The organism is Achromobacter sp. 2789STDY5608621 (assembly GCF_001299375.1).
Lineage (GTDB): Bacteria > Pseudomonadota > Gammaproteobacteria > Burkholderiales > Burkholderiaceae_B > Achromobacter > Achromobacter insuavis.
In genome coordinates this window covers 244,698-301,621 of the sequence record NZ_CYTU01000002.1, presented here as the reverse complement: position 1 = coordinate 301,621, position 56,924 = coordinate 244,698, and the positions used below count along the sequence as shown (strand labels likewise).

49 protein-coding genes and 1 other RNA gene (1 of these 50 only partly in view) are annotated in these 56,924 nt (G+C 67.3%); 14 read left to right on the top strand and 36 right to left on the bottom strand.

The window, feature by feature from the left end; translation table 11 throughout:
* The 8 genes from rpsA to gyrA all read right to left on the bottom strand — a co-directional run.
* A protein-coding gene (gene rpsA / locus AOZ53_RS03800; protein WP_026382780.1) for a 30S ribosomal protein S1 crosses the window boundary here: on the bottom strand, positions 1–46 show its 5' end (the start). The gene continues 1,667 nt to the left of window position 1, outside the view; 46 of the gene's 1,713 nt are visible here — the first part of the coding sequence; its start codon is at positions 44–46; its stop codon lies off the left edge, out of view.
* Between the two features lie 231 nt (positions 47–277).
* Positions 278–967, bottom strand: a complete 690-nt coding sequence (cmk, locus tag AOZ53_RS03795) for a (d)CMP kinase (RefSeq protein WP_054429485.1) — start codon at positions 965–967, stop codon at positions 278–280.
* A gap of 32 nt (positions 968–999) precedes the next feature.
* Positions 1,000–2,322, bottom strand: coding sequence for a 3-phosphoshikimate 1-carboxyvinyltransferase (gene aroA / locus AOZ53_RS03790; RefSeq protein WP_054478737.1), 1,323 nt, complete (start codon positions 2,320–2,322; stop codon positions 1,000–1,002).
* 5 nt (positions 2,323–2,327) lie between these two features.
* A complete protein-coding gene (locus AOZ53_RS03785; RefSeq protein WP_054486884.1) occupies positions 2,328–3,230 on the bottom strand; it encodes a prephenate dehydrogenase in 903 nt (300 codons plus the stop codon).
* Positions 3,227–4,348, bottom strand: coding sequence for a histidinol-phosphate transaminase (hisC, locus tag AOZ53_RS03780; protein ID WP_054429488.1), 1,122 nt, complete (start codon positions 4,346–4,348; stop codon positions 3,227–3,229). The genes AOZ53_RS03785 and hisC overlap by 4 nt, the downstream gene beginning before the upstream one ends.
* A 7-nt stretch (positions 4,349–4,355) precedes the next feature.
* Positions 4,356–5,441: a prephenate dehydratase gene (gene pheA / locus AOZ53_RS03775; protein WP_006393614.1), complete on the bottom strand. Its 1,086-nt coding sequence runs from the start codon at positions 5,439–5,441 to the stop codon at positions 4,356–4,358.
* The gene (gene serC / locus AOZ53_RS03770) at positions 5,434–6,564 is read right to left on the bottom strand and encodes a 3-phosphoserine/phosphohydroxythreonine transaminase (protein ID WP_054429490.1); all 1,131 of its coding nucleotides are present in this window, start codon (positions 6,562–6,564) and stop codon (positions 5,434–5,436) included. The genes pheA and serC overlap by 8 nt, the downstream gene beginning before the upstream one ends.
* Positions 6,564–9,221, bottom strand: a complete 2,658-nt coding sequence (gene gyrA / locus AOZ53_RS03765) for a DNA gyrase subunit A (protein WP_054429491.1) — start codon at positions 9,219–9,221, stop codon at positions 6,564–6,566. The genes serC and gyrA overlap by 1 nt, the downstream gene beginning before the upstream one ends.
* A gap of 413 nt (positions 9,222–9,634) precedes the next feature.
* Here gyrA and ompA point away from each other — a divergent pair, with 413 nt between their 5' ends.
* The 5 genes from ompA to ssrA all read left to right on the top strand — a co-directional run bounded on the left by ompA (position 9,635) and on the right by ssrA (position 13,805).
* Positions 9,635–10,228, top strand: a complete 594-nt coding sequence (gene ompA / locus AOZ53_RS03760) for an outer membrane protein OmpA (RefSeq protein WP_054429492.1) — start codon at positions 9,635–9,637, stop codon at positions 10,226–10,228.
* 142 nt (positions 10,229–10,370) lie between these two features.
* Positions 10,371–11,099, top strand: coding sequence for a bifunctional 2-polyprenyl-6-hydroxyphenol methylase/3-demethylubiquinol 3-O-methyltransferase UbiG (gene ubiG / locus AOZ53_RS03755; protein ID WP_054429493.1), 729 nt, complete (start codon positions 10,371–10,373; stop codon positions 11,097–11,099).
* Positions 11,096–11,770 carry an HAD-IA family hydrolase gene (locus tag AOZ53_RS03750; RefSeq protein WP_054486882.1) on the top strand — a complete coding sequence of 225 codons (675 nt, stop codon included), beginning with the start codon at positions 11,096–11,098 and terminating at the stop codon, positions 11,768–11,770. Before ubiG ends, AOZ53_RS03750 begins: the two co-directional genes overlap by 4 nt.
* A 380-nt stretch (positions 11,771–12,150) precedes the next feature.
* Positions 12,151–13,326: an MFS transporter gene (locus AOZ53_RS03745; RefSeq protein ID WP_054429495.1), complete on the top strand. Its 1,176-nt coding sequence runs from the start codon at positions 12,151–12,153 to the stop codon at positions 13,324–13,326.
* 90 nt (positions 13,327–13,416) lie between these two features.
* Positions 13,417–13,805: a transfer-messenger RNA gene (gene ssrA, locus AOZ53_RS33230) on the top strand.
* A gap of 151 nt (positions 13,806–13,956) precedes the next feature.
* On the opposite strand, the gene AOZ53_RS03740 is transcribed toward ssrA, so the two are convergent.
* From AOZ53_RS03740 to AOZ53_RS03720, 5 genes are all read right to left on the bottom strand, one after another.
* Positions 13,957–14,322 carry a hypothetical protein gene (locus tag AOZ53_RS03740; protein WP_054429496.1) on the bottom strand — a complete coding sequence of 122 codons (366 nt, stop codon included), beginning with the start codon at positions 14,320–14,322 and terminating at the stop codon, positions 13,957–13,959.
* A 115-nt stretch (positions 14,323–14,437) separates the two neighbouring features.
* Complete coding sequence (locus AOZ53_RS03735) at positions 14,438–15,331, bottom strand: cation diffusion facilitator family transporter (protein WP_054429497.1); 894 nt, start codon at positions 15,329–15,331, stop codon at positions 14,438–14,440.
* Positions 15,332–15,588: 257 nt separating this feature from the next.
* The gene (locus AOZ53_RS03730; RefSeq protein ID WP_054429498.1) at positions 15,589–16,002 is read right to left on the bottom strand and encodes a YidB family protein; all 414 of its coding nucleotides are present in this window, start codon (positions 16,000–16,002) and stop codon (positions 15,589–15,591) included.
* A 109-nt stretch (positions 16,003–16,111) separates the two neighbouring features.
* A complete protein-coding gene (locus AOZ53_RS03725) occupies positions 16,112–17,341 on the bottom strand; it encodes a lytic murein transglycosylase (RefSeq protein WP_054429499.1) in 1,230 nt (409 codons plus the stop codon).
* On the bottom strand, positions 17,338–18,258 hold the full coding sequence (locus AOZ53_RS03720; protein WP_054429500.1) for a ferritin-like domain-containing protein: 921 nt from the start codon (positions 18,256–18,258) through the stop codon (positions 17,338–17,340). Before AOZ53_RS03720 ends, AOZ53_RS03725 begins: the two co-directional genes overlap by 4 nt.
* Positions 18,259–18,364: 106 nt before the next feature.
* Here AOZ53_RS03720 and AOZ53_RS03715 point away from each other — a divergent pair, with 106 nt between their 5' ends.
* The gene (locus tag AOZ53_RS03715; protein ID WP_054429501.1) at positions 18,365–19,504 is read left to right on the top strand and encodes a GNAT family N-acetyltransferase; all 1,140 of its coding nucleotides are present in this window, start codon (positions 18,365–18,367) and stop codon (positions 19,502–19,504) included.
* Positions 19,505–19,508: 4 nt separating this feature from the next.
* Here AOZ53_RS03715 and AOZ53_RS03710 read toward each other — a convergent pair whose 3' ends face one another.
* Positions 19,509–19,979: a cyanophycin metabolism-associated DUF1854 family protein gene (locus AOZ53_RS03710; protein WP_054429502.1), complete on the bottom strand. Its 471-nt coding sequence runs from the start codon at positions 19,977–19,979 to the stop codon at positions 19,509–19,511.
* A 14-nt stretch (positions 19,980–19,993) separates the two neighbouring features.
* The gene (locus AOZ53_RS03705) at positions 19,994–22,279 is read right to left on the bottom strand and encodes a cyanophycin metabolism-associated ABC transporter (RefSeq protein WP_054429503.1); all 2,286 of its coding nucleotides are present in this window, start codon (positions 22,277–22,279) and stop codon (positions 19,994–19,996) included.
* 260 nt (positions 22,280–22,539) lie between these two features.
* Between AOZ53_RS03705 and cphA (AOZ53_RS03700) the strand changes: the two genes are divergently transcribed.
* The 5 genes from cphA (AOZ53_RS03700) to AOZ53_RS03685 all read left to right on the top strand — a co-directional run bounded on the left by cphA (AOZ53_RS03700) (position 22,540) and on the right by AOZ53_RS03685 (position 29,271).
* Complete coding sequence (cphA, locus tag AOZ53_RS03700; RefSeq protein ID WP_054429504.1) at positions 22,540–25,155, top strand: cyanophycin synthetase; 2,616 nt, start codon at positions 22,540–22,542, stop codon at positions 25,153–25,155.
* 62 nt (positions 25,156–25,217) lie between these two features.
* Positions 25,218–27,788, top strand: a complete 2,571-nt coding sequence (gene cphA, locus AOZ53_RS03695) for a cyanophycin synthetase (protein ID WP_054478763.1) — start codon at positions 25,218–25,220, stop codon at positions 27,786–27,788.
* Between the two features lie 673 nt (positions 27,789–28,461).
* Positions 28,462–28,662 (top strand): CsbD family protein, encoded by a 201-nt coding sequence (locus AOZ53_RS03690; protein WP_006393596.1) that lies wholly within the window; start codon positions 28,462–28,464, stop codon positions 28,660–28,662.
* Between the two features lie 26 nt (positions 28,663–28,688).
* On the top strand, positions 28,689–28,853 hold the full coding sequence (locus tag AOZ53_RS33225; protein WP_006389411.1) for a DUF1328 domain-containing protein: 165 nt from the start codon (positions 28,689–28,691) through the stop codon (positions 28,851–28,853).
* A gap of 79 nt (positions 28,854–28,932) precedes the next feature.
* Positions 28,933–29,271, top strand: coding sequence for a BON domain-containing protein (locus AOZ53_RS03685; protein ID WP_054429506.1), 339 nt, complete (start codon positions 28,933–28,935; stop codon positions 29,269–29,271).
* Positions 29,272–29,399: 128 nt separating this feature from the next.
* Here AOZ53_RS03685 and AOZ53_RS03680 read toward each other — a convergent pair whose 3' ends face one another.
* From AOZ53_RS03680 to AOZ53_RS03635, 10 genes are all read right to left on the bottom strand, one after another.
* A complete protein-coding gene (locus AOZ53_RS03680; RefSeq protein ID WP_054486880.1) occupies positions 29,400–30,272 on the bottom strand; it encodes a PhzF family phenazine biosynthesis protein in 873 nt (290 codons plus the stop codon).
* A gap of 59 nt (positions 30,273–30,331) precedes the next feature.
* On the bottom strand, positions 30,332–31,729 hold the full coding sequence (locus AOZ53_RS03675; protein WP_054429696.1) for a 4Fe-4S binding protein: 1,398 nt from the start codon (positions 31,727–31,729) through the stop codon (positions 30,332–30,334).
* 48 nt (positions 31,730–31,777) lie between these two features.
* Positions 31,778–32,626 carry an FTR1 family iron permease gene (locus AOZ53_RS03670; RefSeq protein WP_054429508.1) on the bottom strand — a complete coding sequence of 283 codons (849 nt, stop codon included), beginning with the start codon at positions 32,624–32,626 and terminating at the stop codon, positions 31,778–31,780.
* Positions 32,627–32,639: 13 nt separating this feature from the next.
* Entirely contained in the window at positions 32,640–32,993 is a 354-nt protein-coding gene (locus AOZ53_RS03665; RefSeq protein ID WP_054429509.1) for a cupredoxin domain-containing protein, read from the bottom strand.
* A gap of 2 nt (positions 32,994–32,995) precedes the next feature.
* Positions 32,996–33,532 (bottom strand): iron transporter, encoded by a 537-nt coding sequence (locus AOZ53_RS03660; RefSeq protein ID WP_006393588.1) that lies wholly within the window; start codon positions 33,530–33,532, stop codon positions 32,996–32,998.
* A gap of 224 nt (positions 33,533–33,756) precedes the next feature.
* The gene (gene phaR / locus AOZ53_RS03655) at positions 33,757–34,326 is read right to left on the bottom strand and encodes a polyhydroxyalkanoate synthesis repressor PhaR (protein WP_006393587.1); all 570 of its coding nucleotides are present in this window, start codon (positions 34,324–34,326) and stop codon (positions 33,757–33,759) included.
* A 120-nt stretch (positions 34,327–34,446) separates the two neighbouring features.
* On the bottom strand, positions 34,447–35,184 hold the full coding sequence (locus AOZ53_RS03650) for a 3-ketoacyl-ACP reductase (RefSeq protein WP_006393586.1): 738 nt from the start codon (positions 35,182–35,184) through the stop codon (positions 34,447–34,449).
* Between the two features lie 82 nt (positions 35,185–35,266).
* Positions 35,267–36,904 (bottom strand): class I poly(R)-hydroxyalkanoic acid synthase, encoded by a 1,638-nt coding sequence (gene phaC / locus AOZ53_RS03645; RefSeq protein WP_054429510.1) that lies wholly within the window; start codon positions 36,902–36,904, stop codon positions 35,267–35,269.
* A 123-nt stretch (positions 36,905–37,027) separates the two neighbouring features.
* On the bottom strand, positions 37,028–37,792 hold the full coding sequence (pgeF, locus tag AOZ53_RS03640) for a peptidoglycan editing factor PgeF (RefSeq protein WP_054486878.1): 765 nt from the start codon (positions 37,790–37,792) through the stop codon (positions 37,028–37,030).
* Positions 37,780–38,778, bottom strand: a complete 999-nt coding sequence (locus AOZ53_RS03635; RefSeq protein ID WP_054429512.1) for an RluA family pseudouridine synthase — start codon at positions 38,776–38,778, stop codon at positions 37,780–37,782. Before AOZ53_RS03635 ends, pgeF begins: the two co-directional genes overlap by 13 nt.
* Positions 38,779–38,885: 107 nt before the next feature.
* On the opposite strand from AOZ53_RS03635, the gene AOZ53_RS03630 reads away from it, so the two are divergent.
* The gene (locus AOZ53_RS03630) at positions 38,886–39,674 is read left to right on the top strand and encodes an outer membrane protein assembly factor BamD (RefSeq protein WP_006393582.1); all 789 of its coding nucleotides are present in this window, start codon (positions 38,886–38,888) and stop codon (positions 39,672–39,674) included.
* A gap of 98 nt (positions 39,675–39,772) precedes the next feature.
* On the opposite strand, the gene AOZ53_RS03625 is transcribed toward AOZ53_RS03630, so the two are convergent.
* Positions 39,773–41,860, bottom strand: coding sequence for an ATP-dependent DNA helicase (locus AOZ53_RS03625; protein WP_054429513.1), 2,088 nt, complete (start codon positions 41,858–41,860; stop codon positions 39,773–39,775).
* A 229-nt stretch (positions 41,861–42,089) separates the two neighbouring features.
* Between AOZ53_RS03625 and tex the strand changes: the two genes are divergently transcribed.
* Together tex and AOZ53_RS03615 are read left to right on the top strand one after the other, a co-directional pair.
* Positions 42,090–44,471 (top strand): RNA-binding transcriptional accessory protein Tex, encoded by a 2,382-nt coding sequence (gene tex, locus AOZ53_RS03620; protein WP_054429514.1) that lies wholly within the window; start codon positions 42,090–42,092, stop codon positions 44,469–44,471.
* A 313-nt stretch (positions 44,472–44,784) separates the two neighbouring features.
* Positions 44,785–45,288, top strand: a complete 504-nt coding sequence (locus tag AOZ53_RS03615; RefSeq protein ID WP_054429515.1) for a hypothetical protein — start codon at positions 44,785–44,787, stop codon at positions 45,286–45,288.
* Between the two features lie 97 nt (positions 45,289–45,385).
* Here the strand turns inward: AOZ53_RS03615 and AOZ53_RS03610 are convergent, their stop codons facing one another.
* The 10 genes from AOZ53_RS03610 to lpdA form a co-directional block, all read right to left on the bottom strand.
* Complete coding sequence (locus AOZ53_RS03610; RefSeq protein ID WP_054486875.1) at positions 45,386–46,738, bottom strand: tryptophan--tRNA ligase; 1,353 nt, start codon at positions 46,736–46,738, stop codon at positions 45,386–45,388.
* Positions 46,739–46,880: 142 nt separating this feature from the next.
* Positions 46,881–47,204, bottom strand: a complete 324-nt coding sequence (locus AOZ53_RS03605; RefSeq protein ID WP_054429517.1) for a DUF3325 domain-containing protein — start codon at positions 47,202–47,204, stop codon at positions 46,881–46,883.
* Between the two features lie 6 nt (positions 47,205–47,210).
* Positions 47,211–48,929: a PepSY-associated TM helix domain-containing protein gene (locus AOZ53_RS03600; protein WP_082385490.1), complete on the bottom strand. Its 1,719-nt coding sequence runs from the start codon at positions 48,927–48,929 to the stop codon at positions 47,211–47,213.
* Positions 48,926–49,207, bottom strand: a complete 282-nt coding sequence (locus AOZ53_RS03595; protein WP_006389389.1) for a DUF3649 domain-containing protein — start codon at positions 49,205–49,207, stop codon at positions 48,926–48,928. The genes AOZ53_RS03600 and AOZ53_RS03595 overlap by 4 nt, the downstream gene beginning before the upstream one ends.
* A gap of 23 nt (positions 49,208–49,230) precedes the next feature.
* Entirely contained in the window at positions 49,231–49,863 is a 633-nt protein-coding gene (locus AOZ53_RS03590; protein WP_054486873.1) for a DUF4198 domain-containing protein, read from the bottom strand.
* 150 nt (positions 49,864–50,013) lie between these two features.
* Positions 50,014–52,524 carry a TonB-dependent siderophore receptor gene (locus AOZ53_RS03585; RefSeq protein WP_054486871.1) on the bottom strand — a complete coding sequence of 837 codons (2,511 nt, stop codon included), beginning with the start codon at positions 52,522–52,524 and terminating at the stop codon, positions 50,014–50,016.
* 89 nt (positions 52,525–52,613) lie between these two features.
* Entirely contained in the window at positions 52,614–53,570 is a 957-nt protein-coding gene (locus tag AOZ53_RS03580) for a FecR domain-containing protein (RefSeq protein WP_054486869.1), read from the bottom strand.
* Entirely contained in the window at positions 53,563–54,096 is a 534-nt protein-coding gene (locus tag AOZ53_RS03575; protein ID WP_054486866.1) for a sigma-70 family RNA polymerase sigma factor, read from the bottom strand. Before AOZ53_RS03575 ends, AOZ53_RS03580 begins: the two co-directional genes overlap by 8 nt.
* Positions 54,097–54,216: 120 nt before the next feature.
* Entirely contained in the window at positions 54,217–55,308 is a 1,092-nt protein-coding gene (zapE, locus tag AOZ53_RS03570) for a cell division protein ZapE (RefSeq protein WP_006393570.1), read from the bottom strand.
* Between the two features lie 81 nt (positions 55,309–55,389).
* Entirely contained in the window at positions 55,390–56,817 is a 1,428-nt protein-coding gene (gene lpdA / locus AOZ53_RS03565) for a dihydrolipoyl dehydrogenase (protein ID WP_054429522.1), read from the bottom strand.
* Positions 56,818–56,924: the final 107 nt, after the last annotated feature.

Here is a 56,924-nt window from a genome sequence, read left to right as displayed (position 1 = left end):
CGGCGAAACTTTCGCCGCCGGTGGCGGTAGTGGAAACGGAAGACATGGGGTTGAAATCCATTGGGCCGAAATGGCCGTTAAGAACACACCGCAGCGGATTGCCCGCCACAGTGGAGTCAAAATACCTGCCTGCCGGTTTGCCCTTGCGGGGTGTCCCGTGGGGGTTTCGCCTGGCGAAGACAGGGCCGATAAAAAAAACGACTGGCGAAGATGCCCGCCATTCAAACGACTGGCGGGGATACCCGCCATTCAAACGAGATTGGCCGGTGCCCGCCCCTCAATGCGTGGGGCTGGCCTGCCAGAGATCCAGTATTGCCTGCACGGTTTCCGCAATCGTCAGATTCGACGAATCCAGCACGTGTGCATCCGCTGCGGGAGCAAGCGGCGCCGTGGCGCGCTGCGTGTCGCGGGCATCCCGCTCGCGCATATCCCGCAAAAGGTCGTCTAGATTAGCAGAAATTCCCTTTTCGATCAACTGCTTACGCCGCCGCTCGGCTCGCGCGACCACATCGGCCACCAGGAACACCTTCAGGGACGCATCAGGGAACACCACCGTGCCCATGTCGCGGCCGTCGGCCACCAGTCCGGGAAGCAGGCGGAACGCACGCTGGCGCTCGAGCAGCGCCTGCCGCACGCCGGGGAACGCCGCCACGCGGGAAGCGAAGTTGCCGACGGCCTCGCGGCGGATTTCATGGCCGACGTCGGCGCCTTCCAGATAGACGTGAGGGCCGTCGAAACGCACGTCCAGCGTCTCGGCCACCCGCGCCACGGCGGGCTCGTCGGCCGCGTCGACGCCGCGGTTGATCGCCGCCAGGGCGGTCAGCCGGTAGAGCGCGCCGCTGTCCAGCACCGCCCAGCCCAGCGCCTTGGCGACGCGGTGGGCGACGGTGCCCTTGCCCGAGGCGGTGGGGCCATCGATGGTGATGACAGGGGCGGCGGAAGTCACGATCGGATCAATCGAAGTCATGTAGAGGGGCAATGGGCCGAAGCCCTGGTTCACTACGCCGACACCAGGCCGGCGTAGACATCAAAGTAACCCGGGAACGTCTTGCTGACGCAACCCGGATCCAGAATCCGCACCGCGGCCGGGCCGAACGCGGCCAGCGAAAAGCACATCGCCATGCGATGGTCGTCCCAGGTGCCGATATGCGCGTCGCGCCAGGCGCCGTCGGCCGGCGGGGTCACGCGCAGCCAATCCGGCCCCGATTCCACCTGCGCGCCCAGCTTTTCCAGCTCGGTCTGCATGGCGTGGATGCGGTCGGTCTCCTTGACGCGCCAGCTGCCGATGTTGCGCAGGCGGCAGGGGCCGTCGGCGTACAGCGCCAGCGCGGCGGCCGTCATGGCGGCGTCGGGGATCAGGTTGAAATCGGTGTCGAAGGCCTTCAGGCGACCGCCCTCGGCCACGCGCACGCCGGTCACCTCAATCCAGCCTTCGCCGTAGGTCACGGTCGCGCCCATGGCGGCCAGGGTGTCGGCGAACTTGACGTCGCCCTGGATGCTGTCGGCGCCCACGCCGGTCACCCGCAGCGGGCCGCCGCCGATGGCGCCAAGCGCCAGGAAGTACGAGGCGGTCGAGGCATCGCCCTCGACCGCGATCTGCCCCGGACTGCGGTAGCGCGCGCCGCCGGCGATGGTGAAACGGCTCCAGCCGTCGCGCTGCACGGCCACGCCGAAGCGCGCCATCAGGTTCAGCGTGATCTCGATGTACGGCTTGGAGATCAGCTCGCCCGCCACTTCGATCACCACCGGCTGGCCGCTCTGCGCGGCCTGCAGCGGCGCCGCCAGCAGCAAGGCGGTCAGGAACTGGCTGGAGACCGAGCCTTGCACCCGCGTCACGGCCGGCGTGGCGATCTCGCCGCGGCCGATATGCAGCGGTGGATAGCCGGGCTGGCCCAGGTAGTCGATACGGGCGCCGAGCGCCTTGAGCGCATCGACCAGGTCGCCGATGGGACGCTCGTGCATGCGCGGCACGCCCGACAGGCGGTAATCGCCGCCCATCAGCGCCAGCGCCGCCGTCAGCGGCCGGATCGCGGTGCCGGCATTGCCCATGAACAGGTCGGCGCTGTCGACCGGAAAACGGCTCACGCCGCGCACGGTGACGCGGCCCTCGGCCAGCTCGGACACCGCCACGCCCAGTTGGCGCAAGGCGGCCAGCATGACGCGGGTGTCATCGGAATCGAGCAGCCCGGTGATGGCGGTCTCGCCGTCGGCGATGGCCGCCAGCAGCAGCACGCGATTGGAAATGCTCTTGGAACCGGGCAAGGCCATGACGCCCTGCGCGCGCCGCGCGCGCGGCAGATCCAGGAAAGGCAAAGCGCCCATGTCGATTACTCCTTGCGCCAGTTGCGGCGCGCCTGCGCCGCCGTGTCCAGCAATGCCAGCAAGGCCGCGCCGTCGCCGCCGTCGATCGCGCGCTCGGCCCGATCCAGCACGGCGCGCACGGCCACCAGCTCGGCCAGCATGGCGTCGCGGTTGGATAGAAAGATATCGCGCCACATCTCGGGCGAGCCCGCCGCGATACGGGTGAAGTCGCGGAAGCCGCTGCCGGCCAGCGCCAGCCGCGTGGCGGCGTCATCGGCGGTGGCGACCTGCTCCATATAGACCGACGACAACAGGTGCGGCAGATGGCTGACCGAGGCCAGCACGCGGTCGTGCGCGTCGGCGTCCATGTCGATCACGCGGGCGCCACAGGCCTGCCAGGCCTCGCGCACCCGGGCCACGGCGGCGGCGGCGTTCTCCGCCAGCGGCGTCAGGATGACGCAGCGGTCTCGATACAGGCCGGCATCGGCGGCATCGGGGCCGGTGCGTTCGGCGCCGGCAATCGGATGGCCCGGCACGAACTGGCCAATGCGCGCGCCCAGCGCCAGGCGGGCGGCATCGACCACCTCGGCCTTGGTGCTGCCGCCATCGGTCAGCAGGGTGCCATCGCGCAGCTGCGGCAGCATGCGCGCCAGCATGTCCTTCAGACCGCCCACGGGCGTGGCCAGGAACACCAGGTCGGCGCGGGCGGCGGCCTCTTCGGCGCTGACGGCTTCGTCGATCAGGCCCAGTTCGACCGCGCGCGCCAGCGACGCGGCATTGCGGCCCACGCCCAGCACCCGCCCCACCTGCCCCGCCTGGCGCAGGGCCGCGGCGAAGGAACCGCCGATCAGGCCCACGCCGACGACGGCCAGCACAGGAATCAGGGGGCCAGCGGCCCCCTGATTCGGCTTGGAGGTCGCGCCGTTCATTCGGACAGGATGGCGGTCAGCGCGTCGATGAAGCGGGCGTTCTCTTGCGGCAGGCCGATGGACACGCGCAGCCACTCGGGCAGGCCGTCGCCGGCCACCGGGCGCACGATCACGCCGCGCTTGAGCAACGCCAGGTTGATGCGCGGCGCATCGCCCACGTGCACCAGCACGAAGTTGCCATAGCTGGGCACATAGCGCAGCTTGAGGCGGTCAAAGGCTTCGCACAGCTGCGCCTTGCCGGCCTTGTTGGAGGTGTAGGCCTGTTCCAGATAGGCGGCATCGCCCAGCGCGGCCACGGCGGCGGCCTGCGCCAGCGTGTTGACGTTGAACGGCTGGCGCACGCGGTTGAGCAGGTCGGTCAGGGCCGGCTGCGCCACCGCGAAGCCCACGCGCAGGCCGGCCAGGCCGTAGGCCTTGGAGAACGTGCGCGAGACGATCAGGTTGGGAAAGCGGCGCACCAGCGCGGTGCTGTCGAAACGGAATTGCGGCTCGAGGTATTCGTTGTAGGCCTCGTCCAGCACCACCGTGACGCGGTCGCCATGGGCGGCGTGGACGCGCTCCAGGAACGCGGCCACCTGGTCGCCCGGCACGAAGGTGCCGGTGGGGTTGTTGGGGTTGGCGATGAACAAGAGGCGCGTGTCGTCGGCGATGGCGTCGAACATGGCGTCCAGGTCATGGCCGTAGTCCTTGGCCGGCACCACGATGTGGCGCGCGCCGCGGGCCTGCGTGGCCAGGCGGTAGACGGCGAACGAATGCTGCGCGTAGACCGCCGAGGCGCCCGGCTCCAGCAGCGCCAGCGCGGCGATTTCCAGGATGTCGTTGGAGCCGTTGCCCAGCGTGATCCAGTTCATCGGCACTTCGTAGCGCGCGGCCAGCGCGGCCTTCAGGTCAAAGCCGTTGGGATCCGGGTAGCGCGCCAGCGACTCGGCGGCGGCCAGCATGGCGGCGCGCGCCGACTGCGGCATGCCCAGCGGGTTCTCGTTGGAGGCCAGCTTGACGATCCCGGCCGGATCCAGCCCGAATTCGCGGGCCAGTTCCTCGATGGGCTTGCCCGCCTGGTAGGGCGCGATGGCGCTGACGTGCGCGGGAGCGGCGAGAGGCTTGGAAGTGTTGGTCATGGAGGACTCACGGCGCCGGGTAGGAACCCAGCACTTTCAGGTAGGCGACCTGCGCCCGCAGGGTATCCAGGGCGAGCGCGACATTCGGATCGTTGCGATGTCCCAGGACATCGACGTAGAAATAGTATTCCCACTCGCCGGTGCGGGCCGGGCGGGATTCGAAGCGCGTCATCGACACGCCGTTGGCCGCCAGCGGCGCCAGCATCTCGTAGACGGCGCCGGCGCGGTTGGGGACAGCCAGGATCAGGCTGGTCTTGTCCTTGCCGCTGACCAGCGGCTCGATATTGCCGATGGCCAGGAAACGCGTGCGGTTGTGCGGATCGTCCTGGATGCCGGCGCTGACGACCTGCAGGTTCCAGGCCGGCGCGGCCACTTCGCCGGCGATCGCGGCGATGGCCGGATCGGATGCGGCCAGGCGCGCCGCCTCGGAATTGCTGGCCGCGGCCACGCGCTCCAGGTCGGGGTAGTTGCGCGTCAGCCAGCCCTGGCACTGGGCCAGCGCCTGCGGATGCGCGGAAATCGTCTTGATGCCGTCCATCTTGCCGGACTGCGACATCAGGCAATGGCGGATCACCAGCGAACGCTCGCCCAGGATGCGCAGCGGCGTGTTCAGCAGCAGGTCCAGGCTGCGGTTGACCGCGCCTTCGGTGGAGTTCTCGACCGGCACCATGCCGACATCGGCCTGCCCCGCCTCGACGGCGCGGAAGACTTCATCGAACGACACGCACGGCAGCTTCTGCACCGCGTGGCCGAAATGCTCCAGCGCGGCCTGCTCGGAAAACGAGCCTTGCGGGCCCAGGTAGGCGACGGTCATGCCGCGCTCCAGGCCACGGCAGGCCGAGATGATCTCGGTCCAGACCGAGGCCACGCCAGCCGCCGGAAACGGACCGGGATTGAGTTGCTGCAGGCGCCGGATCACTTCGGCTTCACGTTCGGGACGCAGCACCGGGCCGTCGGCGTGGGCGGCGTGCTTGGCCTCGCCGACTTCCTGCGCGGCGCGGGCGCGCTGCGACAGGAGGTCCAGGATCTGAGCATCGAGCGCGTCGATGCGGTCGCGCAGGGGGCGCAGCTTGCGCTGCAGATCGTCATCCATAGCGGCGCTCGAATTCCTTCAGGTACTCGACCAGCGCGGCCACGGCGGCCAGCGGCACGGCGTTGTAGATCGAGGCGCGCATGCCGCCCACGCTCTTGTGGCCCTTGAGCTGCGTCAGGCCGGCGGCATCGGCGCCTTGCAGGAAGGCGTCGTTGAGCGACTCGTCGCGCAGTACGAACGGCACGTTCATGCGCGAACGCACGGGCGCGTGGATCGGATTGCGGTAGAAACTGGTGCTGTCGAGGTAGCCGTAGAGCAGCTCGGCCTTGGCCTTGTTGGCCGCTTCCATGCCGGCCACGCCGCCATTGGCCTTGACCCACTTGAACACCAGGCCGGCGATGTAGATCGCGAAGGTCGGCGGCGTGTTGTAGCGCGAATGCTCGGCGGCCACGTTGGCGTAGTCGAACGCCGACGGGCAGATCGGCAGCGCGTGGCCGATCAGGTCGCGGCGGGTGATGGCCATGGTCACGCCGGCCGGGCCGGCGTTCTTCTGGGCGCCCGCGTACATCATGCCGCAGCGGCTCACGTCCATCGGACGCGACAGGAAATGCGAGGAAGCGTCGATCACCAGCGGCACGTCGGGCGCGCCGAGCGCGGCCGTGTCGGGCCAATCCATGAATTCGACGCCGCCGATGGTTTCGTTGCTGCACAGGTGTAGATAGGCCGATTCCTTGCGCACCTTCCAGGTATCGACCGGCGGCACCCAGGTGAACGGCGCCTGCTCGCGGCCGTCCAGCTGCGTCGCCTGACCGCTGGTGGCCGCGACCTGCGCGTCACCGTAGCGGCCGGCTTCCTTGTAGGAGCGCGACGACCAGTGGCCGGTCACGACGAAGTCGGCCGCCGGCGTGCCGCGCCGCCCCATGAGATTCATGGGAACGATGGCGTTCTCCCCGGAACCTCCGCCCTGCATGAACATCACCGCGTAGTCCGGAGACAGGCCGAGCAGATCGCGCAGGTCGCTTTCCGCTTCGTCGCAGATCTGCACGAAGTGCTTGCCGCGATGGCTCATTTCCATCACGGACATGCCACTGCCGTGCCAGTCCAGCATTTCCGCAGCGGCTTGCTGCAGTACCACCTCGGGCAAGGCCGAGGGGCCTGCCGAGAAGTTCCAGGGGCGGGCCATTATTGCTCCGTAGGTTCCGTCGAATCCGTTGCAGCGGCGTCGCCGTTGCCCTCTTCCTGGCCGTCGTCCAGGTCTTCGCTGTCATCGTCCGCATCGCTTTCGACAACGCGGCGCACGCCGGACAGCGAGCTGCCGTCGTCGACGTTGATGAGGGTGACGCCTTGCGTGGCGCGGCCCATTTCGCGGATTTCCGCGACCCGGGTGCGCACCAGCACGCCGCCGGTGGTGATCAGCATGATTTCATCCGAAGGCATCACCAGCACGGCGCCGACCACCTTGCCGTTGCGCGAGCTGGTCTGGATGGCGATCATGCCCTTGGTGCCGCGGCCATGGCGCGTGTACTCGGTGATCGGGGTGCGCTTGCCGTAGCCGTTTTCAGTGGCCGTCAGCACGCTCTGCGTTTCATCCCCGGCCACCAGCAGCGCGATCACGTTCTGCGTGTCCTCGAGCATCATGCCGCGCACGCCGCGGGCGTTGCGGCCCATCGGGCGCACGTCGTTCTCGTCGAAGCGCACGGCCTTGCCGGCATCCGAGAACAGCATGACGTCGTGCTTGCCGTCGGTGAGGTCGGCGCCGATCAGGTAGTCGCCATCGTCCAGGTCGACCGCGATGATGCCGGCCTTGCGCGGGTTGGAGAAGTCTGACAGCGGGGTCTTCTTGACCGTGCCGCGCGAGGTCGCCATGAAGACGTAGTGGTCTTCGCTGAATTCCTTGACCGGCAGCACCACCGTGATCTTCTCGCCTTCGGCCAGCGGGAACATGTTGACGATCGGCTTGCCGCGCGAATTGCGCGTGCCTTGCGGCACTTCCCAGACCTTGAGCCAGTAGACCCGACCGCGGTTCGAGAAGCACAGCAGGAAGTCATGCGTGTTGGCGATGAACAGCTGGTCGATCCAGTCGTTTTCCTTCATCGCGGTGGCCTGCTTGCCGCGGCCGCCACGCTTCTGCGAACGGTACTCGGACAGCGGCTGGCTCTTGATGTAGCCGCCGTGCGACAGCGTCACGACCATGTCGGTGGGCGTGATCAGGTCTTCGGTGTCGAGTTCGGTCGCGTTCAGCTCGATGTCCGAGCGGCGCGTGTCCTTGGCGCCGGTCGAGAACTCGGCCTTGATGGCCTGCAGCTCTTCGCCGATGATGGTCGTGATGCGCTCGGGACGGGCCAGGATGTCCAGCAGGTCGGCGATGGCGGACATGACGTCCTTGTATTCGCCGACGATCTTGTCCTGCTCCAGGCCGGTCAGGCGCTGCAGGCGCATGTTCAGGATTTCCTGGGCCTGGGTGTCGCTCAGGCGGTACAGGCCGTCGCCCTGCAGGCCGAACTCGGCGCCCAGGTCGTCCGGACGGAAGGCCGCGCGGCCTCCCGGCGTATCGCCGTCCGCGCGCGACAGCATTTCGCGCACCAGCGAGGAATCCCACGACTTGGCCATCAGTTCCTGGCGCGCGACGGGAGGCGTCGGCGCGGCCTTGATGATGGCGATGAAGTCGTCGATGTTGGCCAGCGCCACGGCCAGGCCTTCCAGCACGTGGCCGCGTTCGCGGGCCTTGCGCAGCTGGAACACCGTGCGGCGCGTCACCACTTCGCGGCGATGCTGCAGGAAGTAGTCGATCATCTGCTTCAGGTTGAGCAGGCGGGGCTGGCCGTCGACCAGCGCCACCAGGTTCATCCCGAAGGTGTCCTGCAGCTGCGTGTTCTTGTAGAGGTTGTTCAGCACCACCTCGGGCACTTCGCCGCGCTTGAGCTCGATCACCAGGCGCATGCCGTCCTTGTCGGACTCGTCGCGGATGTCGGAGATGCCTTCGATCTTCTTGTCGTTGACCAGCTCGGCGATGCGTTCCTGCAGCGTCTTCTTGTTGACCTGGTAGGGAATCGCGTCGACCACGATGGCCTGGCGGTTGCCCTTCTCCATGTCCTCGAAGTGGGTCTTGGCGCGCATGATGACGCGGCCGCGACCGGTGCGATAGCCTTCGCGCACGCCGGACATGCCGTAGATGATGCCGCCCGTGGGGAAGTCCGGCGCCGGGATGATCTCCATGAGTTCATCGACCGTGCACGCAGGATTGCGCAGGCAGTACAGGCAGCCGTCGACCACTTCCTGGAGGTTGTGGGGCGGAATGTTGGTGGCCATGCCGACGGCGATGCCCGAGCTGCCGTTGACCAGCAGGTTCGGCAGGCGCGAGGGCAGCAGCAGCGGCTCTTGCTCGCTGCCGTCGTAGTTGGGGCCGAAGTCGACCGTTTCCTGGTCGATGTCCGCGAGCAGCTCGTGGGCGATCTTGGCCAGGCGGATTTCGGTGTAACGCATCGCCGCGGCATTGTCGCCGTCGATGGAGCCGAAGTTGCCCTGGCCGTCGACCAGCATGTAGCGCATGGAGAAATCCTGCGCCATGCGGACGATGGTGTCGTAGACGGACTGGTCGCCGTGGGGGTGGTACTTACCGATGACGTCCCCGACGATACGCGCGGACTTCTTATAGGCGCGGTTCCAGTCGTTGTTGAGCTCGTGCATCGCGTAGAGCACGCGCCGGTGGACGGGCTTGAGCCCGTCCCGCACATCCGGTAGCGCCCGCCCGACAATCACGCTCATCGCGTAATCGAGGTAACTGCGGCGCATCTCTTCTTCCAGCGATACCGGAAGCGTCTCCTTGGCAAAGGAATCCATATATATAACGACAGAATCGTGTAAGGAGGAACCCGGGCCGGGTAAACAGGAAATTCTATCATTCGATTGGGGTCGCGGCCCCAAGGGCCCCGCCCCGCCATCGGCGCGGGCCTTGAAGCGGATGTCGGCGGCAAGCGGCACCGGCGCGTCCGCCATCGTCCGGGGAGCCTGTTGCCAAAAACCAACATGGCAAACGGATGGAGCGCGGAAAACGTCATATCCAGCACCAATGCGCCTCTCCAGGGAAGCCAAAGCCCCCCAAATGCCTTAAGATTGTTTCCAGCACGCAGGAAACCCAGTAGCTATTCCTTTGAACCAGCTCTTGGCGTTGCTATACTGGCCCCGTTTTCCTGATATGCGGCGGGGGTTCGCTGCGAGTCACTTATCCAGCTTCAAGCTCAACGAGGAGAAACATGAACAAACCCTCCAAATTCGCTCTGGCGCTCGCCTTCGCCGCCGTCACGGCCTCGGGTGTAGCCTCGGCCCAGACCTATCCCCAGACGGTGGACAACTGGCGCAATCCGTTCGGTAACGTTTGGAAAAACGGTACGAACGAACTGTGCTGGCGCGATGCGTTCTGGACCCCGGCCACCGGCATCCCCGGCTGCGACGGCGTTCCGGTTGCTCAACAGAAGGCGAAGCCGGCCCCGATGGCGGCCAAGGTCGTGTTCAACGCTGACACGTTCTTCGACTTCGACAAGTCGACCCTGAAGCCCGAAGGCCGTCAGCTGCTGGACCAAGTCGCCCAGCAAGCTCGCGGTATCGAGCTGGAAACGATCATCGCCGTCGGCCACACCGACTCGATCGGTACGGACGCCTACAACCAGAAGCTGTCCGAGCGCCGTGCCGCTTCGGTCAAGGCCTACCTGGTCAGCAAGGGCATCGATCCGAACCGTATCTACACGGAAGGCAAGGGTAAGAAGAACCCGATCGCTTCCAACAAGACGAAGGAAGGCCGCGCCCAGAACCGTCGCGTTGAAATCGAAATCGTGGGTAGCCGCAAGTAATTGCCGGACTAGCTACAATAAAGGGCCTCGCATAGCGAGGCCCTTTTTTTCGCCCGGCTTGCACCAATCCGGTGCAAACGCTCCGGCGCCCACGGGCGCCGCCGACTCTCTATATATAGAGCCGTCTTATGCTGGACCGCCCATGAGCACCCAAACCCACGATTCCGCCCAAGCCACCGTCAACGCCGACCAGGCCGAACTGGACAAGTTCGGTGCGTTGGCCAGCCGCTGGTGGGACCCCGAAAGCGAATTCAAGCCCCTGCACGCCATCAACCCCCTGCGCCTGGAATGGATCCAGGAAAGCGTGGGCAGCCTGGCCGGCAAGAAGGTGCTGGACGTCGGCTGCGGCGGCGGCATCCTGTCGGAAGCCATGGCCCGCGCCGGCGCCGACGTCACCGGCATCGACCTGGCCGACAAATCGCTCAAGATCGCCAAGCTGCATGGGCTGGAATCGGGCGTGAAGGTCGAATACCGCAAGGTGCCGGTGGAACAGCTGGCGGCCGAGCAGCCAGGTCAGTACGACGTGGTGACCTGCATGGAAATGCTGGAGCACGTGCCGGATCCCGCCTCCATCGTGCGCGCCTGCGCGGCGCTGACCAAGCCGGGCGGCTGGGTGTTCTTCTCGACCCTGAACCGCAATCCCAAGGCGTTCCTGTTCGCCATCATCGGCGCCGAATACGTGCTGCGCCTGCTGCCGCGCGGCACCCACACCTACGACATGTTCATCAAGCCGAGCGAACTGGCCTCGTCCGCGCGCGGCGCCGGCCTGGAGCCGGTCGGCATGCGCGGCATGGAATACAACCCGATCACCCAGATCTACTCGCTGACGTCCGACACCTCGGTCAACTACCTGATGGCTACCCGCAAATGAGCGCCCTGATCCTGTTTGACTTCGACGGCACGCTGGCCGACACCGCCCCCGACCTGGCCGCCGCCGCCAACCAGCAACGCACCCGCCGCGGGCTGGAAACCCTGCCCTACGAGACGCTGCGTCCGGTCGCCTCGCAGGGCGCGCGCGGCCTGCTGCGCGTCGCGCTCGGCCTGAAGCCAGGCGACGACGAATACGAGCCGACCCGCCTGCAATTCCTGGAAGACTACGCCGCCAGCTCCACCGTCCACAGCAAGCTGTTCCCCGGCATCGAGGCGCTGCTGGCCGACATCCGCCAGCGCGGCCTGTCCTGGGGCATCGTGACCAACAAGGTCACCTACCTGACGCTGCCGATCGTCGAGCACCTGAACCTGACCCGCGACAGCGCCGTGCTGGTCTGCGGCGACACCACCGCTCACGCCAAGCCGCACCCGCTGCCACTGCAGCACGCCGCGCGCGAGGCCGGCTTCGCCACCGACCGCTGCGTCTACGTCGGCGACGACCTGCGCGACATCCAGGCCGCGCACGCGGCCGGCATGCCGGCGGTTGCCGCCGCCTATGGCTATGTCGGCGAAGAAGACAACATCAGCACCTGGGAAGCCGAAACCTGCGCCAACACGCCGGCCGAACTGTGGACAGCGATCGAGCCGCTGCTGCCGCTCGATCTGCGTTGATACGCCGTCATCGGCGCCGATCTCCCGCGACCCGCATCGCCGCCCTGCCGACGGCGCACGGTCCGGGATGACAAGGGTTCGGTCGGATTAGTTGATCTGACCGAACAATTTATCCGGTGAAAAAGGGTTTATCCCTAGGCGCCGGTGAATTAAAGTACGTTTCATGCAAGGCAATCCGGGTGCCTCCCGATTGCCTTTCCCGGCTCATGCCGGGCGCCGCGCGGCGATGCCCGCACGGCGACTCTCGTTACGCATCGATGGCTTGCCGCCCTCATGCGCCCGCGCGCCGACGTCTCCCCGGCGCGCAACCTAGACCTTTTAGACCATTCATCCGCCCACCGCGCATTGCCTCCCGGCTTCGCGCGTACCTGGAATTGCCCATGCTTTTGCCCATCCTGCTACTTTCGGCCGCTGGTTTCACCATCCTGACCACCGAATTCCTGATCGTCGGCCTGCTGCCCAGCCTGGCCCGCGACCTCGACGTCACGGTTTCCCAGGCCGGCCTGCTGGTGTCGCTATTCGCCTTCACCGTGGCCGCCACCGGTCCCCTGCTGACCGCGCTGATGGCCAACATCGAGCGCAAGCGCCTGTTCATCAGCGTGCTGGTGCTGTTCGGCCTGTCCAACGCCCTGGCGGCGGCGGCGCCGAACATCTGGGTCATGGCGGTCGCCCGCTTCGTGCCGGCGCTGGCATTGCCGGTGTTCTGGTCGCTGGCCAGCGCCACCGCGGTGGAACTGGTGGGCCCGGCCCGCGCAGGCCGCGCCATCTCGATGGTGGCGTTCGGCATCGTCGCCGCCACGGTGTTCGGCATCCCCATCGGCGTGCTGATCTCGGACGCCTTCGGCTGGCGCGCGGCCTTCGGCGTGCTGTCGGTGGTGGCGTTCGCCAAGGCCCTGTTGCTGCTGCTGGCCTTCCCCAGCACCCGCATCCGCGCCGAGAGCGTCAAACTGGTGACGCAGCTGCGCATCCTGCGCAACCCCATCGTGGTGGGCCACGTGCTGCTGTCGCTGCTGGTGTTCACCGGCATGTTCACCGCCTACACCTACCTGGCGGACATGCTGGAACGCCTGGCCGGTTTCAATGGCCAGATCGTTGGCTGGACCATGATGGCGTTCGGCGCCGTCGGCCTGATCGGCAACACCCTGGGCGGCCGCATGGTCGACCGCAGCCCGCTGGGCGCCACCGCGCTGTTCTCGTCGCTGATGGCGGTCGGCCTGGCGTTCGTCGCGCCGGTGATGCAGTCGCACGGCCTGCTGGCCGTGGCGCTGACGATCTGGGGCATCGCCCAGGCGGCGCTGTTCATCGTCTGCCACGTGCGCCTGATGAAATCGGCGCCCGAGGCCCCCGCCTTCGCCGCTTCGCTCAACATTTCGGGCGCCAACATCGGCATCGGCCTGGGTGCGGTGGTCGGCGGCCGCGTCATCGACCAGTACGGCCTGGCGTCGCTGGGCTGGGCCGCTGCGGTGATCGTGGCGGTGTCCGTCGCGCTGGCGTTCGTGCTGATGGCGGCCTCGCGCGCACGCCCCGCCGGCAAGGCGGCCTGTGCCAACGCCTGAGCTCACATTGCGGCATCCGCGCCACGCCCGGGCGGGCGGGCGCGGAAACGCAGCGGACTATCGCGTTTACCAGTACAATAGAAAGTTCTTGGGGCCGATCCGGATTCGACGTGGGTCGCGAAACAACTCAGGGCATGCCGAGCACCAGTACGCTCGTTAAACCACTGGAACACTACAAACGCCAACGACGAGCGTTTCGCTCTCGCCGCTTAAGCGGTGAGCCGCTGCACTGATCTGTCCTTGGGTCAGGCGGAGGAAGGCAACTTCCTAGGGGGGCAACCCTCGAACCGCAGCAGCGACATTCACAAGGAATCGGTTCGCGCTGGGGTCACACGGCTCGGATTTAAATTACGTGAATCGCTCTGGTCCGGCCTGTCGGTTGGCTAAGTCCAGGGTTAAAACCAAATAAATCGACTACGCATGTAGAACTGGTTGCGGAGGGCTTGCGGACGGGGGTTCAATTCCCCCCGGCTCCACCAAATTTCCGCCATAGCGCCAAATGGCCGACCTTTACGGATCGGCCATTTTTTTTGCCGTGGGCGCTACCCGCTCTTTACGGTCACGGGTGCTTTGCATCCGTCACAGGGCGGGACGGGCACAGGTCTTTGATGCGAAGAGCCGGCGCCGGCGTCAGTCTTGCGCAAGTCGCTTGCGCAGGGCCTTGTATTGACGGAATTCCCTGGCGCAGAGATGGCCGACCACAATGCTGGGCAACAAGGCAATCAGGGTGGTGAGGCTTTGGCCACAACACGTGGCGAAGCTCTCTTTGCCACGCATCGCCGCGATGACGTTGGCAGCGACGCAGCCAACCAGCAATGCGCCGACTGCGTAGGCGAGGATGCTCCCGGCGTTGAGCCAGGGCCGGCCGACCAGCTTGTTGACGAGCCACTGAAACGCCAGGGCCACCGCAAGCGCCAAGAAGGACACCGTCCATAGAACAACAATCGCGACATCCGCATCACGCCCCACAGCCGCATCCTCCGAAAGCGATGTCATTTCATAGCATGCTCGCCTGAGGTCCGGGGACAACGCGGGTGCGCTTATCAGACTGATTCGAGCGCTAACCGATAACGCCTATGGCCCACGGCCCGCCGCTATCGTCACACCGCGCTCAGTGGATATGCTCCTGCCCGGAACGATCCGAACGCTCCACCTGCAGCGTCGTGTGATGCAGGTCGAAGCCGTCCTGCAGGCGTCGCTCGATCTCCAGCCGGACGGTCTCGCCGTCGGCGCCCGCGGCCAGCACCACGTGGCCGGTCAGGAGCGGCTGCTTCTGCGTGATCGCCCACAGGTGGATGTCATGCACGCTGGCGACGCCGTCAGTGCCGGCGATGGCGTCGCGCACCGCGCTCAGGCTCATGCCGGGCGGCACGCCTTCGAGCAGCAGGTTGATGCATTCGCGCAGCAGCACCCAGGTGCGCGGGAACACCATGAATCCGATGGCCACGGCCAACGCCGAATCGACCCAGCGCCAGCCGGTCAGCCAGATGATCACGGCCCCCGCGATGACGGCGACCGAACCCAGCATGTCGGCCCAGACTTCGAGATAGGCGCCTTTCACGTTCAGGCTGTCGTCCTTGGAACCGGCCAGCAGCCGCATCGACACCAGATTGATCACCAGCCCGGCGATGGCCACGGCCAGCATGCCGGCGGACTGGATATCCGGCGGCGCCTCGAGACGGCGCCAGGCTTCGTACAGGATGTAGAACGCCACGCCCAGCAGCACCAGCGCGTTGACCGCGGCCGCCAGGATCTCGAAGCGCGCATAACCGTAAGTGCGCATCAGGTCGGCGGCCTTGCGGCCCGCGCGGATCGCGATCAGCGCCAGCAGCAGCGCGATAGCGTCGGTCATCATGTGCATGGCGTCGGAGATCAACGCCAGACTGCCGGTCCACAGGCCCCCGACGATCTCCACCACCATGAAGGTGCTGGTCAGCCCGAACGCAATCCACAGACGGGATTCGGGCAGCGCCCGCACGTCGGCGTGCTCATGGCCGCCGCTCATGCCCGTCCCCGCGAAATGATCGCGACGCGGGCGCGGATGGGGTGGCTTTCCAGCAGTCTTTTCGGCGAATCCATGGCGCGACGCTCCGGGTGATGGGGGGCGGCACCGTGGCGGGGGTGCCATGGCCGTATGAGAAAGCCTGAAGTGACTATAAGGTCAAGCGATAGAAGACCCGCGGCGGCCCGGCCGCCGGCAGGCGGCGGCGGGCGAGGGATTGAAGCCGCGGGCGCGTCAGGGGGGAGACCCCTTGGCCGGATTCAGCCGCGATTGCCGAACAGGCCCGACAGCGAGGCCAGCAGGTCGGTGGGGTTGAACGACTGGCCGGGCTGCACCGTGCCTTCCGGGGTGGCCTTGTCGATCAGCTGCGGCAGCAGCGAAGACAGCGAGCCCAGCACCGAGCCGGTGTCCTGGCCGGTCTTGGCGGCCAGCTCGTTGACCACGCCGGGGTCCAGCACCTGACCGAGCTGGTCGGCGCTGACCGGCAGGTTCTGGCCCTTGCCGATCCACGACGCGACGATCTCGCCCAGGCCGCCCTGCTGGAAGCTGGCGATCAGGCCGGACAGGCCACCCGGGTATTTGCCCAGTTGTTCAATCAGGGCGGGCAGCAGCGAGGCGGAGCCTCCTTGCTGGCCGCCGCCGGCCATCGAGGCCAAGGTATCCAATAGACTCATCGCCGTACTCCAGGAAAATCGGAAATCCAGTATAGGCCCGTGACGGCGCCGATGTGGTCATCCAAAGGTCGGCAACCGGCGATCTTTGCAAAGCTTGTCGTTCCGGCCTTCAGCCCGCGCCGCGCGGGGCTGGCGAGGCCAGGGGAGCCTGGGAGGCCTTGAGGGCTTTCAACGCCTTCTGGCCGGCGCGGCCGTCGGCGGGCAGGCCGAGTTCGCGCTGCGCTGCGCGCAGGGCTTCACGGGTGCGCTCGCCGATCATGCCATCGGGTTCGCCCAGCTCATAGCCGCGGGCAATCAGCAGCCGCTGCAATTCGCGCCGCTCGGCGCGCGACAGCCCCGGATCGTCGGTCGGCCAGGCCTGCGCCAGCGGGCCGCCGCCGCGCAGGCGGTCGGACAGGTGCGCAATCGCCAGCGCATAGCTTTCGGCGGCGTTGTAGGAATACAGCGCATCGAAATTACGCGTCACCAGGAACGCCGGCCCCTTGGGACCGGCCGGCAGCAGCAGGCCGACAGGCGTATCGCCCGCGGGCAACGGCTTGCCGTCGGCGCGGGTCAACCCCTGGCCGCGCCAGAAGGACAGCGGACGCTTGTTCTTGCGTCCCGCGCCGGCGGTGTTCGCGCCCGCCGGCAGGATCACCTCGTAGCCCCAGTCCAGGCCGCTGTTCCAGCCGGCGCGCTTGAGGAAGTTGGCGGTGGAGGCGAGCGCGTCGGGCACGCTGTCGATGAGGTCGCGGCGGCCATCGCCGTCGAAATCGACCGCCAACCGCAGATAGGTCGACGGCATGAACTGGGTCTGGCCGAACGCCCCCGCCCAGGAACCCTTGAGCTTGTCGGGGTCGATGCGCTCGTCCTGCACGATCTTGAGCGCGGCGAAGAACTCGCCGCGGAAATACGCCTGGCGGCGCCCGAAGCAGGACAGCGTCGACAGCGAGGTCAGCAGCGGCCGCCCGCCCAGCGTGCGGCCATAATTGCTCTCCACGCCCCACACGGCCGCGATGGTGGCCGGGTCCACGCCGTAGCGCGCGGCGGCGCGGTCCAGTTCGGCGCGCCAGCGCTCGATGCCCGCCTTGCCGTCGGCGACGCGCTCGTCGTCGACCAGCGCCGCCATGTAGTCCCAGATCGGCGTCTTGAATTCGGGCTGCGCATCCAGCAGGCCGATCACCGCCATGTCGGGCGACAGGCTGGCGGTATGCCGGTCGAACGTGGCGCCCGACACGCCCGCCTTGGCGGCGGGGGCGCGCAATCCGGCCAGACAACCGGCGAAGGCGTCGGCGGCGTGCGCGGCGGGCGCGGACAACGCCAGCATGGCGGCCAGGGGAACGGCGTGGCGAAAGGTCATCGAGAAAGCGCTCCTGCGGATGCGTTGGCCGCGCCGCCATCGGGGCGGCGCTGGCTGTCTTCGGCTTCGCCCGTGACGGCGCGTTTGTCGAGCAAGGCGGCCAGTTCGGCCTCGTCGAAACCCGCCGCGCGGCGCGCTTCCATGTTGAAGGGGCCGCGCAGCCGCGGCGCGTTGTAGCGGCTGGCCAGCTCGGCGTAGCAGGCGACCGGCTCCCTGCCCTGCTCGGCGCACAACCGCTTGTACCAGTAGTTGCCGATCGCCACGTGGCCGATCTCGTCGCGCAGGATGATGTCGACGATGGCCGCGCTCTGCGCGTCGCCGGCGCCGGCCAGCTTGTTGCGGATCAACGGCGACGCATCCAGGCCGCGCGCCTCCAGAGTGCGCGGCACCAGCGCCAGTCGCGCCAACAGGTCGTCGCATGTGCGTTCGGCCATGTCCCACAGGCCGTTGTGGCCGGGAAAGTCGCCATAGGCATGGCCCAGCTCGGCCAGCCGCCGATTGAGCAGATCGAAATGCGCGGCCTCTTCGCGCGCCACGCGCAACCAGTCGCGGTAGAACGCGTCCGGCATGCCGGCGAAGCGCCAGAGGATGTCCAGCGCCAGGTTCACCGCGTTGAATTCGATATGCGCCAGCGCGTGCAGCAGCGCCGCGCGGCCTTCCTGGGTCGCCATGGAACGCTGCGGCACCTCGGCCGGCGCCACCAGCACGGGCGCGGCGGGGCGCCCCGGCAATCCGCCTGGCGCCGCGTAACGCCGCGCGCCATCCAGCGGGGCGTCGTCGCCAATGGCGCGCACCCGCGCCAGCTTGTCGGCCCAGCCGGTGGCGGCCAGCGCGCGCAGGGCCTGGGCGCGCAGACAGGGCGTGCCGGATTGGTCCGGACCGTTCCCGTCCGCGGGAAGGATCGAATTGCTGTCCATGAGGATTTCCGGTGCGGGGCGGAACGACGCCGCCCGCAAGACAATAACCATGCGCGGTCATCCCGCGCCGCGCGTCATGCGCCAGCGAAGACTTTATCATTCGTCCATGGATTCGCCGCTCCGCCTGACCATCGAAACCGACCTGTCGCGCATCGACGCCCGCCAATGGGATGCGCTGGCCGGCGACCAGCCGTTCCTGCGGCACGCCTTCCTGCACGCGCTGCACGACACCGGCTGCGCCGCGCCGCGCACCGGCTGGTCGCCGCATTACCTGATGCTGTGGCGCGGCGACGATCTGGCCGGGGCGGTGCCACTCTACCTGAAATCGCATTCACGCGGCGAGTACGTGTTCGACTACGCCTGGGCCGACGCCTTCGAACGCCACGGCCTGCGCTACTACCCCAAGCTGCTGGCGGCGGTGCCGTTCACCCCGGTCTCGGGCCCGCGCCTGCTGGCCGCCAGCGATGAAGACCGCGACACGCTGGTGCGCGGGCTGGTCGCCTTTGCCGAAGAGATCCAGGTGTCGTCGCTGCATCTGCTGTTTCCGGCCACGGCGGACCTGCGAGCGCTGCGCGAGGCCGGCTTCATGGTGCGCGAAAGCGTGCAGTTCCATTGGACCAATCCAGGCTACGCCGACTTCGACGCCTTCCTGGCGACGATGAGCCACGACAAGCGCAAGAAGATCCGCCAGGACCGCAAGAAGGTGGCGCAGGCCGGGCTGGCGTTCCGCTGGCTGCGCGGCGCGCAGATCGACGCCGCCGACCTCGATTTTTTCTACCAGTGCTATTGCCACACCTATTTCAACCACGGCAATCCGCCCTACCTGAGCCGCGAGTTCTTCCTGCGCGCCTACCGCGACCAGCCCGACGCCTTCGTGCTGATCCTGGCCGAGCGCGACGGCCAGCCGGTGGCGGCGGCCCTCAACCTGGCGGGCGGCGACACGCTGTACGGACGCTATTGGGGCGCGACGGAATATGTGCCGGGGCTGCACTTCGAGACCTGCTACCTGCAGGCCATCGCCTACTGCATCGCCCATGGCATGGCGCGGTTCGAGGGCGGCGCGCAAGGGGAACACAAAATGGCGCGCGGGCTGCTGCCCACGCCCACCTGGTCGGCGCACTGGGTCGCCGACCCGCGCTTCGCGGCCGCGATCCAGCATTTTCTCGATGAGGAAACCGCCGCGGTGGATGACTACCTGGGCGAGCTCGAGGCGCACACGCCGTTCAAGCGCGCGGCCCCGGACTGACCGGTCAGAGGAAACGGTCCAGCAGCTTGCGGCTGTGCTTGTCGAGCGACAGGATGTCGCGCACCAGGTAGAAGATGCCGTGGCTGTCGGCGATCAGCAGCGTCTGCGGGCTCAGGCGGCGGATGTCCTCTTCGCCGCGCAGCGTGAAACTGGTGGCGCCCCGATCGGTCTCCACCTTCCAGATGCTGGGGGTAGCGAAGGTGGACACGCTGGCCAGCTTGCGGATCTCGGGCATGAATTCGCGCCCGGCCAGTTCCTCTTCGATCAGCGCGCGTTCGGCGGCGGGCACCTCGGCCAGCCGTTCGATCCACAGCAGCTCGCGGCCTTCGCTGGTCACCAGCGACAGCCCGCGATCGGCCTCGCTGATCGGAAAGGCCCGCACCGGGATCACGCCTTCGTGCGCGACACCGTCGGCACCCTGGAACACCAAACGCCCGAACGCATTGCGTCGCAGCTGGAAAACGGGAAGCGTCATGACGGTTATCTCGCTCAGGCCACGGCGGCCATGTCTTCGCTGCCGGAGGACTGCGCGTCCGCCTCGTTCTGGCGCGCCTGCGCCTGGTACAGCCGGTAGTAGGCGCCTTCACGCGCCATCAGTTCTTCGTGCGGGCCCTGCTCCACGATCTGGCCGCGGTCCAGCACCACCAGCCGGTCGGCCTTGCGCAAGGTGCTCAGGCGGTGGGCGATGGCGATGGTGGTGCGGCCGCGCACCAGGTTGTCGAGCGCCTTCTGGATTTCCTTCTCGGTGGTGGTGTCGACCGACGAGGTGGCTTCGTCCAGGATCAGGATGCGCGGGTCGATCAGCAGCGCGCGCGCGATCGAGATGCGCTGGCGCTCGCCGCCGGACAGCGCCTGGCCGCGTTCGCCCACCAGCGAATCGTAGCCATGCGGCAGGCGCAGGATGAATTCATGCGCATGGGCGGCGCGGGCCGCGGCCACGATCTCGTCGCGGGTGGCGTCCGGCTTGCCGTAGGCGATGTTCTCGGCGATGGTGCCGAAGAACAGGAAGGGCTCCTGCAGCACCAGCCCGATGTTGCGGCGGTAGTCGGCCACCCGCACCGAACGGATGTCGGCGCCGTCCACCAGGATCGCGCCTTCCGACACGTCGTAGAAGCGGCAGATCAGGTTGATCAGGGTGCTCTTGCCCGAGCCGCTGTGGCCCACCAGGCCGATCATCTCGCCAGGGGCGATGCTCAGGTCCAGGCCACGGATGACCTGGCGGTTGCCGTAGCGGAAGCCGACGTCGCGCAATTCGATGCGGCCGTTGATCTGCGGCAGCTTGGCCGGGTTCTGCGGCTCGGGCACGCTGGAGACGTGGTCCAGGATGTCGAAGATGCGCTTGGCGCCGGCGGCCGCCTTCTGCGTCACCGACACGATGCGGCTCATCGAATCCAGCCGCGTATAGAAGCGCCCGATGTAGGCCAGGAACGCCGCCAGCACACCGACCGTGATCTGCTTCTGCGAGACCTGCCAGATACCGAAGATCCACACCACCAGCAGCCCGATCTCGGTCAGCAGCGTGACCGTGGGCGAGAACAGCGACCAGGTGGTGTTGACCCGGTCGTTCACTTCCAGGTTGCGGTTGTTGGCCTCGCGGAAACGCGCCACTTCGCGCTTTTCCTGGGCGAAGGCCTTGACCACGCGGATGCCGGGAATGGTGTCGGCCAGCACGTTGGTGATCTCCGACCAGATGCGGTCGACCTTCTCGAAGCCATGGCGCAGCCGGTCGCGCACCGCGTGGATCATCCAGATAATGAACGGCAGCGGCACCAGCGTGACCAGCGCCAGCCAGGGATTGATCGACACCAGGATCACCGCGGTCATGGTGATCATCAGGATGTCATTGGCGAAGTCCAGCAGGTGCAGCGACAGGAACACGCAGATGCGGTCGGTCTCGCTGCCGATGCGGGAAATCAGGTCGCCGGTGCGCTTGCCGCCGAAATACTCCAGCGACAGCTGCTGCAGGTGCTCATAGGTAGTGGTGCGCAGGTCGGCGCCGATGCGCTCGCTGACCCAGGCCAGGATGTAGGTCCGCGCCCAGCCCAGGCCCCACGCCAGGATGGCGGAGCCGAGCAGCCCGCCCAGGTACAGGCGGACCTTGCTGTAGTCGATGGGCGCGCCGTTCTGGAACGGAATCAGCACGTCGTCCATCAGCGGCATGGTCAGGTACGGCGGCACCAGGGTCGCCGCGGTGCCCAGCAGGGTCAGCAGAAAGCCGGCCAGCAAGGGGCCGCGATACGGCCGCGCGAAGCGCCACAGGCGCAGCAGCGCCCAGGTGGTCGACGGCGCCGCCTGCTCCTGGTTACAGACCGGGCATTCATCCTGGCCGGCCGGAATGGCGTTGTTGCAGATGGTGCACTGGCGTTCGCCCGCCTCGGCTTCCGGCTGGCCGGACAGGCGGATCGCCTGCTGCGCCTCGAACTGGCCCAGCAGCCGCAGCGCGGCCGGATTGCAGGCCAGCGTGAAGCGCCAGATACCCAGCCGCGCTGTATCGTCGTGCAACTCCAGCACGGCGGCGCCGGCGTGGTCGGAAAGATTCAGGGACAGTTGGGGACCGTAAGCCCAGGATTCCCAGCCGGTATCGGCCGCATTGCGGGCGATCAGGCGGTGATCGGTGACGGCGACCAGGCCGGGCTGGAACTTCAGCCGCTGATCCAGGTCTATTTCAACCCAGGCCAGCAGGGTCTCATCCTGCGCCAGTTCTGCGCGGATTTCATCCCGCCAGCGGGCAGGAAAGGCTTCGGCTAGGCCGGAAAGCAGGTGTGGTTTTTTCATTAGAACGCATACCGGGCCAGGACTCTGCCCTACAAGGCGGCGACGGCATGCCAACCCCAGGCTGGCAACGTGTCCCTTCCTTACAACACAACGAGTTCACGCCTTTGAAGGCGTCGTATAGTATCAGCCGATTTTTCTAATTAGGAATATCTGGGATCCCCCACTCGTTGGCATTATTCTTAAGGCGCAACCCCAATAAATTCGCGGTCTTGCATAGGGGCGTCCGCGCGTGCCAACCTGCTTCTCAAGTAAATTAAAACATGAAAAAGAAAGACATTGAATTTCTCGATGTCGTGGCTTTGCGCGGCCCGAACATTTGGACGTACCGTCCGGTACTTGAGGCGTGGGTGGATATCGGCGAACTGGAGGACTATCCCTCCAACACGATCCCCGGCTTCTACGAGCGCCTGACCGCCTGGCTGCCGACCCTGATCGAGCATCGCTGCAGCCCGGGCGTGCGGGGCGGCTTCCTGTCCCGCGTCAAGGAAGGCACCTGGCCCGGCCACATCCTCGAGCATGTCACCCTTGAGCTGCAAAACCTGGCCGGCCTGCGCGGCGGCTTCGGCAAGGCCCGTGAAACCTCCACCCGCGGCGTCTATAAAGTCGTCGTGCGCGCCTGGCAGGAACAGGTCACCCGCACCGCCCTGAACGAAGGCCGCGACCTGGTCATGGCCGCCATCGAGGACCGCCCCTTCGACGTCGACGCCGCCGTGGCGCGCCTGCGCCGGCTGGTCGACAAGCATTGCCTGGGTCCCAGCACCGCCTGCATCGTGGATGCCGCCGACGACCGCGACATCCCCTACATCCGCCTGTTCGAAGGCAACCTGGTGCAGTTCGGCTACGGCTCGCGCCAGCGCCGCATCTGGACGGCCGAGACCGACCGCACCAGCGCCATCGCCGAAGGCATTTCGCGCGACAAGGACCTGACCAAGGAACTGCTCTCGACCTGCGGCGTGCCCGTGCCCGAGGGCCGCCTGGTCGACAGCGAGGACGACGCCTGGTCGGCCGCCGAGGACATCGGCCTGCCGGTGGTGGTCAAGCCGTATGACGGCAACCACGGCCGCGGCGTGTTCACCAACCTGACCACGCGCGAAGAAGTCATTTCCGCCTACCGCGTCGCCGTCGACGAAGGCAGCGGCGTCATCGTCGAACGCTTCGTGCTGGGCAACGAGCACCGCTTGCTGGTGGTGGGCGACCGCATGGTGGCCGCGGCCGCCGGCGAGCCGGCCTGGGTCACGGGCGACGGCAAGTCCACCCTCACCGAACTGATCGACAACCAGATCAACACCGACCCGCGCCGCGGCCGCACCGAAAACCATCCGCTCAATCCGGTGCGCCTGGATTCGGCCGCGCGCCTGGAGATCGCCCGCCAGGGCCTGACGGAAGACAGCGTGCCGGCCGAGGGCCAGCGCGTGCTGGTGCAGCGCAGCGGCAACGTCGCCTTCGACGTCACCGACCGCGTGCACCCGAGCGTCGCCGCCACCGTCACCCTGGCCGCCCGCGTGGTCGGCCTGGACATCGCCGGCGTCGACCTGGTGGCCGAGGACATCTCGCGCCCGCTCGATGAGCAGCGCGGCGCCATCGTCGAAGTCAACGCCGGCCCCGGCCTGCTGATGCACCTGAAGCCGGCCGACGGCACCCCGCGTCCGGTCGGCCACGCCATCGTCGATCATCTGTTCCCCGAAGGCGACGCCGGCCGCATTCCCATCGTCGGCGTCACCGGCACCAACGGCAAGACCGTGGTCGCGCGCCTGGTCGCGCGCCTCTTGCACCTGTCGGGCAAGCGCACCGGCCTGGCCTGCAGCGAGGGCCTGTACCTCGACCGCCGCCTGGTGCAGAAGGGCGACCGCGCCGATTTCGCGTCCGGCACCCGCGTGCTGATGAACCGCAACGTCGATGCCGCCGTCATCGAGAACGACAGCGGCGTGATCCTGGGCCAGGGCCTGGCCTACGACCGCTGCCAGGTCGGCGTGGTCACCAACATCGACGACGCTGACCATCTCGGCGACTTCGACATCAACGAGACGGAGCGCATGTTCAATGTGTTCCGCACCCAGGTCGACGTCGTTCTGCCGACCGGCGCCGCCGTGCTCAACGCGCGCGATCCGCGCGTGGTGGAAATGGCCGAGCTGTCCGACGGCGCCGTGATCTTCTTCGGCATCGACCCCGCCCTGCCCGCCATCACCGCCCACCTGCAACAGGACGGCCGCGCGGTCTTCGTGCGCGACGGCGCCATCGTGCTGGCGCAGGGCGCGCGCGAGGAACGCCTGGCCGACGTCGCCGCGATTCCGCTCACGCACGGCGGCCGCGTCGCCTTCCAGGTCGAGAACGTGCTGGCCGCGGTCGGCGCCGCCTGGGCGCTCGACATCCCGGTCGAACTGATCCGCGCCGGCATCGAGACCTTCGACATCGACCAGGCCGATGCGCCCTGGCAGTTCACGCTGTTCGAACGCAACGGCAGCACCGTGGTGGTGGACGACGTCCACAACGCCTCCGCGCTGCGTCCGCTGATCACCGCCATCGACCAGTTCCCGTCGACCACCCGCGCCGCCGTGTATTCGGCCGGCGCCGACCGCCGCGACGCCGACCTGATCGAACAGGGCAAGCTGCTGGGCGACGCTTTCGACCGCGTGGTGCTGTACGACGACACCACCGTCACCAGCAAGCGCCCCGCCGGCCAGGCGCGCGCGCTGCTGCGCCAGGGCCTGGAGCAAGGCAGCCGCGTCAAGCAGATCCTGGACGAACCGGACCATGGCAAGGCCATCGAGAGCCAGCTCGCCGGCATCGCGGCGGGCGACTTCGTCCTGCTGCAATCCGACGAGGCCTTCTCCGGCCCCACCATCGATCTCGTCCGCCGCTGGATCCAGCAACACTGACATCATCGCGCGCGCCGCGGCGACCCGCCGCGGCGCGCGCAAGCTAGACAGGAATACCTGCCATGGAAGTTTCCCGTATCCGAGCGCTGCGCGGCCCCAACCTGTGGAGCAAGAACACGGCGATCGAGGCCATCGTGTCGTGCGCCGACGCCGAATGCTCGATCGACAACCTGCCCGACTTCGAAGCCCGCCTGCGCGCGCGCCTGCCGCAGACCGGCCTGCTGCGCCCCGAAGGCCACCAGGGCGCGGTCTCGATCGCGCACGTGCTGCAGATCGTCTCGCTGACGCTGCAGGCCTACGCCGGCTGCCCCGTCACGTTCGGCCGCGCCTCCCCCACCACCGAACCCGGCGTGTTCCAGGTCGTGGTGGAATACAGCGAGGAAGAAGTCGGCCGTCTCGCCATGGACCTGGCGCAGCAGCTGGTGCAGGCCGCGCTGGACGACACCCCGTTCGATCTGGCCGACGCCCTCAAGCGCCTGCGTGAACTGGACGAGGACGTGCGCCTCGGCCCCAGCACCGGCTCCATCGTCAACGCCGCCACCGTCCGCAACATTCCCTACCGTCGCCTGACGCAAGGCAGCATGGTGCAGTTCGGCTGGGGCAGCAAGCAACGCCGCATCCAGGCCGCCGAAACCGACCTGACCAGCGCCATCTCCGAATCGATCGCGCAGGACAAGGACCTGACCAAGATGCTGCTGGACGCCGCCGGCGTGCCGGTGCCGCTGGGCCGCTCGGTCACTACCGCCGAAGACGCCTGGGCCGCGGCCCAGGAGCTGGGCGGCCCGGTCGTGGTCAAGCCGCGCGACGGCAGCCAGGGCCGCGGCGTCGCGGTCAACATCGAAACGCGCGAACGTGTGATCCAGGCCTTCGAAGTGGCCGAGGAGATCAGCTCCGAGGTCATCGTCGAACGCTACATTCCGGGCCACGACTTCCGCCTGCTGGTGGTGGGCGGCACGCTGGTCGCCGCCTCGCGCCGCGATCCGCCGCAGGTTACCGGCGACGGCGTGCAGACCATCCGCCAGCTGGTCGACCAGGTCAACGCCGACCCGCTGCGCGGCGACGGCCACGCCACCTCGCTGACCAAGATCCGCTTCGACGACATCGCCCTGGCCACGCTGAAAAAGCAGGGCTTCGACGCCGATTCCGTGCCGCCTCCCGGCACCCTGATCTTCCTGCGCAACAACGCCAACCTCAGCACCGGCGGCTCGGCCACCGACGTGACCGATGAAGTGCACCCCGAGATGGCGGCGCGCGCGGTGTCCGCGGCCCGCATGATCGGCCTGGACATCTGCGGCGTCGACGTGGTGGCCGAAAGCGTGCACTACCCGCTCGAGGAGCAGAACGGCGGCGTGGTCGAAGTGAACGCCGCGCCCGGCCTGCGCATGCACCTGAATCCCTCGTTCGGCAAGGGCCGCGCCGTGGGCGAGGCCATCATCGCCAACATGTACGCCGACGGCGACGACGGCCGCATTCCGGTGGTGGCAGTGGCCGGCACCAACGGCAAGACCACCACGGTGCGCCTGACCGCCCACATCCTGGGCGTGGCCGGCAACCGCGTCGGCATGACCAACTCGGACGGCGTCTACGTCGACAACCTGCGCATCGACACCGGCGACTGCAGCGGCCCGCGCAGCGCCCGCAGCGTGCTGATGCACCCGGACGTGGACGCCGCCGTGTTCGAGACCGCGCGCGGCGGCATCCTGCGCGAGGGCCTGGCCTTCGACCGCTGCAACGTCGCCATCGTCACCAACATCGGCATGGGCGATCACCTCGGGCTGGGCTACATCAGCACCGTCGAGGACCTGGCCGTGGTCAAGCGCGTGATCGTGCAGCACGTGCATCCGAGCGGCACCGCCGTGCTCAACGCCGCCGATCCCATCGTGGCGGAGATGGCTTCCAGCTGCCCCGGCTCGATCACCTACTTCGCCGAGGACCGCAACCACCCGGTCATGGCGACGCACCGCGCCCAGGGCCTGCGCGTGGTCTACCGCGATGGCGACGCCATCGTCGCGGCCCAGGGCAGCGAGGAAACCCGCTTCCCGCTGGCCGAGATCCCGCTCACGCGCAACGGCACCATCGTGTTCCAGGTCGAGAACGCCATGGCCTCCATCGCCGCGGCCTGGGCGTTGAACCTGCACTGGAGCATCGTGCGCCGCGGCCTGTCGACCTTCGTCAACGACGCCCAGACCGCGCCCGGCCGCTTCAACGTGTTCGACTATCGCGGCGCCACCGTGATCGCCGACTACGGTCACAATCCCGATGCGATCCTGGCGCTGGTGCGCGCGGTCGACGCCATGCCCGCCAAGCGCCGCTCGGTGGTCATCAGCGGCGCCGGCGACCGCCGCGACGAAGACATCCGCATGCAGACCGAGATCCTCGGCGGCGCCTTCGACGACGTGCTGCTGTACCAGGACCAATGCCAGCGCGGCCGCGAAGATGGCGAAGTGCTGGCGCTGCTGCAGCAAGGCCTGGTCAACGCCAGCCGCACCCGCCACATCGAGGAGATCCACGGCGAGTTCCTGGCGATCGACACGGCGCTGGCGCGCCTGCAGGCGGGCGACCTGTGCCTGATCCTGGTGGACCAAGTTGAAGAGGCGCTGGAACACATCGCCCAACGCATCCGCGAAAGCTGATCCCGATCAGGGAATCGCATGCGAACGGGGCGCGAAAGCGCCCCGTTTCTTTTGTAGGGCGGCAACTGTCAGCACGCCACGGCGGGCCGCCGCCCCCCGTCCGGACCAGACGCGGGATCGTATCGCCAGCCCCTAGCCGTGCGACGCCGCGGCGGGCGCCGCGGCCTGATAGCGATCCGTCACATGGGTGCATCCCAGCGCCGCCATCGCGGCCAGCGCCAGCAGGATCGTGCCGAGGAATCGTTGCGTCATGCGTGCCCTCTCCGTTGTGTGATGCCGCCAGACCCCGGGCCATCGACCCGGGTACGGAACCTGTCCCGACTATACCGGCGCGACGGCCCCGCAGCCAGCGCCGGATGCCTGACGCATCGGCGCCGCGCCTCGCTGCGTTTTGCACGGGAATCCCGTGTAGGTCCCGTTACCAGCCCCGCTCAAAAGGGCTCAATTCGTTGCTCAGATGTAACTCCCGCTCTTGGTACGCCTGCGCTACCCCTCGTCGAAGGAAACGCGATTTGCCCCGTCCCCGGCAGTTACATTTACCCACAGCGTTCTTTGACAGGGCTCGCGGCGGACCTGTACCTTGAACTCAAGCTGATCAGTGCCCAACTCAACCGCGAATGCAGAGCTTATCGGCCATAAGCCGCTGCGTTTGCCACTACGAAGAGAGGTCACCATGAATAACGACATCATCGCTGGCAAGTGGAAGCAACTGTCCGGCAAGGCCAAAGCGGCCTGGGGTGAACTCACCGACGACGAGTTGACCCGTACGGAAGGCAATGCCGAACGCCTCGCTGGCCTGATCCAGGAGCGCTACGGCAAGACCAAGGAACAGGCCCAGAAGGAAGTCCGGGATTTCTTTGACCGCAATCCCTGATTCCAACGCCACCAGGAGAAGCTGACATGTTGCACTACGCCGTCGTATTTTTCGTCATTGCGATCATTGCGGCTGTCCTGGGCTTCGGCGGCATTGCCGCCGGCGCCGCGGGCATCGCCAAGATCCTGTTCTTCGTCTTCCTGGTACTGGCGCTGCTGTCCATTCTGGGCGGCGCATTCCGCAAGAAATAGAAGAACATCGCACCCCAAGAATCTTCGCTTAGCCGTTGCATCCTGAACGCGCTGAACCCCATATACAAGGAGCACAACTATGGAAATCCGCAAGCTGATCGCCGCCGCCGCACTGGGTACGGGCGCCGTCTTCACTTCCATGGCCTTTGCCGCCGATGACGGCAAGCCCAAGCAATCCGTGGGCGAATACGCGTCCGACGCGACCGTGACCACCAAGGTCAAGGCCGCCTTCGTGGCCGACAAGCAGCTGAGCGTGCTCGACATCGCTGTCGAAACCAACGAAGGCGTGGCCAAGCTGACCGGTACGGTCGGCACCGCCGCCGAAGCCGATCACGCCGCCACCGTTGCCCGCGGTGTCGAGGGCGTGAAGCAGGTCATGAACAACATCAAGGTCGACCCGGCCAAGAACAAGAAGTAAACCGCCGGCCCTTGATGGGCATGCAATGAAAAACGGCGCCTGTGCTCACACACAGGCGCCGTTTTCTTGTCTTCAGGGATCCATGCCGGCCACTGGCGCTGCACATGGCCGGGGCGCGCAGTCAGCGCTCAGATATTCACCGTGCCGCGGCCGATCTCAAGCGCCCGCCCGCCCACCTGGATGCGGCCATCGGCATGGACGTCCAGCAACAAACGGCACGGCCGGCCCATCTGGTCGCCCTGCTCCACCAGGATGCTGACGGGCAATGCGCGGCCTTGATGGCGCAACCAACCGCCCAGGTTCGCGCAAGCTGAACCGGTGCCCGCATCTTCCTCGACCCCGCCCCCCGCCTTCGAGAAAAAGTAGCGCGCCACCACCACGTCGCGCTCGTCCTGGCGCCGCCCTTCATCGAAGGCAAACAGATAGCAGGTCTTGCGGCCCAGGCTGCTGGCCTGCCAGCGGTCCAGCTTGGACGCATCCGGCCGTGCGCGCCGCACCGCTTCGACGTTCTTGACGGGAATCAGCAATTGGTCGGCGCCGGTATCGACCCAGATCGGCTCGCCCAACAGATCCTCGGCCTGCAGACCCACCAGGTCGGCGATGTCGGCGGCAGGCAGTTCGGGCCGCGCCGTGCGCACGCCGTCAGGACACGGCGCGGTGAAAGTCCAGGCATCGCCACGGGCCGTCACCGGCACCACGCCAGCCTTGAACTCCAGTGTCAGCGCGTCGCCGGACTTGAGCAGATCGCGCACCACTTGCGAGGTGCCGATGGTGGGATGTCCGGCGAACTTCATCTCGTAGCCGGGCGTGAAGATGCGCACGCGTGCATCGGCCGTCTCGGAAGGCAGGATGAAGGTGGTTTCGGAAAGATTGAACTGCGCCGCCAGGTTGAGCATGGTGGCGTCGTCCATGCCACGCGCGTCCTCGAACACGCAGAGCTGGTTGCCGCTGAAGGTGCTGGAAGCGAAGACGTTGAGAAGGCGATACGCGTAGGTGGCCATGGTCCGATGCAGGAGGGAGCCGCCGGCGGCGGCAAAGCCCCTCACTGTATCGCACCGGCTTACCAGATGGCGAAGAACAGCACCCAGGCCCAGCAGAACGGCGCCAGGCCGGCGGCCAGCACCAGCCACGCCGCGCTCTTGCGCGCCAGGCTTACCGGGCGCTGGTTGAGCAACCGCGCGAACAGGCGCAGGGTCCACAGCACGGCCAGCGTCAGCAGCGTGAAGCGCACCGGCGCTGCCCAGGCCGCGCGCACGCCTTCGTGCTTGAGCAGGTTGATGGTGGTGGCCGACAATCCCAGGAACACGCCGATGCCGGCCGACGGGATCAGGCCCTGCGCCAGCTTGTGCAATCCCGGGCGGAACCAGCCGCCCGCGGGTTGCCCGTCCACCGGCGCCGCCGGCGCCAGCCGGTCGGCGATCCACAGCGACAGGAAGCTGGCGCCGCCGATGCAGATCGTGGCGCCCACCACGAACATCATGATGCCGGCGCCATCGAGCCAGGAAAAGCTGTCGTTCACTTCCGGATAGTGCGTCAGGATGAACCACGGCGCGTTGTCCATCAGCGGCCACATGATGTCGTGCTCGACCAGCCAGGTCGCGGCCCACTGCTTGGCCGTCACATACCAGGGGCTGGCGCTCCAGAGGAACGCGCCCATGGCGATACCCATCAGGCCGAAGCACAGCAGCACGGTCTGCCAGGGTTCGCCATCGGTGACGCTGACGACTTCTTCCTCGGGCGAACGCGGCGTCAGTTCGATGGCGCCGCGATAACCGCTGCAGCGGCCGCACACGTGACAGTCGCCGGCACCCTTCATGTGACGCAAGGGCACCAGCGGCGCACAGTTGATGGGTTCGATCCGGATGACCGGATGGCGCCACTTTTCTTCGTTGACCTTGAAGTGCCACGGCGCCAGCTTGGCCAGCAGGTTGAAGACGCCGTTGACCGGACAGAGGTACTTGCACCAGACCCGCTTGCTGCGGCCATAGCGCCAACCGACGATCATCGCCGCCACGGTCGAACCGCCCAGCACCGCCAGCACCGCCAGCGGGTATTGGTAGACACTGACCAGCTGGCCGTAGATGGTGGTGAGCGCGAAGGCCACGAACGGCCAGCCGCCCCAGCGCATCCACTTCGGAATGGCATGCCCCTGGCCGCGTTCGCTGGCCCATTCGGTGAGCATGCCCTCCGGACAGAACCAGCCGCACCAGGCCCGCCCCAGGATCGGCATGGAGATCAGCACGAACGGCCACCACACGCCCCAGAAGGCGAACTGGGCCACGATGGTCAGGTTGTTGAAAACCGATGCCGAATTGTCCGGCAACGGCATGATGGCCGGCACGATCAGGAGGAAAGCGTATATCGCAACAATGCCCCACTGCAGCTTGCGCAACAGAGGGGCATGGTCTCGGAGAAAGTCGGCGATACGGGAGGTTGCCCTCCCGAGTGCAGCTGCCATGGTCAAACCTTCATTAATTCAGTCCGATGAATGGGTCGGAATCGGCGGTCAGGAAGCGGCGCGGGTGGCCGCGACCGGCGCGGGCTTGCCGCCCACCCAGCGCAGCAACGCCCAGACCACGATCCAGTACGCAACCCACAACAATACCGAGATCAGGGCAGGCAAGGCGCGATAGCCCGCGAAATCAGCCAGAATCTTGCCAACGCCGGTGCTGTCGCTCAACAGCCACGAGCTGTCCCAGACCGGGTCGATGATGGTCGGCAGCACGTCCAGCGAAATCAGGTGATCCAGGCCGCCCACCAGCAACGAACCGGCCAGCAGCAGCAACAGGATTTCGGTCACGCGGAAAAAGCGGCGCCAGGTGATGAGCTTGCCGCCCAGCTGCAGCAGCCAGAAGGTCAGCAGCGCCACCAGGAAACCGGCCACGCCGGCCAGCGCCAGCATCAGCATGTCGCTGCCGCCCTCGCCCGCCGCGACGGTGCCGTACAGGAACACCACGGTTTCGCTGCCTTCGCGGGCCACCGCGATCGCCACCAGGACGAACAGGCCCCACCAGTTATCGTTGGCCACCGAGGAACGGGCGCCGCTTTCGAGCTCGCCCTTGAGGGTGCGGCCGTGCTTCTTCATCCACACGACCATCTGCACCACCAGCACGCACGCCGCCAGCGACATGATCGCCTGGAACCATTCCTGGCCTTCGTCGCTGAGCCACGACGACACGCCCAGCAGCACCAGCGCCAGCGCGATTGCCAACGCCAGGCCCGCGCCCACGCCACCCCACAGATACTTCAGTCCGCGCTTGCCTTCCGGCGTCGCGCGCAGCCAGGTGTACAGAATGCCCACCACCAGCATGGCTTCGACGCTTTCGCGCCAGACGATGAAAAGAACCTGTTCCATGTAATGCGGCCGCCTATTCCTTGGGCTTGACGATCAGGGTGCCTTTGACCGCCTGGTGAAAATCATCGAAGAACGGATACTCGCCGGGGCGCGAGATGGTGATGACCACGAACGACTTGACGCCGGGGCCGAGCACCTTTTCCTTGCGCAGCGGAATGCTTTCGAATTCGACCGGCTCGTTGCTTTCGTTGATCAGTTCGATCTTGAAGCGGCCGGCCGGGACTTCCAGCGTGGCCGGTTCAAAGGTGCCGTTGGGCTTGAACGTCAACGTGAAGGTAGGCAGTTCGTCCGCCTGCGCGGGCGCCATGCCGGCCAGGCCAGCCAGGCTGATCAGCAGCGCGGTGATGACGCGAGACAGGCGACGCACGATCAGTAACCGCCCTTCTTGCCGGTGCCGGCGTAGACGAAGTCATATTCGAGTTCGATCGGCTTGAACCAATCACCCACCCCGGTTTCCTTGTCGATGTGGCGGCCGAAGTGGTTCATCTTGTTGGCCGTCGGCGGCAGGATGGTGTACTTGAGCTTGTACTTGCCCGGGCCTTCGAGCTTGATGTTCTCGCCGTAGTGCGGGCCGTCGTTGGCCACCATGGGCATGAGCTCGCCCTTCTGCACGTTCTGGCTGCCGACCTTCTGGATTTCGTAGTTCACGACCAGGTAGGGCATCCATTCGCCTTCCGGGAAACCGGTGGGGTTGCCGGCGGTGGCGTGGATGTCGGCTTCCAGGTGGACGTCGGAATCCTTGGCGGGACGCATCATGCCCGGGGGGTCCATTTCGATCGGTTGCAGGTAGACCGCGCCGATTTCCATGCCGCCTTTTTCCACGGGCTTGCCGATGGGGTATTCGGCCGCTTGGGCGGCGGACACGCTCAAAGCGACAATGGCCAGCGCCAAGGCTTTCTTCATCATGTGGGTCATCCTCAAAGCTCGATTGAAACGACGGTGTTCAAAACATAAACAAGAACCGTTTGCATTAATGTAACGAAAAAATCTGACATATCCCTGAATCGGAATAGTCCGAAACAAGAGGATGCTTGCGTCCGGTCAAGCCAAAAGAAAGCCGGCGGAGCAAAATTGCGCCGCCGGCTGGCCGGTTTTCAGGTCCGCGGCCAGGCCGCGGTCCGGAGGATCCGCTACGGCTTGCGGCCGCCGCCCTGCGAACCGCCTGGCGTGAACGGGAAGTTCGAGAACATGGCACGGGTCTGGTCTTGCATCTGGTCCTGCATTTGCACGAACAGGTTTTTGCTCTGGTCGATGTAGTTGTTCATCATGTTCTGCAGCATCGGCGTCTGCACGTTCATGAACTGGGTCCAGGCCTCGGGGCCGAACTGGCTGCCGTACAGGCCCTTGGACTGCTCGGCCATGCGTTGCTGGATTTCCATGAAGGCCTGGATGTTCTTTTCCAGGTAGGAGCCCATGATGCCCTGCATCGCGTGGCCGTAGAAACGGATGATCTGCGACAGCATGTTCGAGGAGAACATGGGCATGCCGCCGCTTTCCTCTTCGAGGATGATCTGCAGCAGGATGCTGCGCGTGAGGTCCTCGGCGCTCTTGGCGTCGACGACCTGGAATTCTTCGTTGGCCAGGACCAGTTGCTTGACATCCGCCAAGGTGATGTAGGTGCTGGTCCGGGTGTCGTATAGGCGACGGTTGGGGTATTTTTTAATCAGGCGCAGGCTGGCGCCGGTTTGTGCTTGCGTCATGGTTGTCCCCGGATCGGGCGATCTCTAAGACTTCGAATAGGGTGAAGTGTAATGCCGCGGCGCCTTCTCCCCGAAGCGCCGCGGCCTGGAAAGGCCGCCCCGCGGGCGAACCGCGATGGGTCAGCCCATGTGCAGGCCGCCGTTGAGCGAGAAGTCCGCGCCGGTGGAAAAGCCGGACTCGTCGGAAGCCAACCATGCCGTCATCGACGCGATTTCCTCGGGCGTGCCGAGGCGGCGCACCGGGATGGTGGCGACGATCTTCTCGAGCACGTCGGGCCGGATGGCGCGCACCATGTCGGTCCCGATGTAGCCGGGCGAGATGGTGTTGACGGTGACGCCCTTGCTCGCGACTTCCTGGGCCAGCGCCATGGTGAAACCATGGATGCCGGCCTTGGCCGTGGAGTAGTTGGTCTGGCCGAACTGGCCCTTCTGGCCGTTCACCGAGCTGATGTTGATGATGCGCCCCCACTGGCGCTCGACCATGCCGTCGATGACCTGCTTGGTCACGTTGAAGAGGCTGTTCAGGTTGGTGTCGATGACCGCGCGCCAATCGTCGGCGGTCATCTTCCGGAACAGGCCGTCGCGGGTGATGCCCGCGTTGTTGACCAGCACATCGACCTGGCCGAGTTCCGCCGTGATCCGCTCGAAAGCGGCGACGGTGGAATCCCAGTCGGACACATTGCCGACGGAAGCATGGAAGGTATATCCCTGCGCCGCCTGCTCATCCAGCCATTGCTGGTAATTGCGGCTCGGGCCGCAGCCTGCCACGACGCGAAAGCCCTCTTTGGCCAAGCGTTGGCAAATAGAGGTGCCGATCCCGCCCATCCCGCCTGTAACGTAAGCCAGTTTTCCGCTCATTGGACTTCCTCCTGTGTGCGACGGACGCCTCGTTGATTGACTTCTACTTCTTATTGGCCTGGGGCCCACCGCAAGCGCGGCTTCAGGCGGCCCTGACCTTCACATACCTGCCAGGCGCCGGCTCGATCGGCCGGTATCTGGCGTTACCTGATTTTGCACGAGCCTTGACCTGCTTGCCGGAATGCCCGGCCAGCCAGCTGGCCCAGTCGGGCCACCAGCTGCCCGGCTTTTCCTGCGCCTGCGCCAGCCAGGCGTTGGGATCGCCCGGCAGCGGCCGGCCCTCGGCGCCGGCGCCTTCGGCCACCCAGTAGCTGCGGCGCTTCTTGGCCGGCGGATTGACCACCCCCGCGATATGGCCCGACGCGCCCAGCACGAAACGCTGCGGACCGCGCAACACCTGGGTCGAGGCGTAGGCCGAGACCCACGGCACGATGTGATCTTCGCGCGAACCGAAAATATACGCCGGCATCGACAGGCGCGTCAGGTCCAGCGGCAGGCCGGCGGCCTGGGCGCGACCCGGCACCTTGAGATTGTTCTCGAGATACGTGTTGCGGAAGTACCAGGAAAAGAACGGACCCGGCAGGTTGGTGCTGTCGCCGTTCCAGAACAGCAGGTCGAAGGCCGGCGGCTTCTGGCCCTTGAGGTAGTTGCCGACGACGTAGTTCCAGACCAGCTCGTTGGGCCGCAGGAACGAGAATGTAGTGGCCAGGTCGCGCCCCGGCATCAGCCCGCCGGCGCCCAGTTGATGGTCGCGCAGCAAGGCGTGGGCCTCGTCGACGAAGACGCTCAGGATGCCGGTGTCGTGGAAATCGAGCAGCGAGGTCAGCAGCGTCAGCGCCGCGACCGGATGTTCGCCGCGCGCCTCGGCCAGCGCCAGCGCCGAGGCCAGCATGGTGCCGCCGACGCAGAAACCGAGGGCATTGACCTGCGGCTGGCGCGTGATGTCGCTGGCCACGCGCAGCGCCTGCAGCACCGCGTCATCGAGATAGTCGGACCAGGTGGCGCGGTCGACACCGTCGGTGTCGCTGGCCAGCGGATTGCGCCAGGAGATCAGGAAAACGGTGAAGCCCTGCTCGACCGCGTGGCGCACGAACGAGTTGTCGGGCTGGAGATCGAGGATATAGAACTTGTTGATGTTCGGCGGCACGATCACCAGCGGCACCTCGTGCACCGTGGCCGTGGTCGGCGCGTACTGGATCAGCTGGAACAGCGGATTCTCGAACACCACCTCGCCGGGCGTCACCGCGACGTTGCGGCCGATCTCGAACTGGGCCTCGTCGGTCTGGGTGATGCGGCCTTTCTTGACGTCGCCCAGCAGATTGGCCAGGCCCTCGTTCAGGGCGCGGCCGGCGCTTTCGACGATGGATTGCTGGGCATCGGGATTGAGGGCCAGGAAGTTCGACGGCGACAACGCGTCGACCCACTGCATGATCGAGAACCGCAGCCGGTCGCGCATCGGTTCGCTGACCTGGGCGGCGTCGACCATGCGCGACATGGCGCGGGCCGACAGCAGGTAGGTATGGGCCATCAGCAGATGCTGGCCATTGGCGGCCCAGGCCTCGCCGGCGAAGCGCCGGTCGGCCAGCGGAGTCAGCGCGCCGCGACGGGCGTCGTCGCACAGCCGCTGCCATTCGCGCGAGAATTCAGCCTGGATATCGGCCAGGACGTCCGGAGCCACGCTCACCGGAAGGGGCCCTGAGGCGGAGAGATTGGCATTCACTTCGACACCTTGTTATCGAGACTTCCCGATTGATGTTGCATGTCGGGTTCAGCGCTGTCAATGCGGGTATTCAATGAGGCCAGCAAGGCTAGCCGCCCGCGCGTGCGGCCGCTTTGCGCTGGATCAGTCCGGATCGAGCCAGGCCAGCAAAGCCATCCTGCCGGTCTCGCTGTCGCGGCGGTAGGAAAAGAAGCGCCCGGCGTCCGCCACGGTGCACAGGCCGCTCAGGGTGACGTCCTGCACGCCGGCCCGGCGCAGGCGGAATTCGGCCAGGCCGGCCAGGTCGGCCAGCCATTTGCCCGGCACGCCGGGACGCGGCCGGAAATAGCGCTCGGCGGCGGGATCGTCCGCCATGAAGGCGTCCAGCACGTCGCGGCCGACCTCGAAGGCGTCCGGCCCGATGCCGGGGCCGACCCAGGCGCGCCAGGCGGTTGCGCCCGGCGCCTTGGCGCGCATGGCGGCCAGGGTGTTTTCCAGCACGCCGCCGGACAGGCCGCGCCAGCCGGCATGGGCCGCGCCCAGGACGCGGCCATCGGCATCGGCGATGACCACCGGCAGGCAGTCCGCCACCATCACGGCCAGCACGCGGCCCGGCTGGGCGGTGACGCTGGCGTCCAGCGCCGGCTCGTCGGGCAGGTCGGCGGCGTCGGCGTCGATCACATCGCTGCCGTGCACCTGGCGCAGCCACAACGGCTCGGCCGGCAGCGCCGCGCGCAGGCGGCGGCGGTTCTCGGCCACGGTGTCGGGATCGTCGCCAGCGCGGCGGCCCAGGTTGAGGGTGTCATGCGGCGCCACGCCCACGCCGCCGGCGCGGGTGGTGCAGAAATAGTTGACGCCGGCCCAGGCGGGGCCGGTCACCACGGGCAAGCCTTCCATCACGCGTTCCATGCGATCGCTTCCTGAACCAGGGTCATGTCGGCCGGCATCGGGGCGGCGAACTGGACCTCGCCGCGCCCGCCCGGATCGTCGAAATGCAGGGCGCGGGCGTGCAGCATCTGCCGCTGCGCGCCCGCGATGTTCTTGCCGCCGTAGATCGTGTCGGCCAGCAGCGGATGGCCGAGGCTGGCCAGATGCACCCGGATCTGGTGGGTGCGGCCGGTTTCCAGGCGGCAGACAACCTCGGTGACGCGGCCGCCGGGATCGACCTGGCCGCGGCGCGCGGGGGCGTAGTGGGTGATGGCGGGTTTGGGCGCCACCGGCCGCTCGACGCTCATGCGCACCGGCACGCGCGGATCGCGGCCGATCGGGCGGTCGACCTTGCCGGCGGCGGCCAGCCAGCCATGCGCCAGGGCGACGTATTCACGCCCCATGCTGCGCGCCTGCAACTGGCGCACCAGGTGGGTCTGCGCGATTTCATTGCGCGCCACCACCATCAGTCCGGAGGTGTCCTTGTCCAGCCGGTGAACGATGCCGGCGCGGGCCACCTGCGCCAGTTCGGGGTAGCGGTGCAGCAGGCCGTTGAGCAGCGTGCCGCTCCAGTTGCCGGCGCCGGGATGCACCACCAGGCCGGCGGGCTTGTTCACCACGATCCAGTCGGCGCTTTCGTCGACCACGGGGAAATCGATCGGTTCGGGGGCGAAAGCCAGGGTTTCGGGCGCCGGTTGGGCCCAGACCGTGAGTTCGTCGCCCGGCCCCACCGTCTGGCGGATCTTGCCGGGCGCGCCGTTGACGTGGACGTTGCCGGCCTCGATCCAACCTTGCAGCCGGCTGCGGGAATGATCCGTCAACAGACCGGCCAGCACCTTGTCCAGCCGGTCGGCGCGAGTGCCCGCGGGCACCGTTACAAATTGCGGTTCGCCGCGCGGGTTTTCGCCGGGAAGGCTCAGGAGTTCATCGTCGGAAACGAGATCTGCGCTGATGGCTGTATCAGACATGGAGACAAATCATATAATCAGCCTGCCATGCTAACACCAAGGATACGATTCTCGTGATTCACCACTCCGCAGCTCCCTTGAACCCCGCCTCCCGAAGCGGGTCGGTTTTGCGCGTGGTTATCGCGCTATTTGCCGTCATCGCGATCGCCGGTTGCGGTTCGACCAACAGCAAGTACGACAAGACCACCAACTGGAGCGCCGAACAGCTCTACGCCGACGCCAAGGCCGAAATCTCCTCGGGTGGCTGGAAAGAAGCGCGCGAGCGCCTGACCGCCATCGAGAGCCGCTATCCCTTCGGCGTCTACGCCCAGCAGGCCCTGCTGGAACTGGCCTACGTCAACTGGAAGGACGGCGAAAACGAACAGGCGCTGGCCGCGATCGACCGATTCCAGCAGCTCTACCCCAACCATCCCGGCACCGACTACGCGCTGTACCTGAAGGGCCTGATCAATTTCACGCCGGCCAGCGCGTTCATGAGCAACATCACCGGCCAGGATCCGGCCGAGCGCGACCCCAAGGGCCTGCGCGCGTCCTATGACGCGTTCAACGACCTGATCAAGCGCTACCCGGACAGCAAGTACACCCCGGATGCCATCAAGCGCGTCGCCTGGCTGGTCAACACCATCGCCATGAACGAAGTGCACGTGGCCCGCTACTACTACGAGCGCGGCGCCTACATCGCCGCCGCCAACCGCGCGCAGACCGTCATCACCGACTTCGAGGGCGCCCCCGCCACCGAAGAGGCGCTCTACCTGATGGTGCAGTCCTACGACAAGCTCGGCATGACCGAGCTGAAGAACGACTCGCAACGCGTGTTCGACAAGAACTTCCCCAACAGCTCGTTCAAGGACAAGGGCCTGAAGGCCGACAAGAGCTGGTGGAATCCGTTCAACTGAACACCGCCCGCATGGGAAAAGCCCCTCGATCTCTCGAGGGGCTTTTTTTTGCTCTGTCGTCCTGGCGTCCTATTTTTGAGGACGTGCTGCCCGCCGCCCTATTCCTGCTTGCGGCGGTAGAAGGCCAGCACCTCTTCCAGTTCGCGCGTCCGCGCGAACGGCGGCAGGCCACGCCAGAGGCGCTTGCCGTAGGGCTTCTCGACCAGGCGGGCATCGCCCACCATCAGCACGCCCCAGTCCGATTCCGTGCGGATCAGGCGGCCGGCGCCCTGCTTGAGCGAGATCGCGGCCTCGGGCAGCTGGTATTCCGAGAACGGATTGCCGCCGTGGGCGCGACAGGCCCGCAGCCGCGCCTCGATCACCGGATCGTCCGGCGGCGCGAACGGCAGCTTGTCGATCGCCACCAGCGTCAGCACGTCGCCGGGCAGGTCGATGCCCTCCCAGAAACTGGCGCTGCCCACCAGCACCGGGTGCGTCAGCTTGCAGAAGCGGTCCAGCAGGTCGCGGCGCGTGCCCTCGCCCTGCTTGAGCAGCGGCCAGTCGTGGCCGGCGTCGTCGAAAGCGTCGGCCAGCAGGTTGGCGACCTTGTCCACGGCGCGCAGCGTGGTGCACAACACCAGCGTGCCGCCCGGGCTGGCTTCCAGCAGCGGCAGCAGCGTCTGCACGAAGCGGTCCAGGAACTGCGGCGATTGCGGCTCGGGCATGCCGCGCGGCACGAACAGCAACGCCTGCTCAGGGTAGTCGAAGGGTGATTCCCACTTGCCGGTGCGGGCGCGATCCAGCCCCAGCTGGCCGGTGAAATGGGTGAACTCGCCGTTCACCGACAGCGTGGCCGAGGTCATGATCCAGGCCTGGCCCGGCTTGCGGTATTTGGAGAACGCCTGCGCCACGGACAGCGGCGCGGAATGCAGCCGTACGTGATGCTGGCCATGCTCGACCCAGCGCACCGCCGGGCCGGTCCATTCCACCGCCGCGGCTGCGCCTTCGAGAATCGCGGCGGGCGTGGACAGGCCATCGCCCAACGCCGATTGCGGCGCCGGCGCGGGCGCCTGGTCGTCGCGGCCCCAGCCTTCGTCGTCGAAGCCGGCGCCGTCGCGGCCCGGCGTGGCCCAGCGCTTGAGGCGCACGGCGATCTCGGCGCCGCTGCGGGCGGCGGCCACCAGGTCGGGATGGCGTTCGGCGACCGAGCCCAGCGCGTTGGTGGCGATGTCCACCGCCTCGCGCAACACCGCCAGCGCGGCATCGAACTCGTCGGCATTGGGAATGGCCTCGAACGTGGCCTTGCGCCCCGGCAGCCGCTCGAGCGGCGCACAGACCAGGCGCAATTCGCGCGTGGCCGTTTCCAGGTGGCGCGCGACGTCGCTCCATTTGGTGGCTTCGCGCGCATAGGCCAGGCCGGCGGCCTCGAGCGCGCGGCCGAAGTCCAGCAGTTGGTGGGTCGACACGCTGCTGCCGAGAAAGCGGGTGGCCGTGTCGGGCAACTGGTGCGCTTCGTCGAAGATAACGGTGTCGGCTTCGGGCAGCAGGTCGGTGACGCCCTCTTCGCGCAGCACCAGGTCGGCCATGAACAGGGCGTGGTTGACCACCACCACGTCGGCCTCCTGGGCCTGACGGCGGGCCTTCACCACGAAGCAGTCGCGGATGCGCGGGCACTCCTGGCCCAGGCAGTTCTCGCGGGTCGAGGTGACGCGCTGCCAGATATCGGCGTCTTCGGGCACTTGCGCCAGGTCGCCGCGGTCGCCGGTCTTGGAAATGCCTGCGAACACCTGGATCTGGCGCAACTGCTGGATTTCGGTGCGCGACTTCAGCGCGCGTTCGTCGCCCTGCAGCCGTTCCAGGTGGTAATGGCAGACATAGTTGCCGCGGCCCTTGAGCAGCGCGGCGGTGACCGGCGCGGCCAGCGCGGCGCGCACGCGCGGCAGGTCGCGGGTGAACAGTTGGTCCTGCAGGGTGCGCGTGCCAGTGGAAATCAGCACCTTGCCGCCCTGGATGAAGGCGGGTACAAGGTAGGCCCAGGTCTTGCCGATGCCGGTGCCGGCCTCGGCCACCAGCGTGGCGCGGTCCTGGATGGCCTCGCCTATGGCCTGCGCCAGTTCCACCTGGGACGGGCGCGGCTTGTAGCCGGGCATGGCCGACGCGAGCGGGCCGTCCTCGGCGAAGAATTCGGAGATGTCCAGGTCCAGCATTGAAACAGCCAGGCATCGCGGTCGACCGCGCGGATCGACGGTCGGGACGCCTGGCCCTGAATAGGGTGGGAAAGGACCAAATGATACCCGCTGGCGCCGCTCTTTTCCGCCGATCGCGTCGCAAACGCCGCATCCCGTGGGGACGGATGTGTCCCGCCTGGCACGTTCTGTAACAACGGCTTATGGCACAATCCGCCCCTTGTTTTTCCTTTTTTGCCGTCGTATCGAGATGTCTGAAACTTCCGTTATCACGAACGTCGCCGCCGGCGTCGACAATGCCCGTATCGTTGCCCAGCTCGCCACCGAGCTCGGCGCACGCGCCTCCCAGATCGCCTCCGCGGTCGAACTGCTGGACGATGGCGCCACCGTGCCCTTCATCGCGCGCTACCGCAAGGAAGCCACCGGCGGCCTGGACGACACCGTCCTGCGCAACCTGGAAGTGCGCCTGGGCTACCTGCGCGAGCTCGAAGAGCGCCGCGGCGCGATCCTCGAATCGATCTCGCAGCAAGGCAAGCTGACGTCCGAACTGCAGCAGGAAATCGCCAGCGCCGACACCAAGCAGCGCCTGGAAGACTTGTACGCGCCGTACAAGCCCAAGCGCCGCACGCGCGCCCAGATCGCCCGCGAGGCCGGCCTGGAGCCGCTGGCAGACGCCATCCTGGCCGACCCGGCCTGCGATCCGGCCGCGCTGGCCGCGCAATACCTGAATCCCGAAGCCTCGATCAACGACGCCAAGGCGGCGCTGGACGGCGCCCGCGACATCCTGGCCGAGCGCTACGCCGAAAACGCGGACCTGCTGGCCGACATGCGCGAGCATCTCTGGTCCACCGGCTACCTGTATTCCAAGATGGTCGAGGGCAAGGAAACCGAAGGCGCCAACTTCCGCGACTGGTTCGACTTCAACGAGCCGCTGCGCACGCTGCCTTCGCACCGCATCCTGGCGCTGCTGCGCGGCCGCCAGCAAGGCGTGCTGGAAATCCGCCTGGGTCTGGAAACCGAGCTCGAAGCGCAGCTGCCGCACCCCTGCGTGGCGCGCATCGCCGGCTTCCTCAAGCTCGGCAACGGCCTGTTCGCGCTGGACGCCTCGCCGCGCGCGCGCTGGCTGGGCGAAGTGTGCCGCTGGACCTGGCGCGTCAAGCTGGTGACGGCGTTCGAAAGCGAACTGGTCGGCCGCCTGCGCGAGACCGCCGAGGCCGAAGCCATCCGCGTGTTCGCCGCCAACCTGAAGGACCTGCTGCTGGCCGCGCCGGCCGGCCCCAAGGCCGTGCTGGGCCTGGACCCCGGCATCCGCACGGGCTGCAAGGTGGCCGTGATCGACCGCACCGGCAAGGTCGTCGATACCTCCACCGTCTACCCGTTCGAGCCGCGCCGTGACCGCGACGGCACCATCAATACGCTGGCCGCGCTGGTCGCGCGCCACAAGGTCGACCTGATCGCCATCGGCAACGGCACCGCCTCGCGCGAAAGCGAGAAGCTGGTGGGCGACATGCAGGAGCGTTTTCCCGACCTGAAGGTGACGCGCGTGGTCGTATCCGAGGCCGGCGCCTCGGTGTACTCGGCATCGGAAACCGCCGCGCTCGAATTCCCCGACCTCGACGTGACGCTGCGTGGCGCCGTGTCGATCGCGCGCCGCCTGCAGGATCCGCTGGCCGAACTGGTCAAGATCGATCCCAAGGCCATCGGCGTCGGCCAGTACCAGCACGACGTCAACCAGCGCGAGCTGGCGCGTTCGCTGGACGCCGTGGTCGAGGATTGCGTGAACGCCGTGGGGGTCGACGTCAACACCGCCTCCGCCGCGCTGCTGGCGCGCGTGTCGGGCCTGAACTCGCTGCTGGCCAAGAACATCGTGGCCTGGCGCGACGAGAACGGCGCCTTCCCCACCCGCGAACTGCTGCGCAAGGTGCCGCGCTTCGGCGACAAGGCCTTCGAACAGGCCGCCGGCTTCCTGCGCATCCCCAACGGCGACAATCCGCTGGACGCCTCGTCGGTGCACCCGGAAGCCTATCCGGTGGTCGAGCGCATCGTGGCCAAGATCAAGGCCGAGGTGAAGCAGATCATCGGCCAGCGCGACGCGCTCAAGGGGGTGTCGCCGTCTGATTTCACGGACGAGCGTTTCGGCCTGCCGACGGTGCGCGACATCTTCGCCGAACTGGAAAAGCCCGGCCGCGATCCGCGTCCCGAGTTCAAGACCGCGCAGTTCAAGGAAGGCGTCGAGACCCTCAATGACCTGTATCCCGGCATGGTGCTCGAAGGCGTCGTGACCAACGTCGCCAACTTCGGCGCGTTCGTCGACATCGGCGTGCACCAGGACGGCCTGGTCCACATCTCGGCGCTGGCCGAGAAGTTCGTGAAGGATCCGCGCGACGTGGTGCGCGTGGGCCAGACGGTCAGCGTGAAGGTGCTGGAAGTGGACGTGGCGCGCAAGCGCGTGGCCCTGACCATGCGCATGAACGACGCCGCCGTGCCGGCCCGGCGCGGCGCCGACGCCCCCAAGGGCGGCGATCGTGGCGGCCGCCGCCCGCAAGGCGACAGTGGCCGCGGCAACGCCGGCGGCGGCAGCGGCGCGATGAACAGCGCCATGGCCGACGCGTTCGCCAAGCTCAAGCGTTGATCCCCCTCCCCTGGCCGCTCCCGCGGGAGCCGGCCAGGCGGCATCCGGAAGTCCCCCAACCGGCGCTCAGGCGCCGGTTGTCATTCAACTAAGGACTTTCCCTCAAAGCTTCCCCTTCCTTGCGTTGCCTCAAGCCGGGCGCAACAAAAATAAGGGAAAATATCGAATTGTGTCCAAATAATAATAAGCCGGCGGATCGGGCTCACCCGGCGGAAGCAAACCCATGATCAGGCGAGCTGCGGCGCAAGCGTCTATCGGGTCGAAGCACAAGAAAAACAGCGCCATACCTGAGAGACCGGAGATCCGTCCCGCCATGCGCAACACGATTACGCTTGCCGCCAACGAAACGGCAATCATCACCGAGAAAGAAGCCAGCCTGAGCGGCGCCTACAACGAAGTCACCCTTGGCCAATATGCCCACCTGACCGTGGACGGCGCCGAAGTCACCTTCAAGCACATCACCCTGGAACGCCTGGGCAGCCGCGTCATCGAGCTGTGCAATGGCGCGCAGCTGCACGTCGGCGCGCTGGGTTTCGCCAGCATGGGTGCCAGCATCATCTACCGCATCGGCGCCGGCTGTGCGCTGACCTTCGACGCCAGCCAATGGGATCCGGAAGTCGTGGCCAACACCACGTTCGATTTCGTCAGCCAGGGCAGCGGCACGCTCAAGTACTTCCCGTTCATCAACCCGGAATGGCTCGACTGTCCCACCGTGACGGGTTATTCGGAAGGCGACATGCTGGAAATCGCCGGCCAGGGCAGCGCGCAACGATTCCAGGTGCGCGACGGCCGCATCGTTTCCGCCAACGGCCGCTAGGCACGGCGCCCGGCGCGCGGCACGGCGGCCTTTCCTTGCGGATACAAACGACAAGGGCGGCGCGATGGCGCCGCCCTTGTCCTGCGCCCGCGCGGCGTTATTCCTGCGCCATCGAGCGCAGCGCGTCGCGCGCCTTCGCCAGTTGCGCCTGGACGTCGCCCTGGGCGCCGGCGGGCGCCGTCGCCACGGTGGCGCCGTCCAGCACCGCCGCCAGGCCCTCGGCCGTGGCTTGCAGCAGGGTCTCGGGCGATTCCGCCTGCAGGCGGCGCATCAGCGCGCCGGCTTCCTTGGGATCGGCAAAGCGCTGCGACAGCAGCAGTTCCTCGCCATCGGCGGCCAGGAAACGGAAGCGGAAGCCGCCATCCTCGTCGCGGAAGCTGACGAAACGCGCGCCCTTGCCCTTTTCCTTCTTGGCCGGCGCGTCCTTGCCCGGCGCCTGCGCGTTCAGGTTGCGCAGGCCGACGGCCTCGCGCAGCTCGCGCATCATCGGCACCGCCAGCTTGCGCGCCTTGACGGCGCCGGCCTGCAGCACGTCCTCGATGCGGCCGGGGTTGGCCATCAGGTCGAAGTAGCGCTCGCGCATCGGCGCCAGCAGGTTCTCCAGGTGATCGTAGAGCGCCTGCTTGGCTTCGCCCCAGCCCAGGCCCTCCTCGAGCTGCTTGCGGAAGGCCACGGCCTGTTCGTGCGTGGCGAAGGCACGGTAGATGGTGTACAGGTGCGAGCCTTCGGCGTCCTTGGGTTCGCCCGGTTCGCGCGAGTCGGTGACGATGCGCATGATCGAGGCGCGCAGCGCCTTGGCGCCGCCCTCGAACAGCGGGATGGTGTTGTTGTAGCTCTTGGACATCTTGCGGCCGTCCAGGCCCGGCAAGGTGGCCACGTCTTCTTCGATGGCGACCTCGGGCAGCGTGAAGTATTCACGGCCGTACAGGTGGTTGAAGCGCTGGGCGATGTCGCGCGCCATTTCCAGGTGCTGGATCTGGTCGCGGCCCACCGGCACCTTGTTGGCGTTGAACATGACGATGTCCGCGGCCATCAGCACCGGATACGAGAACAGGCCCATGGTCACGCCATCATCGGGATCCACGCCCTTGGCCACGTTCTGGTCGACCGAGGCCTTGTACGCGTGCGCGCGGTTCATCAGGCCCTTGGCCGTGACGCAGGTCAGCAGCCAGCTCAGTTCCGGGATCTCGGGGATGTCCGATTGACGGTAGAAGGTCACGCGCTCGGGATCGAGCCCGACCGCCAGCCAGGTGGCGGCGATTTCAAGCCGCGAGCGGGCCACGCGGGCCGGATCGTCGCACTTGATCAGCGCGTGGTAGTCGGCCAGGAAGAAAAACGCGTCGACGCCCGGTTGCGTGCTCGCCTGGACCGCCGGGCGGATCGCGCCAGCGTAGTTGCCGAGGTGGGGGGTTCCGGAGGTGGTGATGCCAGTGAGGACGCGGGTGTTCATGGACGATGCGGGCGTTTGCTTGGTGAAACACCCAGTGTAACGTGCCGCGCGCGGCGCCTGGATGGCATGGGATCGCCCGGGCGCGGCGGCGGCCCTTCCCGGCCGGGTTCGACGCCCACGGGGCGTCAGGGCAACGCCGCGGCTACAGGACGGCCAGCAGCGGCGCGGCCAGCGCGCACAGCCCGCCGGCGGTCAGCGCCGCGCGCGGGCGGAAGGTCAGGAACCAGATCAGCAGCAGGCCGGCGATGCTGAGGATGCCGATCCATTCAACGGTGCCGTAGCTCCAGCCCCAGACCGCGGCCGAGGCGCACAGCGACAATGCCAGCGCCAGCCAGCCGAAGGTGCGCAGCGGCACGCGGTGGCGGCGCGGCAAGGCGCGGTCGAACAGATCCTCGTAGTGACGATCCATGCCTAGGCACAGGGCGGAGAATCCCGCGTAGGCAAGGCAGAAGGCGGCGAGCGTCATGGCGTATCACCTCGGTTCATAGGCGGCTTCGGAAGGGGAATGCGAGGGCGTCAGTTCGGACGTGGCGGCGGGGCGGGTGCGAGCCTGGACGGGCGCGGCAGGCGCGGCGGCCGTGGCGGGCCTGGACGTCGCGGCAGGCGCGGCGGCCCGGGCAGGCGCCTTGGCCGCGCCCTTGGCCGGCGCCTTGCGCGCGCGGGCGGCCTTGCGCGCCATCCAGCCCAGCAGCAGCGCGCCGGCCAGGCAGGTCAGGTCGAATCCCGCCATGACCCAGTCGCCCGCCGGCAACGACACGCCGAGGTGGCGCGAGGTGGTCAGGGCATTGACCACCGGCACCAGCGCCAGCGAAGCGGCGGCCAGCGTCAGCAGGTCCACCCACTTGCGCTTCTGGAACAGGAACGCATACACCAGCGACAGGCCCCAGGCGGCGAAGAACGCGCGCACTTCCCACAACTGGCGGCCCGGCAGGTCGGCCGGCACCAGGCGGTTGGTCCAGAAGAACGCGGCGACCGCGATGAACAGGCCGGCGATGGTGCCGGCGTTCAGGCCGTCCACCAGGCGCAACGAGAAGGCCTCGCGGGCGCCGGGGCGCGCTTTCTGGCGGCGCTTGGCGATCCACAGCACCAGGCCGGAACCGACCATGCCGGTGCCCGCCAGGCTGACCAGGAAATAGAACCAGCGCAGCAGCGGCTCGGCGAACAGGCCCAGGTGCAGGCCGACCACCACGCCGGCGGTGCGCACGGTCGGGCTCAGTTCGTCCTGCCCTTCCTGGAACGCGCCGGTGACGCCATCGAAGCGCGCATAGGGCGCGAGCCGGCCATAGGACACGCCATCGGCCGCATCGCGCGTCACGGTGACGGTGGCGCCGGCATCGCCGGGGTTGTTGACCGTGACGCGGCCCACGCGGCCATGCCAGCGCTGCTGCACCTGGTCCACCAGCGGCGCCAGGGCAACGAGAGGCGCGGGTTCGTTGCGCGGCGGCGTGACCTTGAACGCCGCGAACACGTCATCCGAATACTGGCGCGGGTTTTCATAGACCGCCATGATGCCGGCCGGCATCAGCATGGCCATGAACAGCACCAGGCCGCTGAAGGTGATCATCAGATGGAACGGCAAGCCCAGCACCGACAGCGCGTTGTGGCCGTCCATCCAGGCCCGCTGCCCGCCCTTCTTCGGACGGAAGGTGAAGAAGTCGGCGAAGATCTTCTTGTGCGTGATGATGCCGCTGATGATGGCCACCAGCATGAACATGCCGGCGATGCTGGCGAGCCAGCGCCCCCACGGGAACGCGGTCTCGAGTTCGAAATGGAAGCGATAGAAGAAGTCGCCGCCGCGCGTCTCGCGCCCTTGGACGGCCTGGCCGGTCCGCGGATCGAGCTTGGCGCGCACGAAGCCGCGCTCGCCCGGCTTGGGCTTGGGCACCTGGTACAGCAGCGATATTTCCGGTTCGCGGTTGGAAGGCGGCGTGATGAACCAGCGCTTGGCGTCGGGCGCGTGCTCGGTCAGGTAGCGCTGCGCCATGGCCACGGACTCGAGCGTGGGCGCGGCCTGCACCTGGATCTCGGGCTGCATCCAGCGAGTGATCTCGGGGCGGAAGAACGACAGCGTGCCGGTCAGGAACATCGCGAACAGCACCCAGCCGAAGATCAACCCCGACCAGGTGTGCAGCCACGACATGGATTGGCGCAGGCCCTCTTCGCCTTGCGCTTTTCCGTTAGCGGGTTTCATGCGCCCCCCACCATGCGGCCGATCAGGAACAGGCCGCCGAACAGCGCCGCCGGCAGCAGGATGCCAGCCCAGGCGCGCCAGGCGTTGCGGGTGGCGAACACCCAGATGACGCCACAGGTGTAGACCACGAAGGCCGACATCTGCGCCGTGACCACGGCGTCGGCGCGCTGCATGGGCAGCCAGACGGCCAGGCAGGCCGCGGCCGCCGAGGCCAGGCCGTAGCCGCCGAGGATGGCGGCCAGGGCCCGCGAGGCCACGGCAAGACGGTAGCGCATCATGCCTGCGCCGGCTGCGGGAGCTTTCACTTGGTCACGTTGAAGGTCAGGGTGGAAACGTAGCGGATCTTGGCGTAGGCCTTGCCGTCGGCCTCGCCGGCCTTGTCCTCGACGTGGGCGGCTTCCAGCACGTACTGGCCCGGCCACGGCGTGGTGATCTCAATGCGGCCGTTCTCGTCGCTGTGGAAACGCTTTTCCCACTTCGGCGGGCCGAACACGGTGACTTCGGTCTTGGCGAGCGGCTTGCCCTTGAACTGCAGCACGAAGGTATTGCTGCCCGCGGCGGCCGGCACCAGTTCCAGGTCGAGCTTGCCCTGGGTGTCTTCGCGGCCGGCCTTGGCGCCGTACTGCATCAGCGTGTCCTTGAACTGGATCGGCTGCGACAGGCGCACGTCGCCCTTGCCGGCGGCGGCGAACTCGACGAAATCCGCGCCCTCGGCCGACGCCTTGAGCGCCTTGCCGTCGGCGCCGGTCACCACCGGCGCCACCAGGACCTTGCCCAGGAGGCCGTCGCGCTTTTCACGCAGGTTGTCCGCCCATTCGCCGAAGTACGCCTTTGCCGGGCCCTGGTCGGCCCGCTCGAGCCAGACGAAGTGCGCCTGCGCCGCGCCGGCGCTGCCCAGCAGCGCAATGGCTGCCAAAGTCCTTGCGAATTTCATTGTCGATCTTCCTGTTATGAATGCCGGTCCGGAACCGCCCCCGCGGCGGCCGCCTTATCGGCAAGGGTCTGAATTATAACCATTCTCACTACGATGTGAGGATCTGCGCGCGCGCCCGTCCACGGCCGGGCCGTGGACGGGCCATCTGGCCTACCAGCGATAACGCAGGCTGGCCTTGATCGAGCGCTGGTAGCCGTACCAGCACCAGGAATCGCCCGAGCACGAGGCGATGTATTCCTTGTCGAACAGATTCTGCACGTTCAGCGCCACCTGCATGCCCTTGAGCGATGGCGACACGCGGCCCAGGTCGTAGTCCAGCATCAGGTCGAACAGCGTGACCGACGGCACCTTCATGGTGTTGGCCTCGTCGCCATACGACGATCCGATGTAGCGCACGCCGCCGCCCACGCCCAGGCCGGCCAGCGGACCGCCCTGCAACTGGTAGCGGGCCCAGGCCGAGGCCTGCTGCGACGGCACGCCCACCGGCGCCTTGCCCTTGAGATTCAGACCGGTCGTACCGGGATTGGCCTTGGAATAGGCGTTGTCCAGCAACGAATAGCCCGCCATCAGCGTCAGGCCGCGCAGCGGCTCGGTCTTGGCTTCCAGCTCGATGCCCTGCGTGCGCAGTTCTCCCGACTGGATCTGGCAGCGCGCGTTCGACGTGCCGCACAGGTGCGCCGGGTCCGGATCGGTGGTCAGCATGTTCTCGCGGCGGATGTCGAACGCGGCCACCGACAGCAGCGTCGCGCTGCCCGGCGGCTGGTACTTGATGCCGACCTCGTACTGGTTGCCCTCGATCGGCTTGAACGGCGCGTTGTTCCAGCCGGTGCCCGATTGCGGCTCGAACGATTCGGAATAGCTGAAGTACGGCGCCACGCCGTTGTCGAAGTTATAGATCACGCCGAAACGGCCGGTGAAGGCCTCGGCCCGCAGCGACGAGGGCGTGGTGCGGCCGGTGGCGATGGCGGTGCTTTCACCGACGTTGCGCGACCAGTCGTAGCGTCCGCCCAGCAGCACCGAGAGGCGATCGATCTTGATCTGGTCCTGGAAGTACAGGCCGGTCTGGTACTGCGTGGTGGTGGCGTCGGTCGAGAACGGCGGCACCGGGATGTTCTGGTGGTTGTCCGGGTTCATCACGTTCAGCGCGGGCGCGCTGCCGAAGCCCGACAGCGTGTCGGTCTTGACGTGCTGGTAGTCGAAGCCCAGCAGCACCGTGTGGCCGAAGGCGCCGGTGTTGAAACGCGCCTGCAGGTTGTTGTCGATGGTCAGCGCGCCGACCTCGACGTCGGTCGCGATCGCGGCGCGCTGCTGATACAGGTAGCGGCTGTCGGTGTAGCCGTAGAAGCGGCTGGACGCGCCGTAGATGCTGCGGTACTTGGCGTCGGAATGGGTCCAGCGCAGGCTCTGCGTCGCCTTCAGGCTGTCGCTGAAGCGGTGGTCCAGCACATAGCCGAGCGAATAGCTCTTGCGGTCGCTTTTCTCGAAGTTGGCGTCGCCGTCGTAGTAGCTCGGAGACAGGCGGATGCCGTCCGGCGCCGACAGCAGCGAGCGCATCGGCGGCACGGCGCCGTAGGAACCCATGTCGGGATCGCGCTGGAAATTCGTCAGCACGGTCAGCGAGGTGTCGCCGCTGGGCTTCCAGGTGAAGGCCGGCGAGACGAAATAGCGGCGCTCCTTGGTGTGGTCGATCTGGCCGTCGGACATGTAGCCCGATCCCACCAGGCGGTACAGGTACTTGCCGTCCGTATCGAGCGGGCCGCCGAAATCGAAATTGGCGCGCCGGTAGTCGTAGTTGCCGACCTGCAGCTCGACTTCATGCAGCGCTTCTTCCAGCGGCCGCTTGCTGACCTGGTTGACCACCCCGCCGGGGCCGCCCTGCCCATACATCACCGAGGCCGGCCCTTTCAGCACGTCCACGCGCTCCAGGCGGTAGGCATCCACCTGCGGCAGGGCATCGCGCCCGCCAAACACGCGCAAGCCGTCCAGGTAGGTCGACGCGGAGAAACCGCGCACGCTGAACTGGTCCAGCCGCGTGGCGGTGGCGCCGCGCGTTTCGGTCGCCACGCCGGGCGTATAGCGCAGCACCTGGTTCAGCGTCTGCGCGCCCTGCTCCGCGATCTGCTCGCGCGTGACCACGGACACCGATTGCGGCGTCTCGATCAGCGGGGTGTCGGTCTTGGTGGCGCTGACGCTGGCGCCGGCCACATAGCCCACGGTCGGCGCCAGCGCGCTGAGGGAATTGCCCGACACCGTGACTGGCGCCAGCGTATGCGTATCACCCGCCTGCGCGGCCGGGGCCACCACCAGCGTCCAGGTGTTGCCGGACTGGGCGCGCGCCTGCAGGCCGCTGCCCGCCAGGATGCGGGCAAAGCCCGCGCCCACCGAATAGGCGCCGTCCAGGCCGTCGGAGCGCAGGCCGCGCACCTGGGCCGGGTCGAACGACAGCACCACGCCCGCACTGCGCGCGAACTGGGTCAACGCATCGCCGAGCGGACCGGCGGCGATCTGGTAGGTGCGCGGGGCCTGGGCCGCGGCGGGCGAGGCTTGCGCCCAGGCGGCAGGCGCGGCGGCCAGCCAGGCGCCGGCGCAGGTCGCGGCAAGCACGGCCAGGCGGCCGGCGGTCAAGGTCGCGCGCGGGCGCGGGCAGGATGAAGCGGACACGAAAAACTCCCTGTACGTAGGTCTCTATCTCTGCCTTTCCGTACCGGGAACAAAAACCTGCAATGCGTCGAGCGAGAAAATTGTAACGATCAGGCCGCGCGTGGACCGACCTGCAGCCAATACTGCGTATGCCGCGTCACCACGATGGGCAGCGCCGGCTCCAGCGCCCTGAGCGCGCGTTCGGCGTCGTCCAGCGGAAAGACGCCCGACAGCCGCAGCCCGGCCACCGCCGGGTCCACCCGGATCACGCCGATCCGCTGGCGCGCCAGGTATTGGGCGAAGTAATCCAGGCGCCAGTCCTTGGCCACCACCAGGCCGTCGACCCAGGCCAGGCGGTCCGGATCCGCGGCATGCCGCTCGACGGCGCCCTGCGCGCCATAGGTCAGGCGCTCGCCCGCCTCGGCCTGGGCCTGCCGCCCGTCGCGCAGCAGCGCGACGCTGCCCTGGTAGACCCCCAGCCGCGCGCCGTCATCCGTGCGCCGCACGTCAAAGCGCGCGTTCTCGGCCAACAGCACGCCGTAGCCCGTATCCACCCGCAGCGCGGTCGCGCCCGGCCGCGCTTGCGCGTTGACCAGGATCTCGCCGCGCAGCAGATCGACGCCGCGCGCGCCGCCGTCGAGCCGCAAGCGCAGCGCGCTATCGCTGTTCAAGGTGATGAGCAGGCCATCGGCCACGGCGACCGTGCGCCGTTCGCCGACGCCGGTGCTCAGGTCCGCCGCCAGGCGTTGCCACGGCGTGTGCCGGTATCCGGCCCATCCCGCAACGCCGACGCCCGCAAGCGTCAGCATGGCGCGCAAGGCCCGGCGGCGGCCGGCCGGCCCCGGCGCGTCCAGCGCCGCATGCGCCAATGCCGCGGGAACGCGGCGCGCATCGCGGCCGATCATTTCCAGCCGCTCCCAGGCCTGCCGGTGCAGGGGATCCCGCGCCAGCCAGGCATCACAGGCGTCGCGGTCGTGCGCATCGGCCTGGCCGGATTGCAGACGGGCCCACCAGGCGATGGCCTCGCGCACCACGGATTCCGACGGCCTGCCGAGGGCGCTAGTCATAGAGCGCCGCATAGCAGGCGGACATGGCGCGCACCATGTACTGCTGCACCGAACTGAGCGACACGCCGAGCCGCTGCGCGATTTCGGGATAGGTCAGGCCGTCCAGCTGCGACAACAGGAACGCCGAGCGCGCCTTGGGCGGCAGGCTGTCGAGCAGCCGGTCGAGCTGCATCAGGGCCTGCATCTGCTCGGCCTGCGTTTCGGGCGACGGCGCATAGGCCTCGGGCATCGCGGCCAGATAGGCCAGGTAAGCGTGTTCCAACGCCGCGTGGCGCTGATGATCGACCACCAGGCCCTTGGCGATGGTGGTCAGCAGGGCGCGGGCATCGCCGGCGCGCACCGCCTTGCGGCCCTGGATGACGCGCACGAACACGTCCTGCGCCAGGTCCTCGGCGCGGTGCGCGCAGCCGAGCTTGCGGCGCAGCCAGCCGAACAGCCATGGCCGATGCTCGCGGTACAGGCCATCGACGGGCGTGACGGACGCATCGGCGCACGAGGCCGAAGACGGAATGAAGGGGGAAGGCACTTGAAGACTGCGGTACGGGACCTGAAGTCTTCGGATCTTAATTGATAATGACTTGCATTACTAATGCTAACCACGCAAACCGCCCCGCGCGCGTCCACGGGGCGGGCGCTTGCGGCATAACTACAACGTTACGGTCAGGCGGCGCTCGGATTCCAGGTATTCGCGCGACTGCATTTCGAGAATGCGCGAGACCGTGCGGTGGAATTCATTGGCCAGCACGCCCTCGGTATAGATTTCCTCGGGTTCGCACTCGGCCGACATGATCAGCTTGACGCGGTGGTCGTAGAACACGTCGATCAGCCAGGTGAAGCGGCGCGCCTCGGAGGCCTGCCGCGGTCCCATGCGCGGCACGCCGGACAGGATCACGGCGTGGAAGCGGTTGGCCAGTTCCAGGTAATCGTTCTGCGAACGCGGGCCGCCGCACAGCGTGGCGAAGTCGAACCACACCACCGAACCGGCCAGCGCCAGCGCGCGGATCTCGCGATGCTCGATGTGCAGCACCGGCTCCTGCGGCGGCGTGTCGGCCAGGCTGTCGAACGCCTGCTGCAGCGCCTGCTGCGCATGCTCATCGAGCGGCGAGTGATAGCACTGCACCTGCTCGAGCGAACGGCGGCGGTAGTCGACGCCGGCATCCACGTTCATCACGTCCATGCGCGCCTGGATCAGCTCGATCGCCGGCAGCACGCGGTCGCGGTGCAGGCCGTCGGGATACAGCGTCGACGGCTCGTAGTTGGAGGTCATCACGAACGAGGTGCCGTACTCGAACAGCTTGAACAGCAGACGGTGCAGGATCATCGCGTCCGCCACGTCCGACACATGGAACTCGTCGAAACAGATCAGGCGATAACGCTTGGCGACGCGCTTGGCGACCTCGTCCAGCGGGTCCTGCATGCCCTTCACCTCTTCCAGCTCGCGGTGCACGCCGCGCATGAATTCGTGGAAGTGCAGGCGCGTCTTGCGCACCACCGGCACGGTGGCGTAGAACGCGTCCATCAGGAAGCTCTTGCCGCGCCCCACCCCGCCCCACAGATACACGCCGCGCGGCACGTCGGGACGGTTCAATAGCTTCTTGAGCGCGTTCGAGCGCAGCGCCTTGAACTTGACCCATTCGTCGTAATAGCGCTGCAGCCGGTCGATCGCCTTTTTCTGGGCGGCGTCGGGCTGGTAGCCGCGTTCGGCCAGGGCTTGTTCGTAGTATTCGCGGACGTTCATGGGGAAGGCAGGTCAGGCAAATGAAAAAAAGGGCGGGTCCGAGAACCCGCCCCTTTGGCTAAGCCGCAGCGCGGTGCCGGATCAGAAGTTCAAGGCGCGCTTGTCGACGGCCAGGGCGGCTTCCTTCACGGCTTCCGACAGCGTCGGGTGCGCATGGCAGATGCGGGCGATGTCTTCGGCGGCGCCGCGGAATTCCATGATGGTCACGGCTTCCGAGATCAGTTCCGAGGCCATCGGGCCCACGATGTGCACGCCTAGGACTTCGTCGGTCTTGGCATCGGCGATCACCTTGGCGAAGCCGGTGGTGTCACCCAGCGCGCGGGCGCGGCCGTTGGCCAGGAACGGGAAGCTGCCGGCCTTGTACTCGCGGCCTTCGGCCTTGAGCTGCTGCTCGGTCTTGCCGACCCAGGCGATTTCCGGCGAGGTGTAGATGACCCACGGCACGGTGTCGAAGTTGACGTGGCCGTGCTGGCCGGCGATGCGCTCGGCAACCGCCACGCCCTCTTCCTCGGCCTTGTGCGCCAGCATCGGGCCGCGCACCACGTCGCCCACCGCCCAGACGTTGGGCAGATTGGTCTTGCAATCGCCGTCCACGGCAACGAAGCCGCGCTCGTCGAGCTTCAGGCCCACGGCGTCGGCGTTCAGGCCGCCGGTGTAGGGCACGCGGCCGATCGAGACGATCAGCTTGTCGACCACCAGCTTCTGCTCGGCGCCCTTGGCGTCGACGTAGGGCACGGTCACCGACTTGGCGGTCGCCTTGATCTCGCCGATCTTGACGCCCATCTGGATATTCAGGCCTTGCTTGGTGAAGGCCTTCAGGGCTTCCTTGGCCACTTGCTGGTCGGCGGCGGCCAGGAATTCCGGCATCGCTTCCAGGATGGTGACTTCCGAACCCAGGCGGCGCCACACGCTGCCCATTTCCAGACCGATGACGCCGGCGCCGATCACGCCCAGCGACTTCGGCACGGCGCCGATGTTCAGCGCGCCGTCGTTGGACAGTACGACCTTTTCATCGAACGGCAGGCCGGGCAGCTCGCGCGCCGACGAACCGGTGGCGACCACCACGTGCTTGGCAACCAGGTCTTCCTCGGCGGTGCCGGTGACCTTGATGGCCCAGCCGCCCTCGACCTGGCCGACGAACGCGCCCTTGCCATGGAAGAAGGTGACCTTGTTCTTCTTGAACAGGTACAGGATGCCGTCGTTGTTCTGCTTGACCACCGAGTTCTTGCGGCCGATCAGCGTGTCGAGCTTCAGGCTGACGCCCTTGACTTCGATGCCGTGCTCGGCGAAGTGGTGGTTGGCCTGCTCGTAGTGCTCGGACGATTGCAGCAGCGCCTTGGACGGGATGCAACCAACGTTGGTGCAGGTGCCGCCGGGGGCCGGGCCGCCCTGGCCGTTCTGCCAGGCGTCGATGCAAGCCACCGACATGCCGAGCTGCGCAGCGCGGATGGCGGCGATGTAGCCGCCGGGGCCCGCGCCGATGACGACGACGTCGAATTGTTTGGACATAGTGTTCTCGCGAATGAGGAGGGAGTGAAACTCGCCCCGGCCCGCGCGAGCCGGCCCGAGGGGCCGGCCGGGCGCCGCCGGCCCGAGGGGCCGGCCGGGCGCCGCCG

What these genes read in the sequence shown, in the direction of transcription:
- cmk (WP_054429485.1), bottom strand. Translation starts at nt 967, where the DNA reads ATGACTTCGATTGATCCGATCGTGACTTCCGCCGCCCCTGTCATCACC.
- aroA (WP_054478737.1), bottom strand. Translation starts at nt 2,322, where the DNA reads ATGGGCGCTTTGCCTTTCCTGGATCTGCCGCGCGCGCGGCGCGCGCAG.
- AOZ53_RS03785 (WP_054486884.1), bottom strand. Translation starts at nt 3,230, where the DNA reads ATGAACGGCGCGACCTCCAAGCCGAATCAGGGGGCCGCTGGCCCCCTG.
- hisC (WP_054429488.1), bottom strand. Translation starts at nt 4,348, where the DNA reads ATGACCAACACTTCCAAGCCTCTCGCCGCTCCCGCGCACGTCAGCGCC.
- pheA (WP_006393614.1), bottom strand. Translation starts at nt 5,441, where the DNA reads ATGGATGACGATCTGCAGCGCAAGCTGCGCCCCCTGCGCGACCGCATC.
- serC (WP_054429490.1), bottom strand. Translation starts at nt 6,564, where the DNA reads ATGGCCCGCCCCTGGAACTTCTCGGCAGGCCCCTCGGCCTTGCCCGAG.
- gyrA (WP_054429491.1), bottom strand. Translation starts at nt 9,221, where the DNA reads ATGGATTCCTTTGCCAAGGAGACGCTTCCGGTATCGCTGGAAGAAGAG.
- ompA (WP_054429492.1), top strand. Translation starts at nt 9,635, where the DNA reads ATGAACAAACCCTCCAAATTCGCTCTGGCGCTCGCCTTCGCCGCCGTC.
- ubiG (WP_054429493.1), top strand. Translation starts at nt 10,371, where the DNA reads ATGAGCACCCAAACCCACGATTCCGCCCAAGCCACCGTCAACGCCGAC.
- AOZ53_RS03750 (WP_054486882.1), top strand. Translation starts at nt 11,096, where the DNA reads ATGAGCGCCCTGATCCTGTTTGACTTCGACGGCACGCTGGCCGACACC.
- AOZ53_RS03745 (WP_054429495.1), top strand. Translation starts at nt 12,151, where the DNA reads ATGCTTTTGCCCATCCTGCTACTTTCGGCCGCTGGTTTCACCATCCTG.
- AOZ53_RS03740 (WP_054429496.1), bottom strand. Translation starts at nt 14,322, where the DNA reads ATGACATCGCTTTCGGAGGATGCGGCTGTGGGGCGTGATGCGGATGTC.
- AOZ53_RS03735 (WP_054429497.1), bottom strand. Translation starts at nt 15,331, where the DNA reads ATGAGCGGCGGCCATGAGCACGCCGACGTGCGGGCGCTGCCCGAATCC.
- AOZ53_RS03730 (WP_054429498.1), bottom strand. Translation starts at nt 16,002, where the DNA reads ATGAGTCTATTGGATACCTTGGCCTCGATGGCCGGCGGCGGCCAGCAA.
- AOZ53_RS03725 (WP_054429499.1), bottom strand. Translation starts at nt 17,341, where the DNA reads ATGACCTTTCGCCACGCCGTTCCCCTGGCCGCCATGCTGGCGTTGTCC.
- AOZ53_RS03720 (WP_054429500.1), bottom strand. Translation starts at nt 18,258, where the DNA reads ATGGACAGCAATTCGATCCTTCCCGCGGACGGGAACGGTCCGGACCAA.
- AOZ53_RS03715 (WP_054429501.1), top strand. Translation starts at nt 18,365, where the DNA reads ATGGATTCGCCGCTCCGCCTGACCATCGAAACCGACCTGTCGCGCATC.
- AOZ53_RS03710 (WP_054429502.1), bottom strand. Translation starts at nt 19,979, where the DNA reads ATGACGCTTCCCGTTTTCCAGCTGCGACGCAATGCGTTCGGGCGTTTG.
- AOZ53_RS03705 (WP_054429503.1), bottom strand. Translation starts at nt 22,279, where the DNA reads ATGAAAAAACCACACCTGCTTTCCGGCCTAGCCGAAGCCTTTCCTGCC.
- cphA (WP_054429504.1), top strand. Translation starts at nt 22,540, where the DNA reads ATGAAAAAGAAAGACATTGAATTTCTCGATGTCGTGGCTTTGCGCGGC.
- cphA (WP_054478763.1), top strand. Translation starts at nt 25,218, where the DNA reads ATGGAAGTTTCCCGTATCCGAGCGCTGCGCGGCCCCAACCTGTGGAGC.
- AOZ53_RS03690 (WP_006393596.1), top strand. Translation starts at nt 28,462, where the DNA reads ATGAATAACGACATCATCGCTGGCAAGTGGAAGCAACTGTCCGGCAAG.
- AOZ53_RS33225 (WP_006389411.1), top strand. Translation starts at nt 28,689, where the DNA reads ATGTTGCACTACGCCGTCGTATTTTTCGTCATTGCGATCATTGCGGCT.
- AOZ53_RS03685 (WP_054429506.1), top strand. Translation starts at nt 28,933, where the DNA reads ATGGAAATCCGCAAGCTGATCGCCGCCGCCGCACTGGGTACGGGCGCC.
- AOZ53_RS03680 (WP_054486880.1), bottom strand. Translation starts at nt 30,272, where the DNA reads ATGGCCACCTACGCGTATCGCCTTCTCAACGTCTTCGCTTCCAGCACC.
- AOZ53_RS03675 (WP_054429696.1), bottom strand. Translation starts at nt 31,729, where the DNA reads ATGGCAGCTGCACTCGGGAGGGCAACCTCCCGTATCGCCGACTTTCTC.
- AOZ53_RS03670 (WP_054429508.1), bottom strand. Translation starts at nt 32,626, where the DNA reads ATGGAACAGGTTCTTTTCATCGTCTGGCGCGAAAGCGTCGAAGCCATG.
- AOZ53_RS03660 (WP_006393588.1), bottom strand. Translation starts at nt 33,532, where the DNA reads ATGATGAAGAAAGCCTTGGCGCTGGCCATTGTCGCTTTGAGCGTGTCC.
- phaR (WP_006393587.1), bottom strand. Translation starts at nt 34,326, where the DNA reads ATGACGCAAGCACAAACCGGCGCCAGCCTGCGCCTGATTAAAAAATAC.
- AOZ53_RS03650 (WP_006393586.1), bottom strand. Translation starts at nt 35,184, where the DNA reads ATGAGCGGAAAACTGGCTTACGTTACAGGCGGGATGGGCGGGATCGGC.
- pgeF (WP_054486878.1), bottom strand. Translation starts at nt 37,792, where the DNA reads ATGGAACGCGTGATGGAAGGCTTGCCCGTGGTGACCGGCCCCGCCTGG.
- AOZ53_RS03635 (WP_054429512.1), bottom strand. Translation starts at nt 38,778, where the DNA reads ATGTCTGATACAGCCATCAGCGCAGATCTCGTTTCCGACGATGAACTC.
- AOZ53_RS03625 (WP_054429513.1), bottom strand. Translation starts at nt 41,860, where the DNA reads ATGCTGGACCTGGACATCTCCGAATTCTTCGCCGAGGACGGCCCGCTC.
- tex (WP_054429514.1), top strand. Translation starts at nt 42,090, where the DNA reads ATGTCTGAAACTTCCGTTATCACGAACGTCGCCGCCGGCGTCGACAAT.
- AOZ53_RS03615 (WP_054429515.1), top strand. Translation starts at nt 44,785, where the DNA reads ATGCGCAACACGATTACGCTTGCCGCCAACGAAACGGCAATCATCACC.
- AOZ53_RS03610 (WP_054486875.1), bottom strand. Translation starts at nt 46,738, where the DNA reads ATGAACACCCGCGTCCTCACTGGCATCACCACCTCCGGAACCCCCCAC.
- AOZ53_RS03605 (WP_054429517.1), bottom strand. Translation starts at nt 47,204, where the DNA reads ATGACGCTCGCCGCCTTCTGCCTTGCCTACGCGGGATTCTCCGCCCTG.
- AOZ53_RS03600 (WP_082385490.1), bottom strand. Translation starts at nt 48,929, where the DNA reads ATGAAACCCGCTAACGGAAAAGCGCAAGGCGAAGAGGGCCTGCGCCAA.
- AOZ53_RS03595 (WP_006389389.1), bottom strand. Translation starts at nt 49,207, where the DNA reads ATGATGCGCTACCGTCTTGCCGTGGCCTCGCGGGCCCTGGCCGCCATC.
- AOZ53_RS03590 (WP_054486873.1), bottom strand. Translation starts at nt 49,863, where the DNA reads ATGAAATTCGCAAGGACTTTGGCAGCCATTGCGCTGCTGGGCAGCGCC.
- AOZ53_RS03580 (WP_054486869.1), bottom strand. Translation starts at nt 53,570, where the DNA reads ATGACTAGCGCCCTCGGCAGGCCGTCGGAATCCGTGGTGCGCGAGGCC.
- zapE (WP_006393570.1), bottom strand. Translation starts at nt 55,308, where the DNA reads ATGAACGTCCGCGAATACTACGAACAAGCCCTGGCCGAACGCGGCTAC.
- lpdA (WP_054429522.1), bottom strand. Translation starts at nt 56,817, where the DNA reads ATGTCCAAACAATTCGACGTCGTCGTCATCGGCGCGGGCCCCGGCGGC.